The sequence below is a fragment of the Pseudomonas arcuscaelestis genome, assembly GCF_016881005.1.
In the GTDB taxonomy this organism is placed as follows: Bacteria; Pseudomonadota; Gammaproteobacteria; order Pseudomonadales; family Pseudomonadaceae; genus Aquipseudomonas; species Aquipseudomonas arcuscaelestis.
On record NZ_JACOPV010000024.1, the window covers coordinates 1 to 57,671 of the forward strand.

50 protein-coding genes, 3 tRNA genes and 1 pseudogene (1 of these 54 running past the window's edge) are annotated in these 57,671 nt (G+C 58.0%); 20 read left to right on the plus strand and 34 right to left on the minus strand.

The features are described from left to right. Window positions 1-343: 343 nt before the first annotated feature. Window positions 344-1,627 (plus strand): hypothetical protein, encoded by a 1,284-nt coding sequence (locus H8F21_RS27265; RefSeq protein WP_203585710.1) that lies wholly within the window; start codon window positions 344-346, stop codon window positions 1,625-1,627. A 35-nt stretch (window positions 1,628-1,662) separates the two neighbouring features. Here H8F21_RS27265 and H8F21_RS27270 read toward each other — a convergent pair whose 3' ends face one another. The 7 genes from H8F21_RS27270 to H8F21_RS27300 form a co-directional block, all read right to left on the minus strand. After that, entirely contained in the window at window positions 1,663-2,436 is a 774-nt protein-coding gene (locus H8F21_RS27270) for an enoyl-CoA hydratase (protein ID WP_203481920.1), read from the minus strand. 14 nt (window positions 2,437-2,450) lie between these two features. Next, window positions 2,451-3,578, minus strand: coding sequence for an acyl-CoA dehydrogenase (locus H8F21_RS27275; RefSeq protein ID WP_136477332.1), 1,128 nt, complete (start codon window positions 3,576-3,578; stop codon window positions 2,451-2,453). 8 nt (window positions 3,579-3,586) lie between these two features. Then, complete coding sequence (locus tag H8F21_RS27280; RefSeq protein WP_203481918.1) at window positions 3,587-4,780, minus strand: acetyl-CoA C-acyltransferase; 1,194 nt, start codon at window positions 4,778-4,780, stop codon at window positions 3,587-3,589. Between the two features lie 17 nt (window positions 4,781-4,797). Further along, window positions 4,798-5,565: an SDR family NAD(P)-dependent oxidoreductase gene (locus H8F21_RS27285; protein WP_203481916.1), complete on the minus strand. Its 768-nt coding sequence runs from the start codon at window positions 5,563-5,565 to the stop codon at window positions 4,798-4,800. 11 nt (window positions 5,566-5,576) lie between these two features. Next, complete coding sequence (locus H8F21_RS27290; protein WP_203481915.1) at window positions 5,577-7,229, minus strand: AMP-binding protein; 1,653 nt, start codon at window positions 7,227-7,229, stop codon at window positions 5,577-5,579. A 214-nt stretch (window positions 7,230-7,443) separates the two neighbouring features. Beyond that, window positions 7,444-8,484 carry an AraC family transcriptional regulator gene (locus H8F21_RS27295; protein ID WP_203481913.1) on the minus strand — a complete coding sequence of 347 codons (1,041 nt, stop codon included), beginning with the start codon at window positions 8,482-8,484 and terminating at the stop codon, window positions 7,444-7,446. A 73-nt stretch (window positions 8,485-8,557) separates the two neighbouring features. Continuing rightward, window positions 8,558-9,421: a LysR substrate-binding domain-containing protein gene (locus tag H8F21_RS27300; RefSeq protein WP_203481911.1), complete on the minus strand. Its 864-nt coding sequence runs from the start codon at window positions 9,419-9,421 to the stop codon at window positions 8,558-8,560. Between the two features lie 112 nt (window positions 9,422-9,533). On the opposite strand from H8F21_RS27300, the gene H8F21_RS27305 reads away from it, so the two are divergent. Both H8F21_RS27305 and phnX read left to right on the plus strand, forming a co-directional pair. Then, window positions 9,534-10,640, plus strand: a complete 1,107-nt coding sequence (locus H8F21_RS27305) for a 2-aminoethylphosphonate--pyruvate transaminase (protein WP_203481909.1) — start codon at window positions 9,534-9,536, stop codon at window positions 10,638-10,640. A gap of 30 nt (window positions 10,641-10,670) precedes the next feature. Then, a complete protein-coding gene (gene phnX, locus H8F21_RS27310) occupies window positions 10,671-11,498 on the plus strand; it encodes a phosphonoacetaldehyde hydrolase (protein ID WP_203481907.1) in 828 nt (275 codons plus the stop codon). A 68-nt stretch (window positions 11,499-11,566) separates the two neighbouring features. On the opposite strand, the gene H8F21_RS27315 is transcribed toward phnX, so the two are convergent. Beyond that, window positions 11,567-12,121, minus strand: coding sequence for an NADPH-dependent FMN reductase (locus H8F21_RS27315; RefSeq protein ID WP_203481905.1), 555 nt, complete (start codon window positions 12,119-12,121; stop codon window positions 11,567-11,569). Between the two features lie 145 nt (window positions 12,122-12,266). Between H8F21_RS27315 and H8F21_RS27320 the strand changes: the two genes are divergently transcribed. Further along, on the plus strand, window positions 12,267-12,482 hold the full coding sequence (locus tag H8F21_RS27320) for a hypothetical protein (RefSeq protein ID WP_203481903.1): 216 nt from the start codon (window positions 12,267-12,269) through the stop codon (window positions 12,480-12,482). Here H8F21_RS27320 and H8F21_RS27325 read toward each other — a convergent pair. The 4 genes from H8F21_RS27325 to H8F21_RS27340 form a co-directional block, all read right to left on the minus strand. Then, window positions 12,466-14,727, minus strand: a complete 2,262-nt coding sequence (locus H8F21_RS27325) for an arginine/lysine/ornithine decarboxylase (RefSeq protein ID WP_203585711.1) — start codon at window positions 14,725-14,727, stop codon at window positions 12,466-12,468. The genes H8F21_RS27320 and H8F21_RS27325 overlap by 17 nt on opposite strands. Window positions 14,728-14,804: 77 nt before the next feature. Then, the gene (dnaQ, locus tag H8F21_RS27330) at window positions 14,805-15,548 is read right to left on the minus strand and encodes a DNA polymerase III subunit epsilon (RefSeq protein WP_408004491.1); all 744 of its coding nucleotides are present in this window, start codon (window positions 15,546-15,548) and stop codon (window positions 14,805-14,807) included. A gap of 89 nt (window positions 15,549-15,637) precedes the next feature. Continuing rightward, the gene (gene rnhA, locus H8F21_RS27335) at window positions 15,638-16,084 is read right to left on the minus strand and encodes a ribonuclease HI (RefSeq protein WP_136477345.1); all 447 of its coding nucleotides are present in this window, start codon (window positions 16,082-16,084) and stop codon (window positions 15,638-15,640) included. A gap of 51 nt (window positions 16,085-16,135) precedes the next feature. Beyond that, complete coding sequence (locus H8F21_RS27340; protein WP_136477346.1) at window positions 16,136-16,894, minus strand: methyltransferase domain-containing protein; 759 nt, start codon at window positions 16,892-16,894, stop codon at window positions 16,136-16,138. Window positions 16,895-16,973: 79 nt separating this feature from the next. Here H8F21_RS27340 and gloB point away from each other — a divergent pair, with 79 nt between their 5' ends. From gloB to H8F21_RS27375, 7 genes are all read left to right on the plus strand, one after another. Next, window positions 16,974-17,753, plus strand: a complete 780-nt coding sequence (gene gloB, locus H8F21_RS27345) for a hydroxyacylglutathione hydrolase (protein ID WP_203481898.1) — start codon at window positions 16,974-16,976, stop codon at window positions 17,751-17,753. Between the two features lie 99 nt (window positions 17,754-17,852). Next, complete coding sequence (locus H8F21_RS27350; protein ID WP_136477348.1) at window positions 17,853-19,274, plus strand: transglycosylase SLT domain-containing protein; 1,422 nt, start codon at window positions 17,853-17,855, stop codon at window positions 19,272-19,274. Between the two features lie 127 nt (window positions 19,275-19,401). Further along, window positions 19,402-21,231, plus strand: coding sequence for an extracellular solute-binding protein (locus H8F21_RS27355; RefSeq protein WP_203481925.1), 1,830 nt, complete (start codon window positions 19,402-19,404; stop codon window positions 21,229-21,231). Further along, window positions 21,231-23,081, plus strand: a complete 1,851-nt coding sequence (locus tag H8F21_RS27360) for an extracellular solute-binding protein (protein ID WP_413243054.1) — start codon at window positions 21,231-21,233, stop codon at window positions 23,079-23,081. Before H8F21_RS27355 ends, H8F21_RS27360 begins: the two co-directional genes overlap by 1 nt. A gap of 1 nt (window position 23,082) precedes the next feature. After that, entirely contained in the window at window positions 23,083-24,156 is a 1,074-nt protein-coding gene (locus H8F21_RS27365) for a microcin C ABC transporter permease YejB (RefSeq protein ID WP_203481894.1), read from the plus strand. Window position 24,157: 1 nt separating this feature from the next. Continuing rightward, on the plus strand, window positions 24,158-25,177 hold the full coding sequence (locus H8F21_RS27370; RefSeq protein ID WP_136477352.1) for an ABC transporter permease: 1,020 nt from the start codon (window positions 24,158-24,160) through the stop codon (window positions 25,175-25,177). A 1-nt stretch (window position 25,178) separates the two neighbouring features. Continuing rightward, a complete protein-coding gene (locus H8F21_RS27375; protein ID WP_203481892.1) occupies window positions 25,179-26,801 on the plus strand; it encodes an ABC transporter ATP-binding protein in 1,623 nt (540 codons plus the stop codon). 64 nt (window positions 26,802-26,865) lie between these two features. Here the strand turns inward: H8F21_RS27375 and H8F21_RS27380 are convergent, their stop codons facing one another. The 10 genes from H8F21_RS27380 to H8F21_RS27425 form a co-directional block, all read right to left on the minus strand. Continuing rightward, window positions 26,866-28,737, minus strand: a complete 1,872-nt coding sequence (locus H8F21_RS27380; RefSeq protein ID WP_203481890.1) for a SurA N-terminal domain-containing protein — start codon at window positions 28,735-28,737, stop codon at window positions 26,866-26,868. Window positions 28,738-28,933: 196 nt separating this feature from the next. Next, a complete protein-coding gene (locus H8F21_RS27385; protein ID WP_038613039.1) occupies window positions 28,934-29,206 on the minus strand; it encodes an HU family DNA-binding protein in 273 nt (90 codons plus the stop codon). A gap of 146 nt (window positions 29,207-29,352) precedes the next feature. Next, window positions 29,353-31,749, minus strand: coding sequence for an endopeptidase La (lon, locus tag H8F21_RS27390; protein ID WP_203481888.1), 2,397 nt, complete (start codon window positions 31,747-31,749; stop codon window positions 29,353-29,355). A 150-nt stretch (window positions 31,750-31,899) separates the two neighbouring features. Then, on the minus strand, window positions 31,900-33,183 hold the full coding sequence (gene clpX / locus H8F21_RS27395) for an ATP-dependent Clp protease ATP-binding subunit ClpX (protein WP_136477356.1): 1,284 nt from the start codon (window positions 33,181-33,183) through the stop codon (window positions 31,900-31,902). A gap of 106 nt (window positions 33,184-33,289) precedes the next feature. Further along, window positions 33,290-33,931 carry an ATP-dependent Clp endopeptidase proteolytic subunit ClpP gene (gene clpP, locus H8F21_RS27400; protein WP_136477357.1) on the minus strand — a complete coding sequence of 214 codons (642 nt, stop codon included), beginning with the start codon at window positions 33,929-33,931 and terminating at the stop codon, window positions 33,290-33,292. 91 nt (window positions 33,932-34,022) lie between these two features. Beyond that, complete coding sequence (gene tig / locus H8F21_RS27405) at window positions 34,023-35,333, minus strand: trigger factor (protein ID WP_203585713.1); 1,311 nt, start codon at window positions 35,331-35,333, stop codon at window positions 34,023-34,025. Between the two features lie 273 nt (window positions 35,334-35,606). Next, window positions 35,607-35,909 carry a DUF6388 family protein gene (locus H8F21_RS27410; RefSeq protein ID WP_203585714.1) on the minus strand — a complete coding sequence of 101 codons (303 nt, stop codon included), beginning with the start codon at window positions 35,907-35,909 and terminating at the stop codon, window positions 35,607-35,609. A 377-nt stretch (window positions 35,910-36,286) separates the two neighbouring features. Continuing rightward, window positions 36,287-36,371 (minus strand) — tRNA-Leu (locus H8F21_RS27415). Between the two features lie 53 nt (window positions 36,372-36,424). Next, a tRNA-His gene (locus tag H8F21_RS27420) sits at window positions 36,425-36,500 on the minus strand. A gap of 41 nt (window positions 36,501-36,541) precedes the next feature. Beyond that, window positions 36,542-36,618: transfer RNA gene (locus H8F21_RS27425), tRNA-Arg, on the minus strand. 285 nt (window positions 36,619-36,903) lie between these two features. Here H8F21_RS27425 and folD point away from each other — a divergent pair. The 3 genes from folD to H8F21_RS27440 all read left to right on the plus strand — a co-directional run bounded on the left by folD (window position 36,904) and on the right by H8F21_RS27440 (window position 39,675). After that, window positions 36,904-37,758 (plus strand): bifunctional methylenetetrahydrofolate dehydrogenase/methenyltetrahydrofolate cyclohydrolase FolD, encoded by an 855-nt coding sequence (gene folD / locus H8F21_RS27430; RefSeq protein WP_203481815.1) that lies wholly within the window; start codon window positions 36,904-36,906, stop codon window positions 37,756-37,758. Between the two features lie 275 nt (window positions 37,759-38,033). Further along, window positions 38,034-39,080 (plus strand): ornithine cyclodeaminase, encoded by a 1,047-nt coding sequence (locus H8F21_RS27435; protein ID WP_203481814.1) that lies wholly within the window; start codon window positions 38,034-38,036, stop codon window positions 39,078-39,080. 100 nt (window positions 39,081-39,180) lie between these two features. After that, window positions 39,181-39,675, plus strand: a complete 495-nt coding sequence (locus H8F21_RS27440; RefSeq protein WP_203481812.1) for an Lrp/AsnC family transcriptional regulator — start codon at window positions 39,181-39,183, stop codon at window positions 39,673-39,675. A 14-nt stretch (window positions 39,676-39,689) separates the two neighbouring features. On the opposite strand, the gene H8F21_RS27445 is transcribed toward H8F21_RS27440, so the two are convergent. From H8F21_RS27445 to H8F21_RS27475, 7 genes are all read right to left on the minus strand, one after another. Beyond that, window positions 39,690-40,742, minus strand: coding sequence for an AI-2E family transporter (locus H8F21_RS27445; RefSeq protein ID WP_203481810.1), 1,053 nt, complete (start codon window positions 40,740-40,742; stop codon window positions 39,690-39,692). A gap of 11 nt (window positions 40,743-40,753) precedes the next feature. After that, window positions 40,754-41,551 carry a DUF4892 domain-containing protein gene (locus tag H8F21_RS27450; RefSeq protein ID WP_203481808.1) on the minus strand — a complete coding sequence of 266 codons (798 nt, stop codon included), beginning with the start codon at window positions 41,549-41,551 and terminating at the stop codon, window positions 40,754-40,756. A gap of 115 nt (window positions 41,552-41,666) precedes the next feature. Next, window positions 41,667-42,521 (minus strand): alpha/beta hydrolase, encoded by an 855-nt coding sequence (locus H8F21_RS27455; protein ID WP_203481806.1) that lies wholly within the window; start codon window positions 42,519-42,521, stop codon window positions 41,667-41,669. Beyond that, window positions 42,518-43,312 (minus strand): alpha/beta fold hydrolase, encoded by a 795-nt coding sequence (locus tag H8F21_RS27460; protein ID WP_203481804.1) that lies wholly within the window; start codon window positions 43,310-43,312, stop codon window positions 42,518-42,520. Before H8F21_RS27460 ends, H8F21_RS27455 begins: the two co-directional genes overlap by 4 nt. Before the next feature lie 165 nt (window positions 43,313-43,477). Continuing rightward, window positions 43,478-43,930, minus strand: coding sequence for a phosphohistidine phosphatase SixA (sixA, locus tag H8F21_RS27465; RefSeq protein ID WP_203585715.1), 453 nt, complete (start codon window positions 43,928-43,930; stop codon window positions 43,478-43,480). Beyond that, the gene (locus H8F21_RS27470; protein ID WP_203481800.1) at window positions 43,927-44,274 is read right to left on the minus strand and encodes a DUF4389 domain-containing protein; all 348 of its coding nucleotides are present in this window, start codon (window positions 44,272-44,274) and stop codon (window positions 43,927-43,929) included. Before H8F21_RS27470 ends, sixA begins: the two co-directional genes overlap by 4 nt. Before the next feature lie 15 nt (window positions 44,275-44,289). Further along, window positions 44,290-45,315 (minus strand): NAD(P)H-dependent glycerol-3-phosphate dehydrogenase, encoded by a 1,026-nt coding sequence (locus H8F21_RS27475; protein ID WP_203481798.1) that lies wholly within the window; start codon window positions 45,313-45,315, stop codon window positions 44,290-44,292. Between the two features lie 171 nt (window positions 45,316-45,486). Here H8F21_RS27475 and H8F21_RS27480 point away from each other — a divergent pair, with 171 nt between their 5' ends. From H8F21_RS27480 to fabB, 5 genes are all read left to right on the plus strand, one after another. Continuing rightward, the gene (locus H8F21_RS27480; RefSeq protein ID WP_203585716.1) at window positions 45,487-47,598 is read left to right on the plus strand and encodes a TonB-dependent receptor plug domain-containing protein; all 2,112 of its coding nucleotides are present in this window, start codon (window positions 45,487-45,489) and stop codon (window positions 47,596-47,598) included. After that, window positions 47,598-48,491 carry an ABC transporter substrate-binding protein gene (locus tag H8F21_RS27485; protein WP_203544042.1) on the plus strand — a complete coding sequence of 298 codons (894 nt, stop codon included), beginning with the start codon at window positions 47,598-47,600 and terminating at the stop codon, window positions 48,489-48,491. The genes H8F21_RS27480 and H8F21_RS27485 overlap by 1 nt, the downstream gene beginning before the upstream one ends. Then, window positions 48,488-50,413 (plus strand): ATP-binding protein, encoded by a 1,926-nt coding sequence (locus tag H8F21_RS27490; RefSeq protein WP_203481792.1) that lies wholly within the window; start codon window positions 48,488-48,490, stop codon window positions 50,411-50,413. Before H8F21_RS27485 ends, H8F21_RS27490 begins: the two co-directional genes overlap by 4 nt. 212 nt (window positions 50,414-50,625) lie before the next feature. Next, window positions 50,626-51,141, plus strand: a complete 516-nt coding sequence (fabA, locus tag H8F21_RS27495; protein ID WP_011060067.1) for a 3-hydroxyacyl-[acyl-carrier-protein] dehydratase FabA — start codon at window positions 50,626-50,628, stop codon at window positions 51,139-51,141. Between the two features lie 11 nt (window positions 51,142-51,152). Next, window positions 51,153-52,373: a beta-ketoacyl-ACP synthase I gene (fabB, locus tag H8F21_RS27500; RefSeq protein WP_136477374.1), complete on the plus strand. Its 1,221-nt coding sequence runs from the start codon at window positions 51,153-51,155 to the stop codon at window positions 52,371-52,373. A gap of 67 nt (window positions 52,374-52,440) precedes the next feature. Here the strand turns inward: fabB and H8F21_RS27505 are convergent. The 3 genes and pseudogenes from H8F21_RS27505 to H8F21_RS27515 all read right to left on the minus strand — a co-directional run. Continuing rightward, window positions 52,441-52,773: pseudogene (locus tag H8F21_RS27505) on the minus strand (methyl-accepting chemotaxis protein); the annotation flags it as partial. A 237-nt stretch (window positions 52,774-53,010) separates the two neighbouring features. After that, complete coding sequence (locus H8F21_RS27510; RefSeq protein WP_203585717.1) at window positions 53,011-53,475, minus strand: DUF3859 domain-containing protein; 465 nt, start codon at window positions 53,473-53,475, stop codon at window positions 53,011-53,013. 82 nt (window positions 53,476-53,557) lie between these two features. Beyond that, on the minus strand, window positions 53,558-54,610 hold the full coding sequence (locus H8F21_RS27515; RefSeq protein ID WP_203585718.1) for an amidohydrolase family protein: 1,053 nt from the start codon (window positions 54,608-54,610) through the stop codon (window positions 53,558-53,560). A 115-nt stretch (window positions 54,611-54,725) separates the two neighbouring features. Here H8F21_RS27515 and H8F21_RS27520 point away from each other — a divergent pair, with 115 nt between their 5' ends. Beyond that, on the plus strand, window positions 54,726-55,586 hold the full coding sequence (locus H8F21_RS27520; RefSeq protein WP_203585719.1) for a pirin family protein: 861 nt from the start codon (window positions 54,726-54,728) through the stop codon (window positions 55,584-55,586). Between the two features lie 119 nt (window positions 55,587-55,705). On the opposite strand, the gene H8F21_RS27525 is transcribed toward H8F21_RS27520, so the two are convergent. Both H8F21_RS27525 and htpG read right to left on the minus strand, forming a co-directional pair. After that, the gene (locus H8F21_RS27525) at window positions 55,706-56,431 is read right to left on the minus strand and encodes a dienelactone hydrolase family protein (protein ID WP_203585720.1); all 726 of its coding nucleotides are present in this window, start codon (window positions 56,429-56,431) and stop codon (window positions 55,706-55,708) included. A gap of 57 nt (window positions 56,432-56,488) precedes the next feature. Continuing rightward, on the minus strand, window positions 56,489-57,671 hold the 3' portion of the coding sequence (gene htpG, locus H8F21_RS27530) for a molecular chaperone HtpG (protein ID WP_203481778.1). It continues 722 nt past the right edge of the window; only the last 1,183 of its 1,905 coding nucleotides appear in the window; its start codon lies off the right edge, out of view; its stop codon occupies window positions 56,489-56,491.

A 57,671-nucleotide genomic window follows, 5' to 3' on the forward strand; every position in this document is an offset into this window, starting at 1 on the left:
AGCGTCTGCCGTTGAAATAGCATCACCATGATGGTGACGCGCTCCTCGGTACTCAGGTGACTGTATTGGGTAGACATGACAACACCTTACATCAGGTGTTGCACTTGCTCCTTGAGGCCGCCAAGCCTTGATTGCGAGAATAACGTTACGCAAGGAAAAAATAGCTGAGTATTACCAACAGATCTCTGCCGAGCTCAATGCTGCAACTGCTGCAGGCACCGAACTTATCCCAGGGGAAAGCTGGCAACACGCTACGCAGATCCTTGATGACATCAGCCCGCAATTGAACGAGCTGGTTGTCCTGAGCGAAAAGCTGCCTTTGAGCCGTGAACAACTGCAACAGATGGACACTGGCTACAAGCCCGAAATTCGACTATTGAATCAAAAGGCAGACAGCCTTCTGACTCAAAACCCGGAAAGGGTCGTGTTCTTTACTCACTTGTTACGTCTTGAAAACAACTATCAAAAGCTAATCCTCAAACCCAATCTGGATCCGCGCTCAGACTTGTTGCTTAGGCGCCTGTGGAACAACCTGCACCTTCTGAAGTCCCAGCGCATGCGTTTGTACCAATTGACTGACGCCAGTGAGGATTTGAAAGCTCAGTTGCTAAGCGACATGGACAGTATTCTTGCCGGTGCTCGTCGACGCCTTGATAACTTCGCGGCAGAACCGGGCGATGCCAAACAACAGAAGATTGTCGAAGCGATCCGCAAGGACCTGGCGTTTGCAACTCAAAATATAAAGTCTGCCCTCACCGACTACCCGCCGACCTTGACGGTTGAACAACTGAAACGCCAGACGCCCGGCCTGATTGAAACCCACGACCAAGGGCTGCTCCTTGGCAAACTTCGACCAGGAAACGATGAGCTCGTCGATATCTTCGATACGGATGATGTTCAACCCATCGCAACCTATCGCAAAGGGCAGAGCAGTTGGGAGGAACTCACCGACTCTGCAGCGCCCGTTGCCTCACCCGCTTCGAGCCAACAACGTCTGTCGCAATTGATCAAGAAAAGTACGGCACTGATCCAGGACAGCAATAAAGACCTGCGATTTTTCGAATCCCGTACCGCCAGGGATTACCTGCCAGCGGACATAGAAGACATGCTTGCGCAACAGCGCCAGCGAGTGGAAGCGCTGCGTGACGCCCTGCGTCGCCGTCTGGGCGACGACCCTGCCACAAGCGATGGCGCGGCCCAGGACGCTATAGAGACGCTGGACAATCAGGCACACATCCTTAAAGAGCAAGCACGCACATTGCGGATCAATGCCGCTTTGCGGCAGGCACCGCGAATGGGCGAGTTACAATACTTGATCGAACACAATGAGGTAGAGATCAAGCTTACCGGTACCCGGAAGCTGTTACCCAAAGTAAAGGGACGACTGGAGGACTACTTCGACGAGTACGAAATACGCCACAACGGACGCCCCATCTGGTTTGCACACTTTCATTACCTGGGCCAGGCCACGCCTAAGCCGGATTTTGTCGCAGGGCACTTGAAGACCGTCGCCCAGCGATACCTCCGTGGCCGAACGGCCGTTGACCCACTCACCGGTCAAACCACCGAGGTTCATCGAGCGCCGATCAGTACCATAGCAGCGAAGAAATACTTCTTCGCTGTATAACCAAGAACCACGGCGCTGCCAGGCAGCGCCTTTCATTAGCGGTCCTTGAACTGCGCCTCGCGCTTGGCGATGAATGCCGCCATTCCTTCCTTTTGATCCTCAGTGGCAAAGGCGGCATGGAAAACCCGGCGCTCGAAACGAACCCCCTCACTCAAGGTAACCTCGAAAGCCCGATTGACACTTTCCTTGACCATCATGCTAATCGGAACCGACTTGCTGGCGATCGACGCTGCCACCTTCAACGCTTCCTCAAGCAGCTCGTCCTGAGCGACCACTCGAGCTACAAGGCCTGCGCGCTCGGCTTCTTCGGCACCCATCAGACGACCACTCAAGCACAACTCCATTGCCTTGGCCTTGCCAACGGCACGGGTCAAACGCTGGGTACCGCCCATGCCCGGCAACACGCCGAGATTGATTTCTGGCTGGCCAAACTTGGCATTGTCGGCAGCCAGAATGAAGTCGCACATCATCGCCAGCTCGCAACCACCACCCAAGGCGAAGCCCGAGACCGCAGCAATAATCGGTTTACGTCGGTTGGCAATACGATCGGCATCGCTGAAGAGGTCGTCGACATAAATCTGCGGGTAACGCAGTTCAGACATTTCCTTGATGTCAGCGCCGGCGGCGAAAGCCTTGGTTGAACCAGTCAGCACCACGCAACCAATATTCGGGTCAGCTTCAAGCTGGTCCAGCGCCTTGTTGATCTCACCTACGATTTGCGCGTTCAGGGCGTTGAGCGCCTGCGGGCGATTGAGGGTAATCAGGCCAACCTTGCCGTGGATGTCCAACAAAATGGTTTCAAATGACATGCAAGCTGCTCCCTTCAAAGATTACGCGCAATAACCATGCGCTGAATATCGCTGGTGCCTTCGTAGATCTGACAGACCCGCACATCGCGGTAGATCCGCTCCAGCGGAAAGTCACTCAGATAGCCATAACCGCCGAGGGTCTGCAAGGCTTGCGAGCAGACCTTTTCTGCCATTTCCGAGGCAAATAGTTTGGCCATCGATGCTTCGACCAGCGCCGGACGCCCCGCATCTCGCAGAGCAGCCGCGTGCTGCACCATTTGCCGGGCAACGGCGATATTGGTCGCCATGTCTGCCAGGCGAAACGCCACGGCCTGGTGCTCGATCAAGGATTTGCCGAAACTCTCGCGCTCGCGAGCATAGTCACGCGCCACCTCGAATGCAGCACGGGCCATGCCTACAGATTGCGAGGCGATACCGATACGCCCGCCTTCAAGGTTGGCCAACGCGATCTTGTAACCTTCGCCCTCCTCGCCCAGGCGATTGGCCAGCGGCACACGAACGTTGTCGAAAACGATCTGGCAGGTATCCGAAGCATGCTGGCCGAGCTTATCTTCTACCCGGGCGACTTCATAACCCGGTAAGTCGGTCGGTACGATAAAGGCGCTTATGCCGCGCTTGCCTGCCTCGGGATCGGTCACCGCAAACACGATCACAATGCCGGCGTTCTGCCCAGAAGTGATGAATTGCTTGCAGCCATTGAGCACATAGTGATCCCCGTCTCGGCGAGCACGGGTTTTCAGACTGCTAGCATCGGAGCCGGCCTGTGGCTCGGTCAGTGCAAATGCACCAAGCATCGCGCCACTGGCCAAAGGCACCAGGAACTGTTGTTTCTGCTGTTCATTGCCGAACTTGAGGATCGGCACGCAACCCACCGAGTTGTGCACGCTCATGATGGTGGAGCAAGCGCCATCACCCGCGGCAATTTCCTCAAGGGCCATGGCGTAGGCAACATAGCCAGTATCGCTGCCACCCCACTGTTCCGGCACCAACATGCCAAACAGGCCCAGTTGGGCCATCTCTTCGATTGCTTCACTGGGAAAACGATGTTCCCGATCCCACTGCTCGGCAAATGGCCGCAAACGCTCTTGGGCGAACTGGCGGACGGCGTCGCTGATTTGCTGTTGTTCGTCATTTACTAACATGGTGCACCTCAGTACAGACACTCGACGGCCATGGCTGTGGCTTCACCGCCGCCGATACAGATGGCCGCGATACCACGACGCAAGCCTTTCTGGCGCAGGGCAGCGAGCAAGGTCACGAGGATACGTGCGCCCGAAGCCCCGATTGGATGGCCCAACGCGCAGGCACCGCCGTGCACGTTGACCTTGTCGGACGGCAGGTCCAGATGTTTCATCGCGGCCAGCGTGACAACGGCGAAAGCCTCGTTGATTTCAAACAGATCGACTTCGCCCAGGTTCCACCCGGTACGCTTGATCAGCTTGTCGATGGCGCCAATAGGTGCGGTTGGAAACAGCGCCGGAGTATCGGCAAAGGCCGCATGACCGTGGATCACCGCCAGCGGTTTCAGACCCTGCTTTTGTGCCTGGGAGCGGCGCATCAACACCAGTGCCGCGGCGCCGTCGGAAATCGAACTGGAGTTGGCCGCAGTCACCGTACCGCCTTCACGGAAGGCTGGCTTGAGCTGAGGAATTTTGTCCAGCCGTGCCTTTGGTGGCTGCTCATCATCACTGATCAAGCGTTGGACTTTGCCTTCTGTCACCTGCACCGGGACGATCTCGCTGGCAAAACTACCGTCCTTGATTGCCAACTGCGCGCGCGTCAGCGAAGCGATGGCAAAGTCATCTTGTTGCTGTCGTGTAAAGCCGTTGTCCTGGGCGCAATCCTCAGCGAACGTACCCATCAGACGGCCCTTGTCGTAGGCATCTTCCAGACCGTCGAAGAACATGTGGTCGATGATCTTGCCATGCCCCATGCGATAGCCACTGCGCGCCTTTTCCAACAGGTAAGGTGCGTTGGACATGCTTTCCATACCCCCTGCCACGACAACTTCGGCGCTGCCGGCAAGAAGCAAGTCGTGAGCCATGATCGCAGCCTGCATGCCCGAGCCACACATCTTGTTCAAGGTAGTGCACGTGGTCGACTTGTTCAGCCCGGCGCCCAGCGCCGCTTGCCGCGCAGGTGCCTGCCCCAGACCCGCGGGTAGGACACAGCCGAACAACACTTGCTCAACGCTGTCGGCGGCAACGCCTGCGCGTTCTACCGCTGCACGAATTGCAGCAGCACCAAGTTGCGGTGCCGTCAGGCTCTTCAAGTCACCTTGCAGGCCACCCATGGGTGTGCGCACAGCGCTGACAATTACGATTGGATCATTGGCGAGGGTCATGATGGATACTCCTGCAATTACTTGGCGGCCATGCGCAAGGCACCGTCGAGACGGATGACCTCACCATTGAGCATGCTGTTTTCGATTATGTGCCGCGCCAGCGCAGCATATTCCTGCGCCCGCCCAAGGCGTGGTGGGAATGGCACGCCGGCGGCCAACGAATCGCGAACTTCCTGAGTCATGCCCGCCATCATCGGGGTTTCAAAAATACCTGGAGCAATGGTCATCACACGGATACCAAAGCGTGCAAGTTCACGGGCTGCCGGTAAGGTCAGGCTGGCAATCGCGCCTTTGGAAGCGGCGTAGGCAGCCTGGCCGATCTGGCCGTCGTAAGCGGCAATCGATGCGGTGTTGATGATCACCCCACGCTCGCCCTCCTCGTTCGCCTCGCTTTCTGCCATGGCGGCGGCGGCTAGACGCAGCAGGTTGAAGCTACCGATCAGGTTGACGTTGATGACGCGACTGAAACTATCCAGGCCATGCGGCCCACCTTTGCCGAGGATCTTTTCGGCACCAACGATACCTGCGCAATTGACCAATCCGTGCAGGCTGCCAAACGCTGCGACAGCAGCCTCAACGGCTGCTTTGGCAGCGACTTCCTGGCTGATATCGGCGACGGCAAACCGTGCCTTGGCGCCCAGCGCTTGTGCCTTGGCTTGCACGGCCTCGGCGTTGAGGTCCACCAGCATGACCTGGGCCCCGGCTTCGATTAGCATTTGCGCGGTAGCTGCGCCCAGTCCCGATGCCGCGCCGCTGACGATAAAATTCTTGTTGGCTATCTGCATGATCAGATTCCTCAGGCGCTGGGGTTCGAGGCCAACGCAGCTTGTTGTTTGGCAATTTCCTGGTTGCGCAGGATAAAACGCTGCAGCTTGCCGCTCGGTGTCTTGGGCAGCTCGCTGACAAATTCGATTTCCCGTGGATAAGCATGGGCATAAAGGCGCTGGCGCACGTGCTGACGCAGAGCTTCGGCCAGTTCCTCACTGGCCACCTGGCCAGCAGCCAATACCACAAATGCCTTGATCAGCTCGGTGCGCTCAGGGTCGGGCTTACCGACCACGGCAGCCTCGATGACCGCCGGATGCTCAATCAGCGCACTCTCGACATCGAAAGGCCCTACCCGATAACCCGACGTAGTGATTACATCATCGCTGCGGCCGACGAAGCTGATACTGCCATCTGCGTTCAACTCCACCGTGTCGCCACTCAGGTAATACTGGCCGACAATCGACCGGGTTGGTACGCCGTGATAACCGCCAAACCAGCACAGCGGTGATTGTTCACGGTCCACCGCGAGGATTCCCGGCTGACCGGCCGGCAATTCCTGATTGTGTTCGTCGAGCACGACAATACGGTGGCCCGGAATGGCAAACCCCGCCGACCCCAGATGCACCGGGTGCTCCAGTCCATGGTGGTTGCACAGCACCATGCCCAGCTCGGTCTGCCCGTAATGATCGTGAATGGTTACATCCAACTCGTCGGCGAACCAGCGGATCACTTCCGGATTGAGTGGCTCACCCGCACTGCTCACCACTCGAAGACGACCTTTGACCGGCGCGGAAAACTGCGCGCCAGCAGCAATCAGCAAGCGAAAAGCGGTGGGTGAACCCGCCAGATTGCTGATAGCGTATTTGTCGATCATCCGGCAGGTAGTCTCGACGCTAAACGGTCCATCGAAAAAAGTGGTGGCATGACCCAGCGCCAACGGGCCGGTAACAGCGTAATACAAGCCATAGGCCCAGCCCGGATCGGCCAGGTTCCAGAAGCTGTCATCGTCGCGCAGATCGATGGCATCCCGCATGTAGCCTTGGAAGGCAACGATAGCGCGTAACGGCACCAGCAGCGGCTTGGCCGGGCCCGTAGTGCCCGATGTAAACATCATCAGGAACGGCGCATCGCCACTGAGCAGCACCGGCTCAAGCACAGTGCTGGCAGCATTCAACGATTGATGGAAGTCGACATCGCCAGAGCCATCCAGAGCCTTGACGCAGATGATCGCGGGACAATCGACAACGTCATCGAGCTTGCTGCGATTGGTGTGGTCGGTTATCACAACCCGCGCGTCGGACTGATGTACCCGGTGCTCAATGGCTTTTGGACCAAAAGCCGTGAACAGGGGCTGATAGACAGCACCCAGCCGCCAGGTTGCCAAGACGGCCACCAGCAGCTCGGGGATTCTGGGTAGAAGCCCGGCAACCCGATCACCCTCACCCACACCCTGAGCACGCAGGACGCTGGCAAAGCGAATCGCCTGTTGCTGCAACTGATCGAAACTGAACTGAGCCTGTTCGCCGTCGCGCCCTTCCCAATTCAGGGCAATTTTGCCACTGCCGGTATGGCGATCACAGCACTCGACACAAGCATTAAGCCCATTGAGGTTGCCATGCAGGGAGGCGTCGGCCACCGTGGGATAGTCAAAGCCGCGCGCGGCTTCGGAGTAAACACGCATCGTCAGACTCCTGGTTCTTATTGTTGGAGTAGCACCATGAATCTGACGATAGTCGCGCTGCATCGGCTTTGGGACAATGGCCAAAGTTGTCAAATTGGATGACTGGTTTGGCCTTGCTCCTTGTCTCCCCTCAAATGCCTCCTCCGCCAGCCTCGTCTACAGCCAGAGCCTTCTGGGTCAATTGCCGAATGCCTGTCGTGAAGCTTTTCCTGGCTCAGGATGTGCGCGTGCATGCAGTCGCGCACTGCCCTTGCAGGATTACCGTACGATAGTGCCCGGGGTTGCAGCCGAACCACTTGCGAAACGCCTTGTAGAACGAGCTGCTGTCGGCAAAACCCAGGCGCTCGGCGATCTCGGCGAATCCCAGGTCAACTTCAGCCAACCAGGTGATAGCCAGTTCGCGTCGCACGCTGTCCTTCAGTCCCTGATAGGTCTGCCCTTCCTCTGCCAGGCGACGACGCAATGTAGAGGCAGAAAGGCAAAAATCACGCGCCAGGCTGTCGGCGTCGGGCCATTGACCGGGGTCCATCTGGCGAAGATCCTGGCGAATCCGGCGCGCCAAACTGGTCGGGTCACGGTACTTGACCAAAATATTGCCAGGCGCTTGGGCGAGGAAGCGCTGAAGTTCTTCCTCGCTGCGCTTTAGTGGAAGATCCAGGCAATCGGCGGCGATGATCATTCGCGAACGGGGACGATTGAACTGCAGGTTCTCCGAGAACATTACCCGGTAATCGTCACAAAACAACGGTTCTGCGCAACGCAACTCAATGGCCAGGATGGGGATGCGCCGTCCGGCCAACCAACAGGCGACCCCGTGAACGATCATCCAGAAAGTAAAGTAGGTAAAGGCACGGCGCGGTTGCTCACGCGGCTCGACGATAACGATCTCAGCAAGGCTTTGCTGCCTTATCAAAGCAGGCTGCAGGTCTTCGAGCATCAATGAAAGGAAGGTCAGGGCTGCATCCAGGCCTGCACCGAGGGTAGGCTGAGCCATTGCCGTACGACAGAGAAAGGCCAGGCTTCCACTGCGCAACCCGCGTGGGTCCATGCCGAAAAACTCATCGTTGCAACGCCGCGCCAACAATCGCCAGAGCTGTGCATAGGCCTGCGCTGGCACCCGCGCATCTGCCTGCTCGAGCAAAACTGCATCAATACCGATGCAATTGAGCAAGGCCTGGCTTGGCGCACCGGGTGCGCAACTTTGCAGCAGCGCTTCGCGCACCAATTGCATAGAGATGGTGTCTTTGCCCGCCATCAGCAGTACTTCGCCTTACCCGTCCGGTTTGACGGCCATCTTAGGGGCGCCAACAGAAAATGCCAGTGTTGCTTCATACCGTCGGTGCCAAGCTCAGAAATGCCTGAATCAGCCGCAGTTCACGGCGTCGCTCCAGGCACCCGATCATGTGTTGATTCACCAGCCCAGGGCCCACAATCGAGCGGGCCACAACCCGTGGGTCATGGCTGGTCTCCACCGACGACACAATACCGATGCCAAGCTCAGCCGCCACTGCTTCAGTCACTGCCTCGCGGCTGTCCAATTCCAGGAGTACGCGCGGCCTGACATCGGCCTGTACGCACGCCTGATCGAACGTTCGCCGCGTGATCGAGCTGGGTTCGCGCAGCACCATGATTTGTCGATCCAGCTCACTGATCGCAAGGGCGTGACGATCAACGGCCCAAGGATGACCTGCTGGCAACAAGGCACAGATCTGTGACTCACCCAAGCTTTGTAGATACAGCCCTTTGCGAGGTTCTACCTCAGTCAATACCGCGACATCCGCATGCTCACTGAGCAGTGCCGCCAGTGTCTCCTGGGCATTGCCCAAGCGCAGATTGACGGTTATTCCCGGGTAGCGAGCCCGTAGCTGGGCAAGCATCGGCATGACCCGATGCGGCCCATCGGCCGCCACTTCAAGGCGCCCGGTAAGCAACTGACGATTGGCCTCAAGCATGGCTTGAGCTTCTTCGGCCAAACCGAACATCGCCCGAGTGATTGCCGCCAGCCGAGTGCCCTCCTCAGTCAGTTCTACGCGTCGAGCGGTGCGACGCAATAAGGTGATCTGGTAATGCTCCTCCAGCGCCTTGATGTGCCCGGTGACGGCAGGTTGGCTGATGAACAAACGTGCCGCAGCGCGAGTAAAACTACCCTCCCGGGCAACTGCATCGAACGCTCTGAGCTGGAAAAGATTCATATCTATCGGCCTGACTTATGGCTGGCATAACAACAAACAATTTGATTGATGATGCGCACAATTGCAACTTAGGCCCCGTAGTTTCAGCCCACCGCTTGTGAGGAACTCCGGAATGAGCAACGCCCCTATCCTGCTGACCCCCGGTCCCTTGACCACTTCATCCCGCACCCGCCAAGCGATGATGGTGGACTGGGGCTCCTGGGACCAAGAGTTCAATCAGCTGACCGCCAGCCTGTGCGAACAACTGCTGGCCATTGTCAACGGTGCCGACAGCCATCACTGTGTACCGCTGCAAGGCAGTGGCACTTTTGCCGTCGAAGCAGCAATCGGCACGCTGGTACCTCGTGACGGCAAGGTGCTGGTGCTGATCAACGGTGCCTATGGCCAGCGTCTGGCCAAGATCTGCAAAGTCATCGGGCGCGCCTACAGCACCTTCGAAACAGCTGAAGACGAGCCAACAACCGCAGCCGACGTCGATCGTCTGTTGGCCGCCGATCCTGCCATTACCCACGTGGCGTTGATTCACTGCGAAACCAGTACCGGCATCCTCAATCCGCTGCCAGAGATAGCCCAGGTCATCGCTCGCCACGGCAAGCGCCTGATCATCGATGCCATGAGTTCGTTTGGCGCCCTGCCAATCGATGCTGCGCAAGTGCCGTTCGATGCCTTGATCGCCGCCTCTGGCAAATGCCTGGAAGGCGTACCCGGCATGGGCTTCGTCTTCGCCAACAAGGCCTCTCTGGCAGCAGCGGCAGGCAATTCGCCATCCCTGGCCATGGACCTTCAGGACCAGCATGCCTACATGGCCAAGACTGGCCAGTGGCGCTTCACACCGCCCACCCACGTGGTAGCGGCGTTGCACGAAGCCCTGCTTCAGTACAACGAGGAGGGCGGCCTGCCCGCCCGCCACCAACGCTACGCAAGCAACTGCAAAGTTCTGCTCGATGGCATGGCAGCAATCGGTCTGCGCAGCTTTCTGCCCGCCGAAATCCAGGCCCCGATCATCGTTACGTTCCACGCCCCGAATGATCCGCGCTACCAGTTCAAGGACTTCTACGAGCGAGTCAAGGCAAAAGGCTTCATCCTCTATCCGGGCAAACTGACCCAGGTGGAAACATTCCGCGTCGGTTGTATCGGTGTGGTCGGACCGGACGGCATGCAAGCCGCCGTAAATGCTGTAGCCCAGGTGCTGCGGGAAATGGAAGTACTGGATATCTAACGCGCTGACACTCTTTCAAGGAACTAGCAAATGAACTACAGCAATCCATCGCAACTTCAAGCTGCAATCCTGGACTGGGCCGGCACCGTGGTCGACTTCGGCTCTTTCGCTCCAACCCAGATTTTTGTCGAAGCCTTCGCCGAGTTCGACGTCGAAGTGTCGATCGAAGAGGCCCGCGGTCCGATGGGCATGGGCAAGTGGGACCACATTCGCACCTTGTGCGATCAGCCACAAATTTCAGAGCGTTATCGCAAGGTGTTTGGCCGCACCCCTACTGACGACGATGTTACCGCCATCTATGAGCGCTTCATGCCCCTGCAGATTGAAAAGATCGCGGTGCATTCAGCGCTGATCCCCGGTGCTCTGGACACCCTCACCGGTTTGCGTAAAGACGGTCTGAAAATCGGCTCCTGCTCCGGCTATCCAAAAGTGGTCATGGACAAGGTTGTCGAACTGGCCGCACAGAATGGCTATGTCGCCGATCATGTGGTAGCTACCGATGAAACTCCAAATGGCCGCCCGTGGCCTGCACAAGCCCTGGCAAACGTGATTGCCCTGGGTATTGATGACGTAGCCGCCTGCGTAAAGGTCGACGACACCGTTCCCGGCATCCTCGAAGGCCGCCGCGCCGGCATGTGGACCGTCGCACTGGTCTGTTCAGGCAATGCCCTTGGTCTGACCTATGAAGGCTATCGTGCCCTGGCCTCGGACGTGCTGGACAGCGAGCGCAAGCGCATCCACGCGATGTTCGCAGGCTCTCGCCCACACTACCTCATCGATACCATCAATGAGCTGCCAGAAGTCATTGCCGATATCAACAAGCGCCTGGCACGCGGGGAGATGCCTCAAGCGGTGTAAGGCTCAGGACCAACGTAGGGCAAGCCTGCTTCCTTGAATGTCATGGAAGTGGGCTTGCCCGGCACTGATCAACCCTGATGGCGTTCTACCCAGGCTGCGTACTTGTCGATAAAGGTCTGCAAGAACGGCCGGGTTTTCTCGGAAAGCTTGCCGTTGTCATCGAACAGGGTCGCCGCCCCACCGATATAAGCTTCCGGCTGCTGCAAGCATGGCACATCGAGAAATACCAGGGATTGCCGCAGGTGATGGTTTGCACCAAAACCACCCACCGCACCGGGAGACACACTGATCACGGCACCTGGCTTTCCGCTCCAGGCGCTCTGCCCATAGGGTCGCGATCCTACATCAATTGCGTTCTTCAACACCCCAGGTACCGAGCGATTGTATTCCGGGGTGACGAACAGGACGGCATCACTTGCGCGAATCTGCTCGCGGAAGGTCTTGTACGCCGCCGGCGGATCGACATCGATGTCTTCGTTGTAGAGCACCAGATCGCCAATTTCGACTATTTTCAGTTTAAGGTTCGAGGGCGCAAGCTCCGCCAGCGCATGGGCAACTTTGCGGTTGAATGATTCCTTGCGCAAGCTGCCGACTACGACGGCTACCGAATAGACCTGGCTCATGGCAATTTCCTGACAAGTAGGATAAAGGAACTTGTAGGTATAGATGATCTATCCGGTACTCGAAGTTTTTTTCCGAACGGGCAAAACTTACCCGCTAAATCGGTGGTCTATGGCTCATTGAAAATTTTCAGAGGTTGCACGGTAAATGACAGCAGTACTGGTCGGACAATTTCATGCGCGGGACGCAGAAGGTCGCATCTACCCCGTTCATGAGTTCCAGCAAACCTCCCCACAAGCCGACGGTAGAGCCCCCCTGCTTGTCACCACTTACAAATTGGCCATTGGTGACAAGGTCAATCATCTTGGCGATAACCGTTTCGAGTTGGCGCGCAGCGGCGTCGAGATCATTCGCATTCCTTGATGCAATCGACGGTGTACACCCCTCCTTGCTCGTCCACCTGCAGCTGCAGTCCGTGTACATCGGCGACGAAACCGGGAAAACCATTGGCAAATGCCACGGCAAACGCCAGGTAATCGATGATGGAACGGGTCGACTCGGTAAAACGCTCGCCGGGCATGACCAATGGAATACCCGGGGGGTACGGCACCAACATTACCGCGGCAGTGCGACCCAGCAACTGATCAATCGGTACTGCTTCCACCTCGCCACGTACCATCCGATCGTAGGCATCGGCGGGCTTCATGACCACCTCAGGCAACGAAGTGAACAAGCGTTTTAACTGTTTGGCAGTGGCGTTCTTGCGATAGCAGGCGTGCAATTGATCGCACAGGTCGCGCAGCCCCAGCCCCTGATAGCGCACCCGACCCTCTCGGGCGATACAAGGCAAGCATTCGAGCAGATCAACGTTGGCATCGTAGTTACGCTTGAACTCCAACAGCTCAGTCAACAAGGTGCTCCATTTACCCTTGGTGATGCCCATCGAAAACAGCACAAGAAAAGTGTAGAGCCCGGTTTTTTCAACCACCAGACCACGCTCCCAGAGAAACTTGCTGACCACCGCGGCCGGAATGCCATGCTCACTCAATGCCCCGCCCGCGCTAAGTCCAGGCATGACCAGAGTGACCTTGACCGGGTCGAGTAACACATAGTCGTCCGTCACATCGCCGAATCCGTGCCAATCGGCCTGCGGTCGCAACAACCAATCTGCGGTGTTTACCTGACGCATGCCTTCGACCTGAGGTGGCTGCCAGATGCTGAACCACCAATCCTCAACAGCAATGTGCTGACGCAAATTGGCCATGGCCCGACGAAAGCTCAACGCCTCATCGAACATTTCCTGCATCAGTGAATGTCCAGCGGGGCCCTCCATCATGGTCGAAGCAACATCCAGCGAGGCCAGGATGCTGTACTGCGGCGATGTAGAAATATGCATCATGAATGCTTCGTTGAAGCGATCACGGTCAAGCTGTCGGGCGCCACCATCCTGCACATGAATCATGGAGGCCTGGCTGAAGGCCGCTAACAGCTTGTGCGTCGAATGAGTACTGAAGACCAACGGACTGTCCTCACTACGGGAAGTACCCATGGCGAAGCGTCCGGCAAAAAAAGCATGGAATGCCGCGTAGGCGTACCAGGCTTCATCGAAATGCAGCACCTCGACACTGTTGCCCAGCATCTGTTTGATCAGTTCGGCGTTGTAACAAAGCCCGTCGTAGGTGGAGTTGGTTACCACGGCCAGTTTTACCTTGGGTATGCGTCCACGGGCGAGAGGGTTGGCCTGGATCTTGGCGAGAATCGATTGAGGGCTGAACTCACTTAATGGGATCGGCCCGATGATCCCCAATTCATTACGTTCGGGGCACAGGTACAAGGGGATTGCACCGGTCATGATAATGGCGTGCACCACCGACTTGTGACAGTTGCGGTCGACAAGCACCAGATCATCGCGTCCGACCACCGCATGCCAGACGATTTTGTTAGCCGTTGAAGTGCCGTTGATGACAAAGAAGGTGTGATCGGCGCCAAAGTTTTTTGCCGCCCGCGCTTCGGCTGCAGCCAGCGGACCTGTGTGATCCAGCAACGAACCAAGCTCAGGCACCGAAACGGAGAGGTCCGAGCGCAGAGTGTTCTCGCCAAAAAACTGATGAAACGCGAGTCCGACCGGACTCTTGCGATAGGCTACCCCGCCACCATGACCGGGGGTGTGCCAGGAATAGTTGGATTGCGCAGTGTGCTGCACCAGGGCGTTGAAGAACGGAGGCAGCAAACCGTCAAGGTAAATGTGCGCGGCGCGTGCGACCTGGCGCGCCAGAAATGGCACGGTGTCTTCGAACAAGTAAAGAATGCCACGCAGCTGGTTCAGCTCACTCATGACATCGGCAGGTGCATTCTCCAATGTCACCTGTTCACCCAAGGCGAAAATCGGCAAGTGAGGTGCACGCAGTCGAGCCAGGCGTATCAGCTCGACCATGTTCTGCAACAAATGCGTGTTTTCTCCGGCCCCTTCCGCTGCGATCAGCAGGCAAGCCAGCCCATGGTGCGTCGAGGCCAGCAGCCGACCTTCAGCGTAATCAATGGCCGGTAGAATATCAAAGCCATCCTGGGACAGCTCTTGGGCAATGCCGCGCACACGCTCGCCGGCTAGCGTGTCGGCCTTGATATCGCGGTGAACGATCAGAACAGGAAACTTGAGGTCCTTGTACATACGGGGGCGCCTGCTCCGAATGACGTGTCGGTCATTTCAGGGTAGAAGCAGGTCAGCGCCCTTGCGCGAGAATCTGCCTAGTTGGCCTCGGACAACTGTTGCCACAACGCCGGGCCACCGGTCGACTTGGCAACGGCTTCCAACCGCGCGATATGAGCCTCAAGCTCCTGCTCGCTGGCACGAATGATGCGCCCCGGTTGACGACCGACAATACGACGAATTTCGCTGCCCCGGCTGCTCTCGCTGCCTTCCTCACCATCAGCGCCTTGCCCAGCCAGTGACAAGCTGGTCTGGCCGCCGGTCATGCTCAGGTAGACATCGGCCAAAAGCTCCGAGTCAAGCAGTGCGCCGTGCAACTCACGGCCAGAGTTGTCGACACCGTATCGCTTGCACAACGCATCGAGGCTATTGCGCTGCCCCGGATGGCGAGAGCGCGCCATCATCAGAGTGTCGAGAATGGTGCAGTGCTGAGCGATATCGGCGCGGTCGTGCTGACCGATCAGCGCGAATTCGTTGTTGATGAAGCCAACGTCGAACGCCGCATTATGGATGATGAGTTGCGCGCCCTGAATAAACTCGAAGAACTCATCGGCTACTTCGGCAAAACGCGGCTTGTCGATCAGGAAGCCATCGGTGATACCGTGGACGCCAATGGCGCCTTCGTCACTCTCGCGGTCAGGCTGCAGGTACACGTGAAAGTGTCGTCCGGTCAGGCGCCGGCCCATCAACTCGACGCAGCCGATCTCAATGACACGATGGCCGTCGGTGACCGGCATACCCGTGGTTTCGGTGTCCAGGACGACCGACCTGTTGCTTTGAATCTCCACGCCGGTGGTCTCCTGTCGCGCACAGCTTGTGGTAATGGCCGGCTATTCTACCTCAGCGCGCGGCCAAGTGGCGGCTGGTGTGTTCAGCGCAGTCCGCGGACCTCGTCAACGCCGCGATTGGCCAATTGGTCAGCGCGCTCATTGCCATGATGGCCGATGTGGCCACGCACCCACTTCCAGGTCACCTTGTGGCGCCCAACTTGCTCATCAAGCTGTTTCCAAAGGTCAGCGTTCTTGACCGGTTCCTTGGCGGCTGTTTTCCAACCACGCTTTTTCCAGTTGACCATCCATTCGTTGATGCCTTTCATCACGTATTGCGAGTCGGTGACCAACAACACTTCGCATTCACGCTTGAGCGCTTCCAGGCCCTTGATTGCCGCCATCAGTTCCATGCGGTTGTTGGTGGTCTCAAGCTCGCCGCCCCACAGTTCTTTCTCGACACCCTTGCAGACCATCAACACGCCCCAACCACCCGGTCCGGGATTGCCCTTGCAGGCACCATCGGTAAAGATTTCGACGCTATCGCTCATTTACAGCCTTTATAAAATTGGAGAGGCACAGTGCTTCTGAAAGCCCGGGACTCAGGGTTCGGAATGGCGTCGGTTGACTTTGGCCATGGGCAAGGGGATCAGTTTGCCCATCGGCTCTCGACGTTCCAGGCGCAGTGGCCGCAAGCCAACCACCATTTTGCGCGCCACCAGCAGATACACACCGCCACCGGCGCCTTGCCAGCCACCAGCGACCCGTTCCCAGCCCGCCAGACGCTGCTGCCAGGCCGGGGACGCGAGCGGCGGACGATAGCACCCGAAGCGGCGTTTCTCCAGCGCGAACCCCAGCAGGTTCAGCCAGTCGCCCACGCGTGAAGGGGAAATACAGCGAGCCTTGCGCAAGGCATCATGGGCAAATACCCGGCGCATGCCCCAACTGCTCCAGGGATTGATACCAATGATCAACAGGTGCCCCCCTGGACGCACGCTGCTGGCAGCTTCTCGCAGCAAACCGTGAGGCGACAGGCTGAAGTCCAGCCCATGCTGCAGCACCACCACGTCGGCGGCATGTTCGCTCAATGGCCAGGCCTGCTCTTCGCAGACAATTTCGACGCCGGGCAGCGGCGCACCCAAGCGTACGTTTCGTTGCACTTGAGCAGCCTTGGGCGGCGCCTCGGCGCACGGACCGTAGTGCACCAGGTAGCCGCCAAAGTAACGCCCCAACTCCTCCTCGAGCAGGCGTTGCTCCTCATGCAGCATCAATTGCCCCAGAGGGCCGGCGAACCAGTCGCGGGCCAGGCTGATCAGCGCCAGCCACTGCGGATCGGCCTGTGCGAAGGCTTGATCAGTCATAGCAGTCTCCCTTGAAGGTTCTCGACAGCGTGCATAGCTACTAAGATGCACCCATGTCCAACGTTTGGCGAATCGCACCATGATACAGATCGATGCCCTACCTGCTTTCACCGATAACTACATCTGGTTGTTACAGGATTCTGCCCTCCAGCAGTGTGCGGTGGTCGACCCGGGCGATGCGGCGCCGGTGCTGGCCTGGCTCGAGCGCCACCCTGGCTGGCGCCTGACCGATATTCTGGTCACTCACCACCATCACGACCACGTCGGCGGTGTCGAACAACTCAAGCAAGCAACAGGCGCTCAGGTTTGCGGTCCTTCGCAGGAGCGCATTCCAGGTCGCGACCTGGCCTTGGACGACCACGCAAGCGTGCGCGTTCTTGGGCTGGACTTCCATATTATTGCCGTACCCGGACACACCTTGGGACACATTGCATATTATTGCGGCTCCACCGCCCTGCCGCTGCTGTTCTGTGGGGACACTCTGTTCGCCGCCGGCTGCGGTCGCCTTTTCGAAGGCACCCCCGAGCAGATGCATCATTCCCTCGAACGCCTGGCAGCGCTGCCAGCGCAAACCTTGGTGTATTGCACCCATGAGTACACCCTGAGCAACCTGCGCTTTGCCAAGGCGGTAGAACCTGAAAATTCGCACATTGCCCAACGCTTTGCCGACGTTACTGCGCTAAGGGCACAGGATCGCATCACGTTGCCATCAACCTTGGCGTTGGAGAAGCTCACCAACCCCTTTTTGCGCACTACCGAAACATCCGTTAAAGAAAAATTAGACGAACGGAGCACATTGATAAACCCTACGCCAAGTGCTGTCTTTGCTGGGTTACGCGCCTGGAAAGACAAGTTCTAAACCGCTTCTGTTAAGGCCCTGAAGTTCTCAAAGGTTGACCAAGGGGGGGCTGCTTTCTAGAATCGCCCGACATTTTTGCCCGGAACTTTGTCCCAGCCAATGTCGTCGAATAGCCGCAGAACCTTCAAGTCCGTCGCCCTGACGCGCCTGGCCCAAGCCAGTGCGCTGGCCCTGGCCGCCACCCTCGTGGGCTGCCAGAGCACCCGTCAGATCGACGAAGCCGAGAGCGTTCGCGCGCATAACTACCAGGCGCGGATGAAGCAAAAACCGGTGTTCATCCCGGTCAAGCAAGTGGAGCAGGAACCCCAGGATGTCTGGGAGCGCATGCGCCAGGGCTTCGCCTTGCAAGACGACATGGCGGTCAACCCACGCATCGAACAACAGCGCCTGTGGTTCGCCAGCAACCCCTCTTTCCTGGAAACCGCCGGCAACCGTGGCAGCCTGTACATCCACTATATTGTCGAGCGTCTTGAAGAACGTGACATGCCCCTTGAACTGGCGTTATTGCCAGCAATCGAGAGCGCCTACAACCCCATGGCCTACTCCCGGGCACATGCGGTTGGCCTGTGGCAGTTCATTCCATCGACCGGCCGTCACTTCAACCTGCGCCAGACCCGTTTCTACGATGGTCGACGCGACATCACCGCTTCAACCAACGCCGCGCTGAACTACCTGACTCGCCTGCACGACATGTTCAACGGCGACTGGCTGCTGGCCCTGGCAGCCTACAACGCGGGTGAAGGTACCGTCAGCCGGGCCATCGAGCGCAACGAAAAGCTCGGTCTGCCTACTGACTACTGGAACCTCCCGCTGCCTCAGGAAACCCGCGACTATGTGCCCAAGTTGCTGGCCCTGTCACAGGTCGTAATGACCCCGCAGGCTTATGGCGTAAACCTTAATCCGATCGCCAACGAACCCTACTTCGAAGCCGTTGCTATCAACTCCCGCCTGGACCTGTCACGAGTCGCAGAACTGGCGGAAATTGACGAGGACGAGCTGATCCAACTCAACCCGGCGTTCAAGAAGCGCATGACCGTGGACGGCCCCAAGCAGTTGCTGGTGCCGACCGCAAAAGCGCAGCTTCTGACTGCCAGCCTGTCTAACATGAAGCCCGAAGAGCTGCTTTCACTGCAGCCTAAAAAGGCTGTATTCGAAGCGGCCCTGGCCGAAGCATCGCCGCGCGCTACAACAACCCGTAGCAGCCGCTATCGGGTCAAACGTGGCGACAATCTGGGCAGCATCGCCAAGGCCAACAAGGTTAGCGTCAAGGACTTGCAACGCTGGAACAAGCTTTCCGGCCATAGACTCAAGGCCGGGCAAACCTTGGTCATGCAAAGCACCCAACCGCTCCAGGGCAAGAGCCAGAAAAAATCCACCCAGTACAAGGTGCGTAAAGGTGACTCCCTGTACCTGGTGGCCAAGCGCTTCAACGTCGAGATGCAGCACCTCAAGCGCTGGAACCCTCGTAGCGGCCATGCGCTCAAGCCAGGCCAGACCCTGACCGTTTACCTGCCCCACTAAGCAACTGGCTCCGCGCCCTGCGCCGGAGCCCGCTGCACCGGCCTGGCGGCCCTCTTTTTCCTGCCGATACAAGCTGTTACTGTAGCTGGAATAAAGCCCAAGCCGCCTGGATCGGATCGCCAAATTGATACGTCCCCTCCTGTTGCTGTCACTCAGCCTGGCCTTGAGCTTTCCCGCGGGCGCAACAATCACCGAAAGCCACGGTTACGCCCAGTTCGGCACGCTCAAGTACCCAGCCAAATTTACCCATTTCGATTGGGTCAATCCGCAAGCGCCCAAGGGCGGGACCTTGCGCGCCATGGCGTTCGGCACATTCGACACCCTCAATCCTTACACCTTCAAGGGATCAAGCCCGGTCACCACCCCCAACTTCCTGCAGTATGGGGTCAACGAGCTGAACGAAACCCTGATGGTGGGTACTGGACAGTACGACCCTTCAGGCGATGAACCCACGTCGAGCTATGGCCTGATTGCCAGTTCCGTGGAGTACAGCGAGGACCGCAGTTGGGTGGTATTCAACCTGCGCCCCGAAGCCCGCTTCCACGATGGTCACCCCATCACTGCCAGCGATGTGGCGTTTTCTTACCGCACGCTGCTCAAGGAAGGTCACCCGATCTACCGCACCAACCTGCAAGAAGTAAAACGGGTCGACATCCTCAACCCGCGGCGCATTCGCTTCGTTTTCAAACGGGCCGGAAACCCCTTGTTGATCCTGCGCATGGGCGAGATGCCAGTGTTGCCTGCACATTACTGGAAGGGACGCGACTTCAAGGCCACCACCTTTGAACCGCCTCTTGGCAGTGGCCCCTACCGCATCACCCAGGTTCAACCGGGAAGACGCCTGGTATTCGAGCGAGTGAAGGATTATTGGGGCAAGGATCTGGCAGTCAATCGTGGCAAATACAATGTCGCGCGGGTCGAATACGAGTTTTACCGCGACAGCGCAGTTGCTTTCGAGGCATTCAAGGCTGGCGAATTCGACATTTACATCGAACACCAGGCCAAGAACTGGGCCAACGGCTACAACTTTCCAGCAGTGCGCCGTGGTGAGGTCATCAAGGCCCAAATCGCGCACAAGATCCCGACCCAGACCCAAGGCTTGTTCATGAACAGCCGCCGGGCAAACTTCAGCGACGCCAGGGTGCGCCAGGCCTTGGGGCTGATGCTGGATTTCGAATGGACCAACCGGGCCTTGTTCAGCAGCGCCTACCGTCGCGCCACCAGCTACTACCCCAACAGCGAGTTCGCTGCCAACGGACTGCCAGTGGGCAAGGAATGGCTGTTGCTTGCGCCGTACCGCGACGAACTGCCAGCGGGGCTGTTCACCCAGCCCTACCAAGTCAGCCATACCGATGGACGCGGCATCAACCGCCAGACCCTGCGCCAAGCGCTGGATCTGTTGGCCCAGGCCGGCTGGAAGCTCAACGGGCAGCGCCTGCTCGACAGCAAAGGCCGCCCCCTCAAACTCGAATTACTGCTGGTCAATCCCAACCTCGAGCGGATTCTGCAACCTTATGTCGAAAATCTTGCCAGCATTGGCATCGATGCACGCTTGCGCACTGTGGACCGGGCCCAGTACAAACAACGCCTGGACCAGTTCGATTTCGACATGATTCTGATGACCCTGAACCAGACGCTCAGCCCGGGCCTGGAGCAATGGCTGTACTTTCATTCCAGCCAGGCATCGACCAAAGGCAGCAAGAACTATGCTGGCGTCAGGGACCCGATAGTCGATCACCTGCTCGACACCCTGCTCGCCGCTCAAAGCCGCGATGAACAAGTGGCAGCAGCGCGCGCACTGGACCGGGTATTGCTCTGGCAGTACTACATGATTCCCAACTGGTATCTGGACAATCATCGCCTGGCCTACCGCAACAGGTTCGCCTTCGTCACCACGCCGCCCTATACCCTGGGGCTCAACAGCTGGTGGATAAAGCCTTCGGAGAAAGCTCAATGATGTCACTGCCCAGCCTACGCCTGAAGGCTTGCGCCCTATTGCTGGCCTGCATCGGTACCCAGGCACTGGCCGCACCGCAACACGCCTTGACCTTGTATGACGAACCGCCGAAGTATCCGGCCGACTTCAAGCACTTCGACTACGTCAATCCGGACGCTCCCAAAGGCGGCACCTTCCGCCAGTCCGGCTTTGGCGGTTTCGACAGCCTGAACCCGTTCATCAACAAGGGCGTGCCTGCTGACGACATCACCCTGATCTACGACACCTTGATGACCCAGAGCCTGGATGAGCCGTTCACCGAATATGGCCTGGTTGCGGGCAAGATCGAAAAAGCCCCGGACAACAGCTGGGTACGCTTCTACTTGCGCCCACAAGCACGCTTTCACGACGGCCACCCCATTCATGCCGAAGACGTGGTGTTCACGTTCAACACCCTGATCAAAAGCGGCGCCCCGCTGTTTCGCGGCTACTACGCCGACGTCGCCGAGGTTATAGCCGAGGACCCGCAGCGGGTGCTGTTCAAGTTCAAACACAGCAACAACCGTGAATTGCCACTGATTCTTGGCCAGTTACCGGTACTGCCCAAGCATTGGTGGGAAGGCCGCGACTTTACCAAGGGCAATCTCGAAATTCCTTTGGGCAGTGGCCCGTACAAGGTTGCCGAAGTGAAGGCTGGACGCTCGATCCGCTATGAGCGGGTCAAGGACTACTGGGGTAAGGACCTGGCGGTCAATCGCGGGTCCTATAACTTCGATGTCATGACCGTTGACTACTACCGCGACAGTACCGTCGCCCTGGAAGCGTTGAAAGCCGGGCAGTTCGACTACCGCCTGGAAAACGCGGCGAAAAGCTGGGCCACGGCCTACGACATTCCGGCCGTGCGCCAGAAGCGACTGATCCTGGAGGAGCTGCCCAATGGCAACCCCACCGGCATGCAGGGATTCGTGTTCAACATCCGCCGCCCGGTGTTCCAGGATGTGCGCGTGCGCCAAGCGTTGAGCCTGCTGCTGGATTTCGAGTGGACCAACAGGCAATTGTTCAACGGCGCTTATACACGCACCGGCAGCTATTTCGAAAACTCGGACATGGCAGCCACTGGCTTGCCCAGCGAGGCCGAGCTGAAAATTCTCGAACCTTTGCGCGGCAAGATCCCAGAACAGGTCTTCACCCAACCTTTTGCCAACCCGGTCACTGATGGCAGTGGCATGATCCGCGAGCAGCAGCGCAAGGCCTATAAGCTGTTGCAGGACGCTGGCTGGCGTATCGTCGATGACAAGATGGTCGATACCCAGGGCAAACCTGTGTCCATCGAGTTTCTTCTGGCTCAGACCGAGTTCGAGCGAATTCTACTGCCCTTCAAGCGCAATCTAGCCGACCTGGGTATCGACCTGGTGATTCGCCGCGTAGACGTTTCCCAATACATCAATCGACTGCGCTCGCGTGATTTCGACATGATTGTCGGCGGTTTCCCGCAATCCAATTCACCCGGTAACGAACAACGCGAGTTCTGGCAGAGCGCGGCGGCTGACAACCCTGGCAGCCGTAACTTTATCGGTCTCAAGGACCCAGCCATCGATGTACTGGTCGAGGACCTGATAAACGCCAACTCCCGGCAAAGCCTGATCGAGGCCTGTCGCGCCCTGGATAGAGTTCTGCAGTGGGGTTTTTATGTAATACCCAACTGGCACATCAAGACCTGGCGCGTAGCGTATTGGAACCATATCGGCCACCCCAAGGTTTCGCCCAAGTACGACATCGGCATCAACACCTGGTGGATAAAGCCGGACATTGAGCCCGCAGTACCGGTGACACCTGCGCCAGACGCACCATCGACGCAAGGGGCGCAATAGCATGCTGGCTTATATTTTTCGACGCTTGCTGCTGATCATTCCGACCTTGCTGGGCATCCTGGTCATCAACTTCATCATCATCCAGGCTGCTCCCGGTGGCCCTGTCGAGCAAATGATCGCCAAGCTCGAGGGTTTTGAGGGCGCTACCAGCCGTATCGCCGGAGGCGGTGCCGAGGTCTCGGTAGCCGGCTCCAACTACCGTGGCGCACAAGGGCTCGACCCGGCGCTGATCCAGGAAATCGAAAAGATGTACGGCTTCGACAAGTCGGCGCCGGAACGCTTGTGGATTATGATCAAGAACTACGCCCAGCTGGATTTCGGCGACAGTTTTTTTCGCGACGCAAAAGTTATCGACCTGATTGTCGAGAAGATGCCGGTCTCGATATCACTGGGCCTATGGAGCACCTTGATCATGTACTTGGTGTCCATCCCCTTGGGGATCGCCAAAGCCACGCGCCATGGCAGTCACTTCGATGTGTGGACCAGTTCGGCGATCATCATCGGCTATGCAATCCCGGCGTTCCTTTTCGCGATCCTGCTGATTGTGCTGTTCGCTGGCGGCAGCTACCTGGACTGGTTTCCGTTGCGTGGCCTGACCTCGAACAACTTCGATGAACTGAGCACCGGCGGCAAGATACTCGACTACTTCTGGCACTTGGTCCTGCCTGTTACAGCCTTGGTGATCGGCAACTTCGCCACCATGACGCTGCTGACCAAGAATAGCTTCCTCGACGAGATCAACAAACAGTATGTAGTGACTGCCAAAGCCAAGGGACTGAGCCCGAACCGGGTGCTTTACGGCCATGTGTTCCGCAACGCCATGCTGCTGGTGATCGCCGGCTTTCCCTCTGCCTTCATCGGTATTTTCTTCACCGGCTCACTACTGATCGAGGTGATTTTTTCACTCGACGGCCTGGGCCTGATGAGTTTTGAAGCAGCAATCAATCGCGACTACCCGGTCGTCTTCGGCACCTTGTTCATCTTCACCCTGCTCGGGCTGGTGGTGAAGCTGATCGGTGATCTAACCTACACCCTGGTCGACCCTCGAATCGACTTTGACAGCCGGGAGCACTGAGATGAATTTGTCCCCTCTCAATCGCCGGCGCTTCGAGCGCTTCAAAGCCAACCGCCGCGGCTGGTGGTCGCTGTGGCTATTTCTGATTCTGTTCGGCTTGAGCCTGGGCGCCGAACTGATCGCCAACGACAAACCTCTTGCCGTGCGTTACGACGGCGAATGGTATTTCCCGGCACTCAAGCGCTACCCGGAAACAACCTTCGGCGGCGAGTTTCCACTTGAGGCCAACTACAAGAGCCCGTACATCCGTGAGCTACTGGCCGCCAAGGACAGCTGGGTACTGTGGGCGCCTATTCCGTTCAGCTACCAGAGCATCAACTACGACCTCAAGGTCCCTGCCCCCGCACCGCCTTCAGCGCAGAACTGGCTGGGCACCGATGATCAGGGCCGCGATGTACTCGCGCGAGTCATCTATGGATTTCGCATATCCGTGTTGTTTGCTCTGACCCTGACCATTCTCAGCTCGATCATCGGTGTGATCGCCGGTGCCCTGCAGGGCTTCTATGGCGGCTGGGTCGACCTGCTCGGGCAACGCTTCCTGGAGATATGGTCGGGGCTCCCGGTACTGTACTTGCTGATCATCCTCGCCAGTTTCGTTCAGCCAAACTTCTGGTGGCTATTGGGAATAATGTTGCTGTTTTCGTGGATGAGCCTGGTGGATGTAGTCCGCGCCGAATTCCTCCGCGGACGTAACCTTGAGTACGTTCGGGCCGCCCGGGCGCTGGGCATGCAGAACGGCGCAATCATGTACCGGCACATTCTGCCGAACGCCATGATCTCGACCATGACCTTCATGCCATTCATTCTTACCGGCGCGATCGGCACCCTGACAGCACTGGACTTCCTCGGCTTCGGTCTGCCCCCGGGCGCTCCGTCGCTGGGTGAACTGGTGGCCCAGGGCAAATCCAACCTGCAGGCCCCGTGGCTGGGCATGAGTGCCTTCGCTGTGCTCGCGCTGATGCTCAGCCTGCTGGTATTTATCGGCGAGTCCGCTCGCGATGCCTTCGACCCGAGGAAATGAAATGAGCAATGAAACCTTGATCGAAGTGCGTGACCTGGCCGTGGAGTTCGTGAGTGGTGAGCAAACTCAGCGGGTAGTCGAAGGCATCAGTTTAGATATCCGCCGCGGCGAAACCCTGGCACTGGTCGGCGAAAGCGGTTCGGGCAAATCGGTTACCGCACACTCGATCCTGCGACTGCTACCCTACCCGCTGGCGCGCCACCCCAGCGGCAGCATCCGATACGAAGGTCGCGACCTGATGACCTTGGATGAAAAGCAGATGCGCCATATCCGTGGCAATCGCATCGCGATGATCTTCCAGGAGCCGATGACGTCGCTCAATCCGCTGCACACAATCGAAAAGCAGATCAACGAGATACTCCTGCTGCACAAAGGGCTCAAGGGCAAGGAGGCCACTGAGCGCACACTGGAGCTGCTTGCGCTTGTCGGCATCCCCGAGCCCCGCAAGCGTCTCAAAGCCCTCCCACACGAGCTCTCAGGCGGCCAGCGGCAGCGCGTAATGATCGCCATGGCCCTGGCCAACGAACCCGAGCTGCTGATTGCCGATGAACCCACCACGGCCCTCGACGTTACGGTACAGCTGAAGATTCTTGAATTGCTCAAGTCGCTACAGGCGCGCCTGGGAATGGCCATGCTGCTTATCAGCCATGACCTCAACCTGGTCAAGCGCATTGCTCATCGGGTGTGTGTGATGCAGCGCGGCAGCATTGTCGAACAGGCCGACTGCGCAACGCTGTTCCACAGCCCGCAACACCCGTACACGCAGATGCTCCTGGGCGCCGAACCCAGCGGCGGCCCCGCTGCCAATCCGCCTGGCAAGCCAATGCTTGAGGTCGAAGATCTGCGCGTCTGGTTCCCGATCAAAAAGGGCTTGCTGCGGCGCACCGTCGATCACGTAAAGGCAGTGGACGGCATTAACTTCAGTCTGCCTCAGGGGCAGACCCTGGGCATCGTTGGCGAGAGTGGCTCAGGAAAATCCACCTTGGGCCTGGCAATTCTGCGCCTGCTTGGCAGCCAGGGCGCCATTCGCTTCCAGGGCACAGCCCTGGACAGCCTCAATCAACAGCAAGTACGGCCTTTGCGTCGACAGATGCAGGTGGTCTTCCAGGACCCGTTTGGCAGCCTCAGTCCGCGTATGTGCGTGAGCGATATCGTTGGTGAAGGGTTGCGCATCCACCGCATTGGCACAGCGGCAGAACAGGAACAGGCAATCATCGCTGCACTTCAAGAAGTTGGCCTGGACCCTCAGGCCCGCCACCGCTACCCCCATGAGTTTTCTGGCGGCCAGCGTCAGCGCATCGCCATCGCCCGAGCGCTGGTGCTCAAGCCAGCATTGATCCTGCTCGATGAACCCACCTCGGCCCTGGACCGTACCGTGCAGCGCCAGGTGGTGGAGTTACTGCGCTCATTGCAAAGCAAGTACAACCTTACCTACCTGTTCATCAGTCATGACCTGGCAGTGGTCAAGGCGCTGAGCCATCAACTGATGGTGGTCAAACAAGGCAAGGTGGTGGAACAAGGCGAAGCCGCGCATGTTTTCGCTGCGCCGCAACATGCCTATACCCGACAATTGCTTGAAGCTGCATTCCTGGCACCAACCACCACGCAGGAACAACTGGACTGAAAACGGGCGTAGAAAAACAGAAAAGGCCGCGTTAGCGGCCTTTTCTGTTTCATGCGTCGATCACTCAGTAGCGAGTAATGTCCGCCTTGGCTTCCAACTGTTTACGGTAAGCCGCGAAGTCCTGCTGACCGGCACGCGAAGCGAGGAAGCGGCGATAGGCTGACTTCTCTTCATCGGTGGCCGTCGCGCCTTCGTTGACGCCATTGAGGCGCAATACAACCAGGCTGCCATCGTTGAGCACAACGCTGCCATAGACGGGTTTGTCCTTGGCCTCAGGCTTGCTCATACGGAACACTGCCTGCAGCTCGGCCGGATCAATACCGTCCTGGCTACGCGAAACCGCTTCCTGGACCTTCCAGCTCTGACCGTCCTGGGCTGCATCCATGGCGATGCTACCGTCACGCAGACCGGCAATCAGCGCGTCTGCCTTGGTTTTCAAAGCTGCAGTCGCCTGCTCTTTGGCCAAGTGCTTGCGGATACTGTCGGAGACCACTTCCAGGCTCAATTGCTCGGGCTTGAGGTGCTCTTTGACACGCAGCACCACGATGGTTTCCGGATCCAGTTCGATAGCGGTGCTATTGGCACCCTCTTCCAGCACTTCAGCGCTGAAGGCAGCCTGGATCACTGCACGATTGGCAGTGATACCGTCACCACCCTCACGGCCGAACGCAGGTGCGGTGTGCACCTTCAGGCCGAGCTCTTGAGCTGGCTGAGCCAGATCGGACGCTTCAAAGGCCGAGTCTTCGAGTTGCTTGGTGACTTCAACGAAACGCTGTTCAACCTGCTGGGTTTTCAGCTCACGCGTCAGCTTGTCCTTCAAACTGGCAAAGCTCGGCACCTCAGGCGCTTCCACGCCCAGCAGCTTGATCAGGTGGAAGCCGTAGTCGGTACGCACCGGGGCCGAAACCTGATCCTTATTCAGCGCATACAGTGCTTCTTCGAACGCTGGATCGTAGACACCCTGGCCTGCGTAACCCAGGTCGCCGCCATTGTTGGCCGAACCTGGGTCCTGGGAGAACTCCTTGGCCAATGTGGCAAAGTCTTCACCTTTGGACAGGCGTTGCTGGATCTCTTCGATCTTCGCTTTTGCCTGGGCTTCGTTCACCTTGTCATTCACTTCGATAAGGATATGCGCAGCGTGGCGCTGCTCCGCCAGATTGGCGATTTCCTTTTCATACAGTGCTTTGAGTTCGTCTTCGTTGACAGTGACCTGATCGAAGAACGCCGACTTCTTCAGCTCGATGTAGTCAATTACGACTTGATCCGGGCTCATGAACTCTTTGGCGTGTTCATCGTAATGCGCCTTGATCTGCTCGTCGGTGACCTTGACCGCAGCCGGGTCGGCCTTGAAAGTCAGCGAAGCGAAATCACGTGTCTGCTTTTCCAGACGGGCGAAAGCATTGACCTGGTCATCGGTGACGAAACCACTGCCGGCCAGGCCAGCACGCAGTTGGCCGATGAGCATTTCCTGAGCCAGCATTTCGCGGAATTGCAGACGGCCGTAGCCCATCTGACGAATCACCTGATCGAAACGCTCGGGGCTGAACTTGCCGTCTACCTGGAACTCAGGCGTCTGCAAGATCAGTTGATCCAGGGCAGCCTCGGAGAAAGCAAACTTGGCGTCGTGTGCGCCCTGAAGCAGCAATTTACGGTCGATCAGACCTTTGAGCGCCGCTTCACGCAGCATTTTGTCATCGAGCAGCGATGGATCAAAATCCTTGCCCAACTGTTGCATCAACTGCCGACGTTGCATGTCGACGGCCTGGCTCAGTTCGTTCTGGCTAATGGTTTCACCATTGACCTTGGCAGCGTCCTGGCTGTGGGTGGTGGCCTGGAAGATGGCATCGAAGCCGGTCAGTGCCATCAAGGCTACGATGACACCGATGATGGTCTTGGCAATCCAACCTTGTGAATTGTCCCTGATATTCTGCAGCATGCGTCCCCCAGAAACGGTTGTATTGAATGAAACAACCGTGGAGCGTGGGTAGATTCCTGATAGAAGAAAGGCGCATCCGGAGATGCGCCTTCTCGTAACCGGCCAGACAACAGGTACTTTTCAACGATTCCTGATATCCGGCAGCCAAGCCAGGCTTGAGCCCGGCTCGGTTAGGCGTGAGCCTGAAGGAAGGGTCTTAGTTGACGGCTTCTTTCAGTGCCTTGCCAGCCTTGAAGCCTGGCTTCTTGGCAGCAGGGATTTCCAGAGTCTTGCCGGTTTGCGGGTTGCGGCCGGTGCGAGCTGGACGATCGGTTACGGAGAAGGTACCGAAACCTACCAGTACCACGGAGTCACCTGCCTTCAGGGCGCCGGTGACGGATTCGATTACTGCGTCCAGCGCACGGCCAGCAACAGCTTTCGGGATGTCAGCAGAAGCGGCGATAGCGTCAATCAGTTCCGACTTGTTCACTCTAAGTCCCCTTATCTCTATTGAGTTTGTTTCTAAGTATGTAATGAAAAGCAAAACAAGCGCTGGGTGGCCTAATGACGCATAAGCGCCGCTTTATAACAAGGGCCTGAAAATACCGTCAAGAAAGCCCCCCAGCCAAATACGTACTAATGCGTGCTAATTCGTTCCTTGGAATCGCTGTCGCGCTTTTCATCCTTGGCGACAATCTCTGGAGCCACATCTGGTAAGGGCTCCGGGGCGTATTGCAGCGCAATTTGGAGGACTTCGTCAATCCATTTGACCGGTTTAATCTGAAGATCCTGCTTAATATTCTCAGGAATTTCCTTCAAATCGCGCACATTCTCTTCAGGAATGATCACGGTCTTGATTCCGCCACGGTGAGCGGCCAGGAGTTTCTCCTTCAAGCCACCAATAGCAAGCACCTGTCCACGCAGTGTAATTTCCCCGGTCATGGCCACATCGGCACGTACCGGAATCTGCGTCAACGCCGACACCAGGGCGGTACACATGCCAACACCGGCACTTGGACCATCCTTGGGCGTTGCACCTTCAGGCATGTGGATGTGGGTGTCACGCTTCTCGTGGAAGTCCGCTGGAATACCCAGGCTTTTCGCCCGGCTGCGAACCACAGTCTGCGCAGCCGTGATCGATTCGACCATCACATCGCCCAGCGAGCCGGTCTTGATCAACTGGCCCTTGCCTGGAATCACCGCAGCTTCAATAGTCAACAGTTCACCACCGACCTGAGTCCAGGCCAGACCAGTAACCTGCCCCACTTGATCCTGCTGCTCAGCCAGACCATAACGGAACTTGCGCACCCCAAGGAAATGCTCCAACTGCTCGCCAGTGACCTTGACGGCCACTTGCTTGAGCCCCGCATGCTCCTTGACCACCTTGCGGCAGATCTTGGCGATTTGACGCTCAAGGCCCCGCACACCCGCTTCACGGGTGTAGTAGCGAATGATGTCGCGAATTGCACTGACGTCGACGTCCAGCTCGCCTTTCTTCAGGCCATTGGCCTTGATCTGCTTGGGCGTGAGGTACTTGACTGCGATGTTGATCTTCTCGTCTTCGGTGTAGCCCGGCAGACGGATGACTTCCATCCGGTCCAGCAATGCTGGCGGGATGTTCATCGAGTTGGAGGTGCAGAGGAACATCACATCGGAAAGATCGTAATCGACTTCCAGATAGTGATCGTTGAAGTTGTGGTTCTGCTCGGGATCGAGCACCTCAAGCAGTGCCGACGCCGGGTCGCCACGCATGTCGCTGCCCATTTTGTCGATTTCGTCGAGCAGGAACAACGGGTTGCGCACCCCTACCTTGGTCATCTTCTGGATCAAGCGGCCAGGCATCGAGCCAATGTAGGTACGCCGGTGACCACGAATCTCGGCTTCGTCACGCACACCACCCAGGGCCATGCGCACAAACTTGCGGTTGGTGGCGCTGGCGATCGACTCCGCCAGGGAAGTTTTACCTACACCGGGAGGACCCACCAGGCACAACACCGGACCACGGATCTTTTTGACCCGTTTCTGCACAGCGAGGTACTCAAGGATGCGCTCCTTGACCTCCTCCAGACCGTAGTGGTCGGCATCGAGGATCTCTTCAGCCTTGGCCAGGTCCAGGCGCACCTTGCTCTGGGCCTTCCACGGCACTTGCACCAGCCAGTCCAGGTAGGAGCGCACCACGGTGGCTTCAGCGGACATCGGCGACATCTGCTTGAGCTTGTTCAGTTCGGCCTGAGCCTTGGCGTAAGCGTCTTTGGGCAGCCCAGCAGCATCGAGGCGCTTTTTCAGCTCTTCGACTTCGTTGTGGCCTTCTTCGCTGTCTCCCAGTTCTTTCTGAATGGCTTTCATCTGCTCATTCAGATAGTACTCGCGCTGACTGCGCTCCATTTGCTTCTTGACCCGCCCACGGATGCGCTTTTCGACCTGCAGCAGGTCAATTTCAGCATCCAGCAACGCCATAACGTGCTCGACACGGGTGGTCAGATCGAGAATCTCAAGGATTTCCTGCTTTTGTTCGATCTTCAGCGCCATGTGTGCAGCCATGGTGTCGACCAGGCGCCCGGGCTCATCGATGCTGTTAAGCGACGAGAGGACTTCAGCCGGGACTTTCTTGCCCAACTGAACGTACTGTTCAAATTGTGACAACAAGCTTCGAACGAAGACTTCAGACTCGCGCTCGGCAGTCTGCGACTCGTCGATCAAGGAAACGTCGGCACGAATATGGCCGTCGACCTCGTTGAAACGCTCAACTGCACCGCGCTGCTCACCCTCTACCAACACCTTTACGGTGCCATCAGGCAGCTTCAGCAGTTGCAGAACAGTAGCGATGGTGCCAACGCGGTACAGGGCATCCTCGCCTGGATCGTCGTCAGCGGGATTCTTTTGGGCCAGCAGGAGAATCTGCTTTTCGCCCGTCATTGCGGCCTCAAGGGCTTCGATGGACTTCTCGCGCCCCACGAACAGTGGGATGACCATATGCGGGTAGACGACAACGTCGCGCAATGGCAAAAGAGGCAAGTCGAGGGTGGTCTTCATGATTTCGCCTCTACAGCGGCCTTGTGGCCGGAAACCGGGGGAATTTGAGCATGGGTTTAATGTGGGGGCAGCCCCGCAAAAAAACAAGCTCTACGACAGGAAAAGCAAAGGGGCCCGAAGGCCCCTTGCAGATTCGAGCCGATTGGCGACTCAGACGTCTGGTGCAGCTTTGGCTTGCGGCTCGCTGTTCTCGTAGATCAGCAGTGGCTGCGAAGAACCATCGATGACACTCTCATCGATCACCACCTTGCTGACATCCTTCTGCGAAGGAATTTCATACATGGTGTCGAGCAGGATGCCCTCGAGAATCGAGCGCAGTCCACGGGCACCGGTTTTGCGTTCCAGCGCCTTGCGGGCTACGGACTTGAGCGCATCGCTGCGGAACTCCAGGTCCACGCCTTCCATCTCGAACAACTTGGCATACTGCTTGGTGAGTGCGTTTTTCGGCTCGGTCAAAATCTGCATCAAAGCAGCTTCGTCGAGCTCATCAAGCGTCGCCAGTACCGGGAGGCGGCCAACGAACTCCGGAATCAGACCGAACTTGACCAGATCGTCAGGCTCGACCTCACGCAGTGACTCGCCGACTTTCTTCCCTTCCTGCTTGCTGCGCACTTCGGCACCAAAACCGATACCGCCGCGGGTGGAGCGCCCCTGAATGACCTTTTCAAGGCCCGAGAACGCACCGCCACAGATAAACAGGATGTTACGTGTATCGACCTGCAGGAACTCTTGTTGCGGATGCTTGCGGCCACCTTGCGGCGGTACCGAGGCGACCGTGCCTTCGATCAGCTTGAGCAGCGCCTGCTGCACACCTTCACCCGAAACATCACGGGTGATCGATGGGTTGTCCGACTTGCGCGAGATCTTGTCGATTTCGTCGATGTAGACAATACCCATCTGGGCCTTTTCTACGTCGTAGTCGCACTTCTGCAGCAGTTTCTGAATGATGTTCTCGACGTCTTCGCCCACATAACCGGCTTCGGTCAGGGTGGTGGCATCGGCGATGGTGAACGGTACATTCAACAGACGCGCGAGGGTTTCGGCGAGCAGGGTTTTACCCGAGCCCGTCGGACCGATCAGCAGGATGTTACTCTTGCCGAGCTCGACATCGTCGTTCTTCTTGTCGCGTTGGTTCAAGCGCTTGTAGTGGTTGTACACCGCTACCGCCAGTACCTTTTTCGCACGCTCCTGACCAATGACATACTGATCCAGGATGGTGCTGATTTCTTTCGGCGAAGGCAGTTTATGCGCGCTGCTTTCGGCCTGGGCTTCCTGCACCTCCTCGCGGATGATGTCATTGCACAGGTCGACGCACTCGTCGCAGATAAATACCGAGGGGCCGGCAATCAACTTGCGCACTTCATGCTGGCTTTTGCCGCAGAAGGAGCAATAGAGCAATTTGCCGTTGTCCTCGCCGTTACGGGTGTCAGTCATTCGATCGATCCAATCCGGTAGGCTTGCAACACAAGATGAAGGCTATTGCGGGCTTTTTCAAGCCCACAGGTGGCGGGAAAACCCAACCACCTGCTTTATTGCCTTATCAGACAGCCATTTGCCGCTTGTCGTGTACCGAGTCGATCAGGCCGTACTCGGCCGCACGTTGCGCGCTCATGAAGTTGTCGCGCTCGGTATCACGCTTGATGGTTTCAAGGTCCTGGCCAGTGTGGAAGGCCAGCAACTCGTTCAACCGCGACTTGATGGAGAGGATTTCCTTGGCGTGGATTTCGATGTCCGTCGCCTGCCCCTGGAAACCACCCAGCGGCTGGTGAATCATCACACGCGAATTCGGCAGGCAGTGACGCTTGCCCTGGGCACCGGCAGCAAGCAGGAAGGCGCCCATGGAGCAAGCCTGACCGATGCAAACGGTGGAAACATCCGGCTTGATGAACTGCATGGTGTCGTAGATCGACATGCCCGCAGTTACCGAACCGCCCGGTGAGTTGATGTAAAGATGGATATCCTTGTCCGGGTTTTCCGCTTCAAGGAACAGCAATTGCGCCGCGATCAGGTTGGCCATGTAGTCCTCTACCGGGCCGACCAGGAAGATCACTCGTTCCTTCAGAAGGCGCGAGTAGATGTCATAGGCACGCTCACCACGAGCGGATTGCTCGATAACCATCGGGACCAGGCCGCCTGCGGCCTGGATGTCAGAGCTCTGCTGATAATAAGAATTGCGGGACATGTCCTGCACTCACTCCCAAATAGTCATGTCTTGAATACGCACAAGCCAGCTCGGAAGCTGGCTTGTGGTGTTTTCCTACGCGAGAAGGAAATCAGTCAGCGGCAGGAGCCTGCACTGGCTTGATTGCTTCTTCGTACGAGACCGATTTATCGGTCACAGTCGCTTTCTGCAGAACAGTATCCACAACTTGTTCTTCCAGCACAACCGAACGAACTTCGTTCAGTTGCTGGTCGTTCTTGTAGTACCAAGCCACAACCTGTTCAGGCTCCTGGTAAGCCGAAGCCATTTCCTGGATCATTTCACGAACGCGGGCTTCGTCTGGCTGCAGGTCATTCTGCTTGACCACTTCGGCGACGATCAGACCCAGCACTACGCGACGCTTGGCTTGCTCTTCGAACAGCTCGGCAGGCAGTTGCTCAGGTTTGATGTTGCCACCGAACTGCTGAACAGCTTGAACGCGCAGACGGTTGACTTCGTTTTCCAGCAGCGCTTTAGGCACTTCGATCGGGTTGGCAGCTACCAAGCCGTCCATCACCTGATTCTTGACCTTGGTTTTGATGGCCTGGCGCAGTTCACGCTCCATGTTCTTGCGAACTTCGGCGCGGAAACCATCAATGCCGGTTTCCTTGATACCGAACTGGGCGAAGAACTCTTCGGTCAGTTCTGGCAGTTTAGGCTCGGAAACACTGTTGACAGTTACGGTGAACTCAGCGGTTTTGCCAGCCAGGTCCAGGTTCTGATAATCCTCAGGGAAGGTCAGGTTCAGAACGCGCTCTTCACCAGCCTTGGCGCCAACCAGACCTTCTTCGAAGCCTGGGATCATGCGGCCGGAACCCAGAACCAGCTGGGTGCCCTGGGCCGAACCACCGGCGAAGGCTTCACCGTCGACCTTGCCGACGAAATCGATGTTCAGCTGATCTTCGTTCTGAGCAGCACGATCTGCGACTTCGAAACGAACGTTCTGCTTGCGCAGGACTTCCAGCATGTTGTCCAGATCGGCGTCAGTCACTTCGGCGCTCAAGCGCTCAACAGCGATCGACTCGAAACCGGCAACGGTGAACTCAGGGAATACTTCGAAAATAGCGACGAACTCCAGGTCGCCACCTTTCTCGAAAGACTTTGGCTCAACGGCAGGGGCGCCAGCCGGGTTCAGCTTCTGCTCGACCACCGCCTCGTAGAAAGAAGCCTGGACCAGGTCGCCGAAGGCTTCCTGACGGGCAGCGTCTTCATAACGCTGACGGATCACGCTCATCGGCACTTTACCAGGACGGAAGCCTGCAACCTTGGCGCGACGGGCAGTCTGTTGCAGACGCTTGTTGACTTCGCTCTCGACGCGCTCTGCCGGAACGGCGATGGTCATGCGGCGCTCGAGAGCAGAAGTATTTTCAACAGAAACTTGCATGGATATTCCTCGTTGCACAGACGTTAGCCGGCGATACCCGACTCCAGAATCAAGGGCAAACATTCTAGTGGCTCAAAGGCCAGAAGTCACCCCGTTCGAGAAGACGGGAAAGTACACCGGTCCATTTCATTTACAGACCCCGGCAAAATCCTTGCCCGGGGACGCTCAAGACCCGCCGCTCAAGGCCTGACGCCTCTCCCGAGAGGGATAACGCACCTCACCCCAAGCAGCCAGAAATATTTGTCAAAACACTACAGGATCGAGCCCGTCCGCTCAGGGCGCCGAATCATCGATCTCGTTGATACTGCAATACTCGTCCCACTCCATACCCAGCGCTTCAGCTACCTGCCGATGCACTTCCAGGCGCATGCTCTTAAGCTCTGCCTCGGACCCGGCAATCAGTTGCAGGGTTAATTCCCAAGGCTCCAGCCCCTGCTCCTGCGCAGCATCTTCGAAAGCCCACTCAATCTGCTGATGTTGCTCACGGGCACTTAACCCGGCAATTTCTTCGAGTAGCTGCGGATTGGCTTCGGCGAAACGCTGCAACGCGTTGTCCTGGCGCTCTTTTGAAATCATGACGCTGTCCTCGCTACCTTGCCGTCAATCACGGCCTCAACCGGCTGAAATCTATCAGCTTTTGACCCCTTGTCACCAGTGCGCTGGAATGCACGACCGCGCCAGGTAGTAGAAATTGTCCGGCACACCCTCAGGCAAACCGTCAGGGGATATCAACGGCAATAACCTGGAAGCGCTGAGGCGAATTGAGTCAACAGCACAGTCCGGACAGGATCGGCATGCTCGAACATGCGCAATAGCCCTGAAACCTGATCGCCAGAAACGACAAAGGGCAGCCATTAAGGCTGCCCTTTTCGTTCGCTGATTTCAAAAGCATTCCCAAAACGCTCCAATTCTCTGGACTCTCTGGGAAAAACCTCTAGAAACAGACACTTAAATGGTGCGGACGAAGAGACTCGAACTCTTACAGCTTGCGCCGCTGGAACCTAAATCCAGTGTGTCTACCAATTTCACCACGTCCGCATGAAGCTTTTAAAGCAAAGGCGCCGGATTTTCATCGGGCGCCTTTTGGAATATGGGGTGGACGATGGGGATCGAACCCACGACAACAGGAGTCACAATCCTGTGCTCTACCAACTGAGCTACGCCCACCATATTGCATTTACCGCTTTACTTGTGCCTAAGCTGCCTATTGGCGCACCCGGCAGGACTCGAACCTGCGACCATCCGCTTAGAAGGCGGATGCTCTATCCAGCTGAGCTACGGGCGCATATTTAATCTGCTTTCTGTTACGATTACAAATTAACTTTTAGCCGTACCGAACAAGCTACCAAATCCGCTCATTCTGCCTGACCTTGCTAACCAGTGCTAGGCTCTGCCCGACAAGTGCGACAAATGTTATAGACGAGTGGTTAGGTCGTCAACACTTTTTTAAAAAAAATTCATTTTATTTAAGGGCTTAGGGGAATACCCAGACCAAGCGCCTTTGCCCTCGGCCCCCTTCATGCGAGAATGCGCGCTCTTTTTATTCCCTCTCGATGGTTAATCACGCGTCATGACTGCACACCTTATTGACGGCAAGGCGATCGCCGCCAGCCTGCGCCAGCAGATCGCCCAACGTGTTGTGGAGCGTCGCCAGCAAGGCCTGCGTACTCCAGGCCTGGCGGTGATCCTGGTCGGCACCGACCCCGCTTCTCAAGTCTATGTATCGCATAAGCGTAAAGACTGCGAAGAGGTCGGCTTTATTTCCGAGGCATTCGACCTGCCGAGCGAGACCACCCAGCAAACCCTGACCGACCTGATCGATCGCCTTAATGATGATGAGAGCATCGACGGTATCCTCCTGCAGTTGCCACTGCCTGCGCACTTGGATGCGTCGCTGCTGCTCGAGCGCATTCGCCCGGACAAGGATGTCGATGGTTTCCATCCTTATAACGTGGGCCGCCTGGCCCAACGTATCCCGCTGCTGCGTCCGTGCACGCCTAAAGGCATCATGGCCTTGCTGGAAAGCACCGGCCAGGATCTGTACGGCATGAACGCAGTGATTGTCGGCGCCTCGAACATAGTTGGGCGGCCAATGGCAATGGAACTGCTGCTGGCTGGCTGCACCGTTACCGTCACCCACCGCTTCACCAAGGACCTGGCAGGCCATGTCGGCCGCGCCGACCTGGTAGTCGTTGCCGCCGGCAAGCCGGGCCTGGTCAAAGGTGAGTGGATCAAGGAAGGCGCCATTGTCATCGACGTCGGTATAAACCGTCAGGAAGATGGCAAGCTGGTCGGCGACGTAGTCTACGAGACCGCCCTGCCCCGCGCCGGCTGGATCACCCCGGTTCCAGGTGGTGTCGGGCCGATGACCAGGGCCTGTCTACTGGAAAACACCTTGTATGCAGCACAAGAGCTGCATAAGTAAGGCCATATCTAGCAACACAAAACGGCACCTGTGAAGGTGCCGTTTTTTTGTGCCTGAATAATCGGGCTGCGGGTGATGAGTCAATTTCCCTGGTCTGATGAGTCGCGTTGCAGGGTTACTGCCATCGACAGCCGATTCCGCTGCCAAACAACATATTTCAGCATAACCGGCTGGCCACCCAGCGTGTTTCAGCCGAGATACCTCCCTTGGCGCATCGACAATAGGCATACCGGCCCCAGCTGCGTGCCTCGGTGCAAATAACAAAGGAGTTCATCATGACCCGCTATATCGATATCACTGACCTCAGCCACCTGGTCGCCCGCAAGGGACTGGGTACCTGCATCAGCGAAATGGCCGAGTACATCCGTGAGGACTACCTGCGCTGGCACGATTTCGAGAAATGCCCGCGCCTGGCCAACCATTCGCCCGACGGCGTGATCGAACTGATGCCGGTATCCGACAACAGCCTGTACGCTTTCAAATACGTCAATGGCCACCCCAAAAACACTCAGCGCGGCATGCTCACGGTCATGGCTTTTGGCGCCCTGGGCGATGTCGATACCGGCGCCCCGGTGCTGCTCAGCGAAATGACCTTGACCACAGCGATTCGTACCGCTGCTACCTCTGCCTTGGTCGCACGCTACCTGGCCCGCCCGCAAAGCCGACGCATGGCCCTGATTGGCAACGGCTCACAAAGTGAATTCCAGGCGCTTGCATTCCATACCTTGCTGGGCATCGAAGAAATTTGCCTGTATGACCTGGACCCCAAGGCCAGCGCCAAATTGGTCGCCAATCTCAGTGCCTTCCCGCAACTACGGGTGTCCATAGCAGGCTCGGTGGCCGAAGCCGTGCGCGGGGCCGATATCGTCACCACGGTAACCGCTGACAAAGCCTATGCAACCATTCTGACGCCAGAGATGATCGAACCTGGCATGCACCTCAATGCCGTGGGTGGGGACTGCCCGGGCAAGACCGAACTGCACCGCGACATCGTCGAACGCGCACGCGTAATCGTTGAGTACGAACCACAAAGTCGCATAGAGGGCGAGATTCAGCAGATGCCTGCCGACTCTCCGATCACTGAATTCTGGCAAGTAGTCAAAGGCCAGGCAGCCGGCCGCGAACATGCTGAACAGGTAACCCTGTTCGACTCCGTAGGCTTCGCCCTGGAGGACTATTCGGCCCTGCGTTACGTGCTGGATACGGCCAAAGCGCTGAATATCGGCCGGGATATTGCCCTGGTACCAGAACTTGACGACCCCAAGAACCTGTTCGCCCTGCTGCGCCAGCCACTGGCAAATGCCACGAAGAAAATCGCCTGAATCCGCTCAGGTTCGGCTGCTCGATACGATACAGACGCCGACCATGGAAGGTCGTACCATATTCATAGTCAACCACAGTTTGAAATGAAGCCGAACCTGTATGGATACCAAGGTTAACAATCCCCACGCCGAACCACCCCTGGATCGGATCGACGAAGCCATCATCGAGGTGTTGCGTCACAACGGGCGTATCACCTACGAAAAGCTGTCCACGCTGGTGCACCTAACCCCTCGCCCCTGCCTTGAACGCGTGCGCAAGCTGGAACGGCGCGGGGTCATTCGCGGCTATAGCGCAATCATCGATGAGCAACGGCTATCACCAGGGTTGTCCCTGCTGGTGCTGGTGGCCTTGTCGAACCAGAGCGGACGCTCGGCTCAGAAGGCATTTGAAGCCTGCATGCGCGCCTGTCCACAGGTGCTCGATTGCCAATTGATCAGTGGCCATTTTGACTACAGCCTGCGCATGCGTTGCCGCGACATGGAGCATTACCGGGTGCTCACCGAAACCTGGATGAACAACGACGAGTTGCACATCGACAAGCTGGTGGCCCACCCGGAATTGGCTGTGGTCAAGAACGCCGGCCCACAACCCTGATCCAGCGCCAAGGCTCAAGTGCGTGGCGGTGCCGCCGGTGCGCTGCGTGACCAGTCAAGCAGCAGGCTGTAAGCCACCGCCAACAGCGTCGGACCGATGAACAGGCCGATAAAACCAAACGCCAGCAAGCCGCCGAACACACCCAACAACACGATCACCAGCGGCAGGTTGCCACCACGACTGATCAGGTACGGCTTGAGCACGTTGTCGACGCCACTGATGATGAACGTGCCCCAGATTCCGAGGAACACCGCCATGCCGTACTCACCTTGCCAGACCAACCAGGCCGTAGCCGGTATCCACGCCAGTGGCGGCCCCATGGGAATAAGGCTGAGCATGAAGGTAACGATGCCCAGCACCAGCGCCCCCGGCACACCAGCGATCAAAAAGCCTATGACCGCCAGGACCGCCTGAGCAGCCGCCGTGCCAATTACACCGTTGACCACCCGTTGGACAGTGCCGGCGACCAAATCAAGGTAGTACTCGGCACGTTCGCCAATGAGCCGATCAAGCAAACGCAGCACGAACGCCGACAAGCGCGGGCCGTCACGATAGAAAAAGAACACGAACACCAGGCTCAAGGTCAACTCAAGCATACCGCTACCGATCTGTGCGCTACGGGCCAGTAACCAGTTTCCGACCTGCCCCAGATAGGGCTTGATCGAAGCCAGCAACGCGGCGCCCTGCTGGTCGAGGGTATCCCACATGCGAACCAGGCGCTCCCCTACCAGCGGCACACCGCCCAGCCAGTCCGGTGCATCGGGAAATCCGTCAACCTGCACATCGCGCACAAAGTTGGTTGCATCACGGATGTGATCAGCCAGGTTGAAACCCAACCAGACCAGAGGCACAGCCACCAGCAGTATCCATAAGGTAGTCAGCAAGCCGGCCGCCAAGGTTTCACGACCGCCCAACAACCGAGTCAGCAGACGCATCAACGGCCAACTGGCAAACGCCAGGATGGCACCCCACAGCAACGCGGACATGAACGGCGCCATCACCCACAGGCCAGCGCCAAGCAGACCCAGCAGGATAATCTGCACCAGCAGGCGATCATTATTGAGCATGCTGTTCTCGCTTAACGAATCAATTCGACATGCAAGCCGTCGGTCTTGGCGTCGCCCACTTCCAACCTGGCCAGACGTACGCCGGCCTTGCCCAATTGCTCACGCCAGGCCTCAGCCTCGGTGCCGCTCAGGCTGACGCGCAAGGTGCTGTCAAGATTCAAGCTGCGTCCAAGCAAGTTCACCCACGCCGGTAAAGGTTCACCAGCTAGATCAGGGTAGTCGAGCTTGCCAGTGTCTCGCAGTTCGCGCAGTACTGTAGCCGGTGTAGGCAACAGCTCACCGAGTGGCGCCTGGGCAACGAATTCCTCCACGTGCAAGTACGCACGCTTGTTGCCGCGCGTAACACTGTACAACGCGATCAGCGTATTGCTTTGCTCGGCGGAGCGGCGCAGCAAAATGAACGCCTGCTGCTCGTCAGAACCAGACAGCAGCCTGCTCTTGAATACTTCGTTGGCCCAAAGGCTGTTTTCACCACAGTCACGCGCCTGGCACCAGAACAACGGGTAACCGCCATCTTTCTGCAGAGCCTCGCGCGCAGCAGTGAAAGCTTCGGTGGCGCTGCGCTCTCTTGGCAGCTCGTAGGTCACAGAGCTGACCTGACCGCGGCTTTCAATCTTGCTTTCCACGCGCAGCTGATTACTGATCTTGCGCAGGCTGCCCATCGGATAGACGCGCTCCTGTTCGGTAGCAGGACGCTGATCAATCACTTTGGCGTCGACGGGTACCGGCAGCCCCTCGGCCAGAAGAGGTGCACTGGAGAGTATGCCCGCGCCGACAATCACTGCGCGGATGCAGAACTTGAAACTCATAGGCACGCCACGCTGCATAGGACTCCTGGGTAGTCACTGGATGTGACATTGTCTCGCTTGTTCATGGTTGTCTCCCTGTTCAACCCGCCAAGCCTCGACAGTTGCCAGCCGCAAGTCAAGGAATGCCAAAGAAGCGATTGAAACAGTCTGCAACAAGGGTTGCACCATTTTCGTCATTCAGATGCAAGTGATGACCACCTGGCAAGAGTTGACGAGCAAAGGGTAGCCGCTCGAGCAAATCGCCATGCCGCGCCAGCATACCGTCAGCAGCCACCACCAGCGTAGTCGGACAAGCAATACGCTGAACGAAGCTCAAGGCCTGGGCTTCGCTCAAACGCGTCGGTGATGGCAAGGTCAGACGGCTGTCGCTGCGCCAGGTATAGCCACCCGGCACCGGCATCAATCCGCGCTGGGCGAGCAACTGCGCAGCTTCGTGACTAACCGCCACCAGCCCCTTCATTCGCGCCTGGATCGCTTGATCGAGCGTTGGGTGTACCGCTTTACGCTTCGAGTCCAGGCGCAACTGCGCCTGTAATGCCATGCCCATACGCTCCGCGGCATCCTGCGGACCGCTGGTGGGCGGAATCACGCCGTCAATCAATGCCAATCGGGTAATTCGCTCTGGTAGCGAGCCCGCCAGCACCACCGATACGATCGCCCCCAGCGAGTGTCCAAGCAGGGCAAAACGCTCCCAACCCATCTGTTCGGCAACCCGCAATACGTCATGGGCGTAATCCCACAAGGCATAACTGGCGCCAGGCGGCCGGTGCTCGGAATGGCCGTGACCGGCCAGGTCCAGGGCCAGGATCCGTAGCCCCGACAACTTCGGCGCCAGTCGGGCAAAACTGTTGGCGTTGTCCAACCAGCCATGCAGCGCGATCACCGGTACACCGTCAGCCGGGCCAGACAGGTGCGCAGCCAGTTCGATGTGGCCCAGGTTCAAGCGGATATCTTCGATGTTCGAACTCATACCACCCCCTGCTGCCAACGATCGAACAGCCCCTTGATCAGGCTCGCGGTATCCGTGGGCCGTTCCAGCGGGAACATATGGCCACCGGGCAAACAGTGGTACTCGCCTCGAGGCAGGCCGCGCACAGCGAAAGCATGATGGCGCTTGACGATCTGGCTACTGCTACCGCGCACCATCGCCAGGGGCAATTTCAACTGCTTGGCCGGTGCTGGTCGGGCGTGGGGAATATTGCGGTAAATACTGATCTCGGTGGCCGGATCGAAGCGCAGCCGCACACCTTCCTCGGATGCTTGCAGGCCATGTTCCAGGTAAGCGTCCAGGCATTCCGGATCGAAATGACGAAACAAGGACTTGGTGGAGAAATACGCACGGGCACTTTCTTTGTCGGTAAATGCCTCACGGCGACCCAGGGTGCGTCCGGCGGGGGTGATGCGATCGATGAAACCCATGCGCTTGGCCGCCTGCAACACCCATTGATCCACCCTGGTCAATACTGGCGAGTCAAGCATGACCACACCTCGATAGTACTGAGGGCAGCGCAACGCAGCATGCAAATGCAACACACCGCCCAAAGAGTGCCCTACACCCCAGACCGGTTGTGACTGCTGCTCCAGGTGATGGAGCAATTCGTCGACCAGATTCTGCCAGTTCTCGTCGACCGGAAAACGTGGATCGTGAGCGTGTTGTGGCAGGTGGAACACCTGATAGTCAGGCGCAAGCGCATCGAAGAGCTTGCCGTAGGTCGCCGAAGGAAAACCGTTGGCATGGGCGAAAAATATGTGCTGCGACATAACCGCCTGTCCGCTGAATAGTGATACTCCATTGTCGACAAGCAGGTGACGACGGGCAATGTTCGGAAAAGCCATCGCCAAGGGCAATCAGGTCAATAACCACCGAAATTGGCCTGATATGCCCCGCGCCCCCTTCAACAGCCCGCAGAACAGCGGGCCCAGGGCTCACGCATGAGTAAGACTGCGCAAGGTCATCAATCCGGCCAGAGGCCACTCGCCTTCGAGCTCTGCCAGACTTGCCGTAGACATCGGCGGCCCTTGCCGATGCCCCTGCTCGAGCATCCCCACCAGGTAACTCACCAGCGGCTGGTGGCTGACCAGCAGTACCTGCTGCAGGTCCAGTTTTTCCAGCTCGCCGATCACCCCCTGCGGGTCGCTGTCCGGCGTCAACCAAGGCACTGTCTGCACCGGCTTGATAAAACCAAGCGCTTCGTGAACCAGTGCGGCCGTCTGCTGGGCGCGAACATACGGGCTGGCGAGGATCACCTGCAGCTCCTGACCAAGCAATGTTGCCGTACTGCGCAGTACCTGCTCTCGGCCGTGGGCCGTCAAACGACGCTGCGCATCGCTGTTGGCCCGCGGCTCAGCCTCGCCATGACGCAACACCCAAAGTTTCACAGTTTGGGCTCTTCGTCACGTACCGGGTGCGCTGCTGGCGGTACGCTGTGCGCCGTCTCACCTTCCGGGGCGCGTGGCGTTGGCCAATCCGCGAAGGGCCACGGTTTCTGGTCGCTGTGAAAGCTGCCGAAACGACCGATCTGGGCCAGAAACTGGCTGAGGCTGTCGCCGAAACTCATCAGGCTGGCACTTGGCGCACCGTAGATCAGACGGTAGATCAACTGCACCAGCACCAAGCCACCCAGCAGCAGTTCAGCCAACTGCCAGACCACCAGGAACACCAGCATCCACAACACCCGAAGGATAATCGACTCGCGCTGGGACTGGTTCGGGGATTCGTTCATGTCTTGCTCCTGTACTCAGTTGAAACCGCTGGTGGAGATGAAGTCGACATCGGTTTTGGGTTCGCCGCGCATCAGCAACTCAATAACCTGATTCAGGGTGCGACCCTCGAAAAGAATGGCGTGCAAGCCCGCTACCAGTGGCATGTAGACCTGGACTTCCTGAGCTTTGACCTTGAGCACCTTGAGGGTATTGACACCCTCGGCTACCTCACCCAGGCGATTGACCGCCTCTTCCAGGCTTAGTCCTTGGCCCAACGCATGCCCGACCTGATAGTTACGGCTCTTGGGCGATGAGCAGGTAACGATAAGGTCGCCCACGCCGGCAAGCCCAAGGAAGGTCATGGGGTTGGCGCCCTGGCTCACCGCGAAGCGGGTCATCTCTGCCAGGGCGCGGGTGATCAGCATGCTCTTGGTGTTCTCACCCATTCCCAGGGCCACTGCCATACCGGCAATAATTGCATAAACGTTTTTCAGCGCCCCACCGAGCTCGACACCAAAGCGGTCGTTGCTGGCATAAACGCGGAAGGTGCGCCCGTGCAGAACTGCCTGCACTCGCTGACAAAGCACTTCATCTTCACTGGCCACCACAGTAGCGGTGAGCGCGTGCTCAGCCACTTCGCGGGCCAGGTTTGGCCCGGACAACACGCCAATGCGCGCCTGGGGAGCGATTTCTTCAAGGATCTGACTCATCAACTTGAAACTTTGGGCTTCGATACCTTTGGTCAGGCTCACCAGCATCTTGCCACGCAGCAGCTGGGCATGAGGTGCCAACACACTGCGCAGTGCGCTGGATGGCAGAGCGACAAAGATCAGCTCGCAGTCCTCAAGAGTCGCCAGCAGGTCGTTGACCGGCTCGACACCTGGGTGAATCTTCACACCCTTCAGGTAGCGTGGGTTCTCGCGATTGTTGCGCATTGCTTCGGCCTGCTCTGGATCGCGCATCCATTGCCGTACGCCTACGCCGTTTTCCGCCAACAGATTCGCCACGGCGGTACCGAAACTCCCGCCTCCCAGAACTGCGACCGGCTGCTGTTCAGTCATATCCAATCCGTTAAAACCAATTAAAGTGGCGACTCGCGCATTATACGGAGCCCCGGTGTCAGAGCCAGCGCCAGATCACTCAGTTGACCTTGGCATTGCAGCGCCAACGACTGAAAAATGCTCGCCACTCGGTTAAACTGCTCGATTTGAAATCGATACCAAGGCCGTACCGTGTCATTTGGCTCTCCAGCCTCACCCCCGCTTTTGCTCTTGACTGCTATCGTCGCCGCCCCTGCTGCTGCTGACGATCTGTTCGTCGACGACCAGTCCCTGCCCCAGGTGCTTACCGCCACCCGACTCAAGCAGTCACCGGCGGCGGTCCCAGGCAGTATGACCGTGCTCGACAACGCCTTGATCCGCGCCAGCGGCGCCCGTGACATACCAGAATTGCTACGCCTGGTCCCGGGGATGATGATCGGCTACGGTGCTGGTAACCAACCTACAGTCAACTACCACGGCAGCAACGTCAACGAAGCACGACGCATGCAGGTGCTGATCGATGGTCGTTCTGTCTATCGCCCCGGCCTTGCCACCGTAGACTGGAGCGATATTCCATTGGCCATGGAGGATATCGAGCGAGTTGAAGTGTTCCGCGGCCCGAATACCGTCAGCTATGGTGCCAATGCGCTGATGGCGGTGGTCAACATTCTCACTCGCAAGCCCGCCGATAGCCGCGGCACTCGAGTGAAAGTTACCCGCGGACAACGTGGCATCAACGACTGGTACGCGAGCCAGGGCAGCGGCTGGGATGGCGGTGACTTGCGCCTGTCGCTGTCGGGCATGGAAGATGACGGCTTTGATGAAACCCGAAACGGTCAGGACTACCGTGACAGCCGCAGGCTCACCCGCCTGAGTTTGAGCGTCAGTCACACCTTGGCAAATAATCAGAGCCTAGATTGGCAATTTGCTGCCAAAGAGGGGACCAATCAGCGTCCCTACACTTACAAGCCCGTGTTCCATGGTGTCACTGCCAATGGCGACAACTCCGACGCCAACGTCAAGGATTACGCCGGCTCAGTGCGCTGGAACATCGACCTCGATCCCGATCACAGCCTCTATCTGCAAGCGACTGCACAACACTGGGATCGCCAGCAGCAGTGGCGCGCCTGTGACGCCGCGATGTCGTTCAGCCCTGCGCTGACAAGCCTGTGGCAATTGAACCCGAACTACGCCGAACAAGTCGCGCGCAATATTCTTGCGCCACTGCCAGCCGGAGGTGCTCAAGAGCGAGCGCTGGGCGAGCAGGTGCAAAAGCAGTGGGCCGATGGCGGCTCCAAGCAGGTCTGCGGCGATATCGACCAGAGTACACGGGAAACCCGCTACGACCTGGAACTGCAGGACACCCTGAGCCTGTCCGACAGCCTGCGCCTGGTGAGTGGTGCCAACTACCGCTACGACCGTGCCGACTCGCAGACGTTTTTCAATGGCAGTCTCAATGACAACACCTGGCGCCTGTTCGGTCACTTGGAGTGGCGTGCTGACGACCACTGGATTATCCAGGGTGGGGCGATGTACGAGGATGCAAATCTCTCCGGCAGCTCCCTCACCCCACGCCTTGCAGTCAACTACCTGATCACCCCACGTCACGGGTTGCGCGCGGTGTACTCTGAGGCGGTACGCTCGCCGGACATGTTCGAGAACAACGTCAACTGGAGTTACCGCGTCAACAACCTGACCCCAGGGGCGTTCGGCCAGAGCAGTGCGCAATACTTCGTCAGGACCCGCGGCCCGGGTGACCTTGAACAGGAACGTATGCGCTCGCGAGAATTGGGTTACAACGGCTACTTTGCCGATGCCGACCTGAGCGTGGACTTCAAACTGTTCTATGACGAAATAACCGGCATGATCAGTGAGCCGCTGCGTAATAACCAATACATCGCCAGCAACAGCAACAGCGCTCGCTTCAGCGGCAGTGAAACACAGCTTGACTGGCGCTTTGGCCCAGCCGATCGCCTGCGCCTGACTTACGCCTATGTCGATGCCTGGGCCAGCGACCCCGCTGATCGTCGCCTGAGTGCGCACAATAGCGGCTCGGCCGGCTGGTTGCGTGACTGGGGTCAAGGGTGGTCCAGCGCACTTTTCTACTACGGGGACGATGAGCTCAACCAGTATCGATTTGAACGTATCGACCTACGCGTGGCCAAGCGACTCACCTGGGATCGCGCCCAACTGGAGTTGGCGGGCGTCGTACAGCAACGCCTGGACGACCAACCCACCACCTACGCAGACAACCTGTTTGACAGTCGCCATGTGCTGTACTTCAGCGCGGAGCTCGAATTCTGATGCGCAGGTTGCGCCTCTGGCTGCTGCTGGCCTTCCTGTGGCCGCTGGGCGGGTTACATGCCAGTGAAATCCTGCTTACCGGCACCCAGGATAGCCCCGGGGTCGAGCAGTTCGTCCAGGCCCTGAGCGAACGCCGCCCTGGCGACAAGGTTCACTTCGTACCGGTCACCGAACTTCCCCGCCCTTCGCACCTCGACCCGGCAACTCGGCTGATCCTGCTCGACAGCACCAGCCTGGAATGGCGTTTGAGTGAAACCGCGGGACCTCCTGCGCTGGCCCTGCGCGTGAGCCGAGTGCAGGCAGAGCGGCGCCTCGGGCAATTGCGCCCCGCCTACCTGAGCCTGCTTTGGAATGATCCGCCGCTGGACCGGCAACTGCGCCTGACCCGCTATTTGCTGCCTGAGGCGCAACGCATCGGCGTACTCTATGCCGAGCACAGCCAGTTTCTTCTGGAAGAACTGCGTCGTGCGGCAAAGCCAATGGGCCTGAAGATCATTGCTCAAGCCTGGCCGGACCTGCACGACAGTCGTCCATTGCAGACGCTTTTGCAGAACAGTGATGTTCTGCTGGGCATCGACGACCCCCAGTTGTACAACGCCAAGACAGTTAAAAATGTGCTGTTAAGCAGTTACGGACGACAGATGGCATTAATTGGCCCCAATGCAGGTTTTGTCCGTGCTGGCGCTCTGGCCAGCACGCTGAGCAACCAACAGGATTGGTTGGCAGTGCTCGACAGACTGCTCGACCAACCCCCTGGCAAATGGCCTCGCACGCTCTACCCTGATCACTTCAGTGTCACAGGCAACCAGCAGGTGGCCCGTGCCTTGGGCATCGACGCCATCGACCCCGAAAATGCCGCCCTGGTACTGGCCGAAGGAGAACGCAGACCATGAGGCTCCGTCTGAGCTGGGACATCCACACCCGCACACAGATCATCAGCCTGGGACCGGCACTGTTGCTGACGCTGCTGCTGATCAGCTTCTTTACCTTCGTGCGAATCCAGGACCTGCGCCAGGAACTCAATCACACCGGTCAATTGATCGCCAACCAGTTGGCACCAGCGTCGGAATACGGCGTGATCGCCGGCAATGACGAAGTGCTCGAGAGCCTGATGCGCGCCACCTTGAGCATTCCCCACGTGCGTTTTCTTGAAGTACAGGACAGCAGCAATCACATCCTGGTGTACGTCGAGCAACCCGACGAACACGACAACCGCGCACAACAAGTCGAGGTTTTCCAAGCCCCTATCCGCCTGCAACAAATCCGTCTGGACAACGACTTCCTGCACAGTGGCGGGCAAGCATCGCGCAATGTGGGCGATGACTATCTGGGCAGGGTTATTGTCGGCATGTCCAACGACGCCTTCAGCGAGCGCCAGAAAGAAATCATTATCAAGGCAGCCATCCTTGCCCTGTTCGCCCTGCTCTTCACCTTTTTACTGGCCCGCCGCCTGGCATTGAGCCTGGCCAAACCCATAGCCGATATGGGACACGCGGTAAAAGCCATCCAGCAAGGCGACTTCAATGCCCCCTTGCCCGTAGTCGACGACAGTGAACTGGGGCACCTGGCCCGTCACATCAACAACCTGGCTCGCGCCCTGGCCCAGGCCAGTCATGAGCAGCAGCAGGCCATGTCGCAACTGATCCAGGCGCGCGAAGAAGCCGAACAGGCAAACCGGGCCAAGTCAGACTTCCTGGCCATGATGAGCCACGAGCTGCGCACCCCGATGAATGGCGTGCTTGGCATGCTGCAACTGCTTGAAACCACCACCTTGAACGAGGAGCAAGTCGAATACACGGCTGTCGCCAGTGAGTCGACCGGGCATCTGCTCAAGGTGATCAACGATATTCTGGATTTCTCGCGGATCGAGCGCACCAGCCTGGAACTGGAACACATCGACTTCAACCTCGGTGAATTGATTGGCAGTTGCGTTCAATCCTTCCAGCACCTGGCCACCCAGCGAGGTCTGGACCTGCAATTGCAGATGCCTGCGGGAATGGCCCAATTGCACGTTGTCGGCGACCCTACGAGGATCCGCCAGGTACTGCTCAACCTGGTGGGCAATGCGCTGAAGTTCACCGAACGCGGCAGTGTACGTATCGAACCCCGCTGGCAGGTGCTTGACCGCCAACTGATCTGGTTCAACTGCGCCGTTCATGACACCGGTATCGGTATAGATAACCAACGCCTGGAAACCATGTTCCTTGCCTTCCAGCAAGCCGACAGTTCGATCTCCCGGCGTTACGGTGGCACAGGCTTGGGATTATCGATCGCGCGTACCCTGGCCGAACGCATGGGCGGCACATTGCGCGCCGAAAGCCGGGAAGGCCAAGGATCGACCTTCACTCTAGAAATGCCCTTGGCGCTTTCGGTGCAGCAAACGCCGCGCCTGCTCAGTCCCAACAGCGATCGCGAAGACGAAGGTCAGGGCCAACGCATCCTGTTGGTCGAGGACAACCCGGTCAATCAGACGGTGATCGAGGCCATGCTTCGCAGCCTGGGATTTGAAGTGTGCATTGCGGTGGATGGCGCCCAGGCCGTGTCCCAGGTCGCACGCCAGCATTTTGCGGCCACGCTGATGGACTGCCGATTGCCAATAATCGACGGTTATGAGGCCACGCGGCGTATTCGCCAGCTCCCCCAGGGAGCAGCCATGCCAATCATCGCCTTGACGGCCAATGCCTTGCAGGGCGATCGCGAACGCTGCCTGAGCGCTGGAATGAACGATTATTTGGCCAAGCCGTTCAAACGCACTGATTTACAGCAAATTCTGCAACGTTGGCTACCCAGTCAGTCAGCTGCGACTGGCGATTAATGTGAAATTGCGGCAGTCTTATAAACTGGACAGGCTGCTGAAAAAGCCTGAAAATAAAATTTCAGTGCACACGTGTACTTCTTTGCCCCGTGCGCTGTGACTTTCACTACAACGCAATAGTCTATGTGTAGGCTGCCGCCCCAACGTATAAACGATTTGGGTCGGTCGGGAAGATTTGCCCCCCGCCGCATGGGGATTATTGAGGAGCTCGCATGACCAAACAAAACGCCTTTACCCGGGAAGACCTGCTGCGCTGCAGTCGCGGTGAGCTGTTCGGCCCAGGTAACGCGCAACTGCCCGCCCCGAACATGCTGATGGTAGATCGCATTACCCATATCAGCGAAGAGGGTGGCAAGTACGGCAAAGGTGAATTGGTCGCCGAGCTGGATATCACTCCGGACCTGTGGTTCTTTGCCTGCCACTTCGAAGGTGATCCAGTAATGCCAGGCTGCCTGGGCCTTGACGCCATGTGGCAACTGGTTGGCTTCTTCCTCGGCTGGCAAGGCCTGCCAGGTCGCGGTCGCGCCTTGGGTTCGGGCGAGGTCAAGTTCTTTGGCCAGGTGCTGCCAACCGCCAAGAAAGTCACGTACAACATTCATATCAAGCGCGTCCTGAAGGGCAAGCTGAACATGGCCATCGCTGATGGTTCGGTCAGTGTCGACGGTCGCGAAATCTACACCGCCGAAGGCCTTCGGGTCGGCGTATTCACCTCCACTGACAACTTCTAAGGGTTATCCGCATGCGCCGCGTCGTTATCACTGGTCTGGGCATCGTTTCGTGCCTGGGCAATGACAAAGAGACCGTCTCCGCCAACCTGCGTGCAAGCCGCCCTGGCATCCGATTCAACCCGGAATATGCCGAAATGGGTCTGCGTAGCCAGGTTTCCGGCTCCATTGACCTCAACCTCGAAGAACTGATTGACCGCAAAGTCTTCCGTTTCGTGGGTCACGCTGCTGCCTACGCCTACCTGGCAATGGCCGACGCGATCAAGGATTCGGGCCTGACGGAAGAACAGGTGTCCAACCCGCGTACCGGCCTGATTGCAGGCAGCGGCGGCGCGTCGACCCTGAACCAGATGGAAGCGTTGGACATCCTGCGCGAAAAAGGCGTCAAGCGTGTCGGCCCGTATCGCGTCACCCGGACCATGAGCAGCACTGTCTCGGCGTGCCTGGCTACCCCGTTCAAGATCAAGGGCCTGAACTACTCCATCGCTTCGGCTTGCGCCACCAGTGCACACTGCATCGGCACCGCCATGGAACAGATTCAAATGGGCAAGCAGGACATCGTCTTCGCCGGTGGCGGTGAAGAAGAGCACTGGAGCCAGTCGTTCCTGTTCGACGCCATGGGCGCTTTGTCCAGCAAGCGCAACGACACCCCGGAAAAAGCCTCCCGTGCCTACGATAACGACCGTGACGGTTTCGTCATTGCTGGCGGTGGCGGCATGGTCGTAGTTGAGGAACTGGAGCACGCTCTGGCCCGCGGCGCGAAAATCTACGCTGAAATCGTTGGCTACGGCGCGACTTCCGATGGTTACGACATGGTCGCACCAAGCGGCGAAGGCGCCATCCGCTGCATGCAGATGGCCATGTCGACTGTCGACACCCCGATCGACTACCTGAACACCCACGGCACCTCGACGCCAGTGGGTGACGTTGCCGAGATCAAAGGTGTTCGCGAAGTGTTCGGTGACAAGGCACCTGCCATCAGTTCGACCAAGAGCCTCTCCGGTCACTCCCTGGGCGCCGCAGGCGTGCATGAAGCGATCTACTGCATGCTGATGATGGAAGGTAACTTCATCGCCGGCTCGGCCAACATCGACGAGCTGGACCCAGCAGTAGCCGATATGCCGATCCTGACCAAAACCCAGGAAAACGCCAAGATCGATACCGTGATGAGCAACAGCTTCGGTTTCGGCGGCACCAACGCCACTCTGGTGCTCAAGCGCTGGGAAGGCAAATAAGGGCTAATACCCTTATGCTGAAAACGCCCCGACTCGTCGGGGCGTTTTTGTTTTCAGACCCACCTGCTCACACCGAAAACCGCCCTACCAGGCTATTCAAGTCAATCGCCAGCTGCGACATCGCCTGGCTCGCCGCATTGGTCTGATTGGCTCCCGCTGACGTCTGCAGTGCCAAATCACGGATATTGGTCAGGTTACGGTCCACCTCCCGCGCTACCTGCGCCTGTTGCTCGGAAGCGCTGGCGATCACCAGATTGCGCTCATTGATCAGGCTGATCGCTGCTGCAATTTCCTCCAGCGCCGCACCTGCTGCATGTGCCCCTTCCAGGGTGCTTTGTGCACGGTCATTACTCTGCTGCATCCCTTCGACCGCACGATCAGTGCCCTGCTGGATACCGCCTTGATCTGCTCAATGTGCGCCTTGTTCGTCTGCAAAGGCTGCGGATCGCGGTTGATCAGCAATCGCAGATTCAACGAACGAATGCGCAGCATGTCCTGAGTCATCTGGCCTACCGCAATGACGCTAGGCAACCAATTGCTGTCTACCTGCTGCTACTGCTGGCGCATGCTGTTCATTTGCAACAAGCGAAAATGCCTAGCGCTACCACCAGCAATCACGAGGCGCCAACCTCGGCCCTCAGCGCACAGTAAATCGCTGCTCGGCTAGCAGGCGATCACCCTGGAAAACCATAAAATGCCATTCGCCCGGCACCACTTCGTGAAGCTCGGTGAATTCATAGGCCATCACATCCTGGGCAGCTCCGGGCACCAGTTTCTGCACCACCTCGAACTTATCATGGCGCTTGCCGTCGGGGGTCAGCACACCCGGGGTGAGGTAGAGCAAGGTCAACGGCGCGTCCTCCGCCGCCTTGCCCTCCAGGCGATAACGCATACCGAACTTGCTGCCCAGTCGTGCCGGAATTTCAGAAGTGTGCTGAATAGTCTGAGTGCTCTGGGTCAGCACGCGCTCGCCAGGCTGAAAATTTTGATGCTGTGTTTGGAACAACCCGTACTCGATCGGCCCTTGTACCCGCACCTCGGCACTGGCCAGACCACTCACCAGCAAAAGCCCGCACACCGCACTGAAACGACTGAAAAACATGATGCACTCCATCAGGATTGATGGCGGCAGGCTATGACGCCGGCATGACAGACTGATGACAACTGGAAAACTGCCTGGCAGCTCACTGCTGTTTCTTCGGCAGCACAGCGAGGAAGTTCTCGCGGGCAACCTTGTGTGCCACATCTGCAGGCAAGGCATCGAGGAGCGGATCAAACCCATGTAGTTGCTCCCCTAAAGAATCGAACCGACCGACTACATCCGAGCCAAGCATAAAGCGCTCAGGGAAGCGTTTGACCAGCTGCAGCCATGCCTCCCTGGGTTTGCCCTGCTCATCCAGCAGATAAGGCTGCAGGACGCTCCAGGACAGGTCGATATACAGATTGGGGTAGCTCTCGAGCATACGCGACAGCGTGGGCAGCAAAAAATCCAACTGCGTCTGGTGACGATGTATCTCCATGCTGGTACCGGCATGGGCCCAGATAAAGCGCGTGTGCGGGTGATTGCGCAACGGTTCTTCAATCTCAGCCAGGTACAGCGGATTGCGCTCGCGCTTGGAGGTGATGTTGGAGTGGATCAGCACAGGTAGATCCTGTTCGGCCGCCAGATGGTAAATGCGAGTCATGGCCTCGTTATTGGCCCGCGGGGTGTCGCCGCTGGTTAGCGCCGTCAAGTCGTCATGACGGGTGAAAACCTCGCCAATACCCTGCCACAGCCCGGGATACAGTTCGAGCATGCGCTCGATATGCGCCACGGCATTCTTGTCTACCGGGTTGAAGCCGGTCAGAAACGGGTGAAAGCGTTGACGTTGCTGCGGATCGAGTTTTTCCAGCGCGGCGGCCACGTAGATATCCGTGGCACTGTACCAATAGGCATCGGCGTCGTCGCCGGCGTAATAGCGTGGGCGCTTGGGTTCGTCCTCGTGCCATTTCTTCGCTACCGCCACACCCGAGATCATGGATTGGTCGATGCGCGCTTTATCCATTGCTTTGAGCAACGCATCCATGCCCTCGCTTTCCTGGAAAAAGTCCACGTAATGCAGGTGTGCATCACTGTAGCGGTACTCACGCGCCTGCACAGCCTGCAGACCCAAGCCCAGCAACAGGATGCCAACCAGGGTACTGGCATACCGATTTCTGGTAAGCGGGGTTCTGGTAAGCAGGGTTCTGGCAAACATTGCACGCTCCTTGTTGACGTCTAAGACAAGGTAGACCGGCCAAGCTACCGCGCAGTTCAAGCACTGCCTGTAACAGGTTATGCTCAAGTCCATCACCCCTGGACTGGAGCCCACTGTGAGTAATCTTTTGGTCATTCGCCCGCGCGCCGAATCCGTCGAAGGACAACCGATCTTGCGCCCCCTGCCTTCAGCCCAGTGCCGAAGCATCGGGCCGTTCGTTTTTTTCGACCACATGCTCGAAACCGACTACGCCGCAGGCAAAGGTGTGAATATCCGCCAGCACCCCCATATCGGCCTGTCCACCCTCACCTACCTGTTCGAAGGGGAGCTGCTGCACAAGGACAGTCTCGGCTCCGATCAGCGGGTCAAAGCCGGAGACGTCAGCTGGATGACCGCTGGCAGCGCGATTGCTCATGTCGAGCGTACCCCGACCGATCTGCAGGAAAGCGGCTCACGCCTGCATGGCCTGCAAGTCTGGCTAGCCTCCCCCAAAGACAAGGAACAAGGGAGCGGACACTACAGCCATCATCCTGCTGCGACCTTGCCGACGAGCGACAATCTAGGTGTCAACATTCGCTTGATCGCAGGTAACGGATTCTGCCTGCAGTCACCGGTGCCGGTGCTTTCGCCAACGCTCTATGCGTTGATTCAGATGCAGGCCGCGACCACCCTTAGCGTGCCGAACGAGCATATTGAGCGAGGTCTCTATGTACTCGATGGCGAGGTGCTGCTGAACGACCAAGCCGTAGAACCGCATAGCCTGGTGATACTGCCAGAGGGTGAAGAAATGAGCCTGTATGCCGAGAGCGAGAGCCAATTGGTGCTGTTTGGCGGCGACCCACTGGATGGACCACGACGAATGAACTGGAATTTTGTTGCCAGTGATCCAGCGCTGATTGATCAGGCAAGGGCCCGCTGGGCAGCCGGGGACTGGCCAACGGTACCGGGGGAAAGCGAACGAATCGAACTGCCCTGAGCCCAGGCTGCACTGGCGACGGACAATGCGTAAACCGTGGGAGCGGATTCATCCGCGAAGGGCTGCATAGCAGCCCCATCACCGAACGCTGTCTCCCACGGGTTATACCCACCCACTCCCTAGGCTTCGAACACTTCATCCAACACGTTGTACATGGCCCGGAACGCCCGCTTGGAGGTGCGTGCGTCGTACTTCATCTTGCCAGGGATGTTGGCCGCCGTGTCGGTGAACGAATGCACCGCACCACCATAACTGACCAATTGCCAGTCTACCTTGGCCGCATCCATCTCGGCAGCGAAAGCCGGTAGCTGCTCTGCAGGCACAAACGGATCGGCCGCGCCATGCAACACCAGCATCGATGCATTCACTTTGCCTTCTTGGGCCGGCAATGGCGTATCCAGCGTGCCGTGGAACGACACCGCCGCCTGCAGGCGCTCATCGGCACGCGCCAGTTCCAAGGCGCAACAACCGCCAAAACAGAAACCGAAGGTAGCAAGCTTGCCCGGCTCCAGCACCGCCCTGGATTGCCCCAGCAACTGATCCAGTGCCGCTTTGAGGCGCTTGCGCAGCTCAACCCGGTCATCTTTCAACGGCGTCATCGCCGCGCCCGCTTCGTCCATGTTCGAGGGCCGCAGGGTCTGCCCATAAATATCGGCGAGCAGCACCACATAGCCTTGAGCAGCCACATCCCTGGCGATGCGCTCAGCACCTTCACCGACCCCCATCCAGTTCGGTGCCATCAGCAAACCAGGTTGTTCCTTGGCGCCCTGGGTATAAAACAAACGACTCTCATAGGCTTTGCCGGCAACATGATAGACCAGCGATTCGACGGTAACCTTGCTCATGCAGTCCTCCTTGCACCATGAAAAAAGCCCGCCGAAGCGGGCTTTCCCTGACTCTACTTAAGCCGACAATTCGACCAGCAGCTTGTTCAGGCGACGAACGTACGCCGCCGGGTCCTTCAAGCTGTCCCCCGCTGCCAGGGCAGCCTGATCGAAGAGAATGTGCGAGAAGTCGGCGAAACGATCTTCGCTCTGCTCGTTGTCCAGTTTCTCGATCAGCGGGTGGCCCGGGTTGAATTCGAAGATTGGCTTGGAGTCCGGCACTTTCTGTCCGCTGGCTTCCAGAATCTGGCGCATCTGCAGACCCAAGTCCTGCTCACCGATGGCAAGGATCGCTGGCGAATCGGTCAAGCGGTGGGAAACACGCACTTCGCTGACGCTCTCGCCCAATGCCGCTTTCAAGCGCTCGACCAGGCCTTCTTTTTCCTTGGCAACTTCTTCCTGGGCCTTCTTGTCCTCTTCAGAGTCCAACTTGCCCAGATCCAGGTCGCCACGGGCAACATCGACGAAGCTCTTGCCGTCGAACTCGCTCAGGTAGCTCATCAGCCACTCGTCGATACGGTCAGTGAGCAGCAGCACCTCGATGCCTTTTTTACGGAAGACTTCCAGGTGCGGGCTGTTCTTGACCTGCGCGTACGACTCACCCGTGAGGAAGTAGATCTTGTCCTGACCTTCCTTGGCACGAGCCAGGTAGTCTGCCAAGGACACGCTTTGCTCGCCGCTTTCATCGCTGGTGGAAGCGAAGCGCAGCAGTCCGGCGATCTTCTCCTTGTTGGCGAAATCTTCGGCCGGACCTTCTTTCATGACTTGGCCGAAGTTTTTCCAGAAGCCCTTGTACTGCTCTGGCTCGTTCTTGGCCAGCTTCTCGAGCATGTCCAGAACGCGCTTGGTGAGTGCCGATTTCATCGAATCGATGATCGGATCTTTTTGCAGGATTTCTCGCGAAACGTTAAGCGACAGATCGTTGGAGTCGACCACACCTTTGATAAAGCGCAGGTACAGCGGCAGGAACGACTCGGCCTGGTCCATGACGAACACGCGCTGAACGTACAGCTTCAGACCGCGAGGCGCCTCGCGCTGATACAGGTCGAACGGCGCACGTGCCGGTACGTAGAGCAGCGAGTTGTACTCAAGCTTGCCTTCGACCTTGTTGTGGCTCCAGGCCAACGGGTTTTCGAAATCGTGACCGATGTGTTTGTAGAACTCCTGGTATTCCTCGTCCTTGATCTCGGTACGCGGACGG

Coding starts and splice junctions, on each gene's coding strand:
- H8F21_RS27515 (WP_203585718.1), bottom strand. CDS start 54,610: ATGTTTGCCAGAACCCTGCTTACCAGAACCCCGCTTACCAGAAATCGG.
- H8F21_RS27440 (WP_203481812.1), top strand. CDS start 39,181: ATGGATACCAAGGTTAACAATCCCCACGCCGAACCACCCCTGGATCGG.
- H8F21_RS27460 (WP_203481804.1), bottom strand. CDS start 43,312: ATGTCGCAGCACATATTTTTCGCCCATGCCAACGGTTTTCCTTCGGCG.
- H8F21_RS27265 (WP_203585710.1), top strand. CDS start 344: ATGGACACTGGCTACAAGCCCGAAATTCGACTATTGAATCAAAAGGCA.
- H8F21_RS27295 (WP_203481913.1), bottom strand. CDS start 8,484: ATGGCGGGCAAAGACACCATCTCTATGCAATTGGTGCGCGAAGCGCTG.
- tig (WP_203585713.1), bottom strand. CDS start 35,333: ATGCAAGTTTCTGTTGAAAATACTTCTGCTCTCGAGCGCCGCATGACC.
- gloB (WP_203481898.1), top strand. CDS start 16,974: ATGATACAGATCGATGCCCTACCTGCTTTCACCGATAACTACATCTGG.
- H8F21_RS27320 (WP_203481903.1), top strand. CDS start 12,267: ATGACAGCAGTACTGGTCGGACAATTTCATGCGCGGGACGCAGAAGGT.
- H8F21_RS27275 (WP_136477332.1), bottom strand. CDS start 3,578: ATGTTAGTAAATGACGAACAACAGCAAATCAGCGACGCCGTCCGCCAG.
- H8F21_RS27445 (WP_203481810.1), bottom strand. CDS start 40,742: ATGCTCAATAATGATCGCCTGCTGGTGCAGATTATCCTGCTGGGTCTG.
- folD (WP_203481815.1), top strand. CDS start 36,904: ATGACTGCACACCTTATTGACGGCAAGGCGATCGCCGCCAGCCTGCGC.
- H8F21_RS27455 (WP_203481806.1), bottom strand. CDS start 42,521: ATGAGTTCGAACATCGAAGATATCCGCTTGAACCTGGGCCACATCGAA.
- H8F21_RS27435 (WP_203481814.1), top strand. CDS start 38,034: ATGACCCGCTATATCGATATCACTGACCTCAGCCACCTGGTCGCCCGC.
- H8F21_RS27525 (WP_203585720.1), bottom strand. CDS start 56,431: ATGAGCAAGGTTACCGTCGAATCGCTGGTCTATCATGTTGCCGGCAAA.
- rnhA (WP_136477345.1), bottom strand. CDS start 16,084: ATGAGCGATAGCGTCGAAATCTTTACCGATGGTGCCTGCAAGGGCAAT.
- H8F21_RS27485 (WP_203544042.1), top strand. CDS start 47,598: ATGCGCAGGTTGCGCCTCTGGCTGCTGCTGGCCTTCCTGTGGCCGCTG.
- H8F21_RS27470 (WP_203481800.1), bottom strand. CDS start 44,274: ATGAACGAATCCCCGAACCAGTCCCAGCGCGAGTCGATTATCCTTCGG.
- H8F21_RS27360 (WP_413243054.1), top strand. CDS start 21,231: ATGTCACTGCCCAGCCTACGCCTGAAGGCTTGCGCCCTATTGCTGGCC.
- H8F21_RS27305 (WP_203481909.1), top strand. CDS start 9,534: ATGAGCAACGCCCCTATCCTGCTGACCCCCGGTCCCTTGACCACTTCA.
- H8F21_RS27290 (WP_203481915.1), bottom strand. CDS start 7,229: ATGCGTGTTTACTCCGAAGCCGCGCGCGGCTTTGACTATCCCACGGTG.
- H8F21_RS27450 (WP_203481808.1), bottom strand. CDS start 41,551: ATGAGTTTCAAGTTCTGCATCCGCGCAGTGATTGTCGGCGCGGGCATA.
- H8F21_RS27285 (WP_203481916.1), bottom strand. CDS start 5,565: ATGCAGATAGCCAACAAGAATTTTATCGTCAGCGGCGCGGCATCGGGA.
- fabB (WP_136477374.1), top strand. CDS start 51,153: ATGCGCCGCGTCGTTATCACTGGTCTGGGCATCGTTTCGTGCCTGGGC.
- H8F21_RS27270 (WP_203481920.1), bottom strand. CDS start 2,436: ATGTCATTTGAAACCATTTTGTTGGACATCCACGGCAAGGTTGGCCTG.
- H8F21_RS27340 (WP_136477346.1), bottom strand. CDS start 16,894: ATGACTGATCAAGCCTTCGCACAGGCCGATCCGCAGTGGCTGGCGCTG.
- H8F21_RS27370 (WP_136477352.1), top strand. CDS start 24,158: ATGAATTTGTCCCCTCTCAATCGCCGGCGCTTCGAGCGCTTCAAAGCC.
- H8F21_RS27490 (WP_203481792.1), top strand. CDS start 48,488: ATGAGGCTCCGTCTGAGCTGGGACATCCACACCCGCACACAGATCATC.
- H8F21_RS27325 (WP_203585711.1), bottom strand. CDS start 14,727: ATGTACAAGGACCTCAAGTTTCCTGTTCTGATCGTTCACCGCGATATC.
- clpX (WP_136477356.1), bottom strand. CDS start 33,183: ATGACTGACACCCGTAACGGCGAGGACAACGGCAAATTGCTCTATTGC.
- H8F21_RS27365 (WP_203481894.1), top strand. CDS start 23,083: ATGCTGGCTTATATTTTTCGACGCTTGCTGCTGATCATTCCGACCTTG.
- fabA (WP_011060067.1), top strand. CDS start 50,626: ATGACCAAACAAAACGCCTTTACCCGGGAAGACCTGCTGCGCTGCAGT.
- phnX (WP_203481907.1), top strand. CDS start 10,671: ATGAACTACAGCAATCCATCGCAACTTCAAGCTGCAATCCTGGACTGG.
- H8F21_RS27350 (WP_136477348.1), top strand. CDS start 17,853: ATGTCGTCGAATAGCCGCAGAACCTTCAAGTCCGTCGCCCTGACGCGC.
- H8F21_RS27375 (WP_203481892.1), top strand. CDS start 25,179: ATGAGCAATGAAACCTTGATCGAAGTGCGTGACCTGGCCGTGGAGTTC.
- H8F21_RS27475 (WP_203481798.1), bottom strand. CDS start 45,315: ATGACTGAACAGCAGCCGGTCGCAGTTCTGGGAGGCGGGAGTTTCGGT.
- H8F21_RS27380 (WP_203481890.1), bottom strand. CDS start 28,737: ATGCTGCAGAATATCAGGGACAATTCACAAGGTTGGATTGCCAAGACC.
- clpP (WP_136477357.1), bottom strand. CDS start 33,931: ATGTCCCGCAATTCTTATTATCAGCAGAGCTCTGACATCCAGGCCGCA.
- H8F21_RS27280 (WP_203481918.1), bottom strand. CDS start 4,780: ATGACCCTCGCCAATGATCCAATCGTAATTGTCAGCGCTGTGCGCACA.
- lon (WP_203481888.1), bottom strand. CDS start 31,749: ATGAAGACCACCCTCGACTTGCCTCTTTTGCCATTGCGCGACGTTGTC.
- H8F21_RS27510 (WP_203585717.1), bottom strand. CDS start 53,475: ATGTTTTTCAGTCGTTTCAGTGCGGTGTGCGGGCTTTTGCTGGTGAGT.
- H8F21_RS27300 (WP_203481911.1), bottom strand. CDS start 9,421: ATGAATCTTTTCCAGCTCAGAGCGTTCGATGCAGTTGCCCGGGAGGGT.
- H8F21_RS27315 (WP_203481905.1), bottom strand. CDS start 12,121: ATGAGCCAGGTCTATTCGGTAGCCGTCGTAGTCGGCAGCTTGCGCAAG.
- H8F21_RS27410 (WP_203585714.1), bottom strand. CDS start 35,909: ATGATTTCAAAAGAGCGCCAGGACAACGCGTTGCAGCGTTTCGCCGAA.